This is a genomic window from Rhodococcus sp. Chr-9, from assembly GCF_000801125.1.
Lineage (GTDB): Bacteria > Actinomycetota > Actinomycetes > Mycobacteriales > Mycobacteriaceae > Rhodococcus > Rhodococcus pyridinivorans.
In genome coordinates this window covers 1-56425 of record NZ_JTIZ01000038.1, presented here as the reverse complement: position 1 = coordinate 56425, position 56425 = coordinate 1, and the positions used below count along the sequence as shown (strand labels likewise).

Sequence of the window (56425 nt, the reverse complement as noted above, 5' to 3'; positions counted from 1 at the left end):
ATACCGCGAAACCACGTTCGATGCTCTGGATGAAGTCTCGATCGTTGCTAGGGCCATTACCTAGGTCGATGCTCGGCATCCTGCCTCCTACCTGCGTACTTGTTGATACTGCCCGATCCGGTGTTGACAAGCTGTGTGACACCACGCACAGTATGTGATGTACGCACTGCGATACACAAGTACGCACAGCGTACTGACCGGTGATCACCGCAGCCCCTGTGTCGCACCGGCCCCACACTTCCGATAGTTCAGTCCCCACGAGGAGAGCCATGACCACCATGGAGAACCCCACCGCCCACGGGTCCGGCAACGCTGCGACCGACAAGTTCAAGTCCGAGCGGGTCACGTCCGACACCTCGGTCGAGCGTGCGTCGGCGATCTACCAGGACGTGATCGGGGCTTTCGCCGACATCATCCAGAAGCACCAGGTGACCTACGACGAGTACCGGGTGCTCAAGCAGTGGCTCATCGACGTGGGTGAATACGGCGAGTGGCCGCTGTGGCTGGACGTCTTCCTCGAGCACGAGATCGAGAAGGTGCACTACAACCGCAAGGGCTTCACCGGCACCAAGGGCTCCATCGAAGGCCCCTACTACGTCCCGGACAGCCCGAAGCTCCCGGCCAAGTGCACGATGCCGATGCGCGACAAGGACAAGGTCGCGCCGCCGCTGGTCTTCAAGGGCCAGGTCACCGACCTCGAGGGCAACGGCCTGCATGGCGCCACCGTCGAGCTGTGGCACGCCGACGAAGAGGGCTTCTACTCGCAGTTCGCCCCCGGTATCCCCGAGTGGAACCTGCGCGGCACCGTCGAGGTCGACGAGAACGGCAACTTCGAGATCACCACGCTCAAGCCGGCTCCCTACAAGATCCCGGCCGACGGACCGACCGGCTGGTTCATCAGCTCCTACGGCGGACACCCCTGGCGTCCGGCCCACCTGCACCTCATGGTGAAGGCTCCCGGCAAGCGCGCCATCACCACCCAGCTGTACTTCAAGGGCGGCGAGTGGGTCGAGGACGACGTCGCCACGGCCGTCAAGCCCGAGCTCATCCTGGATCCGCAGCCCAACGCCGACGGCATCGACGAAGTGACCTACAACTTCGTACTCGACCCCGAAGCGTGATCCGCACCGCGGAAACCGCCCGATCCGGCCCCCGCGCGCGAGTCGGTTCTGCGTAACGAATGCCGGTGCCCCACTGGGGTACCGGCATTCGTGCTGATGCAGGGTCGACATATTCCCCGTCACACCCCGATCCGATTGTGAGCAATTCCGATGTCCGACCCCGATCTGAAGATCGCCTCCGTCACCACGACGATCATCGATGTACCGCTGATCCGACCCCACAAGTTCGCCACCACCACCGCCGAAGCGCAGCCGATCCTGCTCGTCGCGGTGACCACCGAGGGCGGCGTCACCGGTTACGGTGAAGGCGTCGTGCCGGGCGGGCCGTGGTGGGGCGGCGAATCGGTCGAGACGATGCAGCAGATCGTCGATCGCTACATCGGGCCCTACATCATCGGACGCGGAGTCGACGAGATCAGTGGCGTCATGGTCGATATCGAGCGCATCGTCGCCAACGCGCGATTCGCGAAGGCCGCCGTCGACGTCGCGATGCACGACGCGTGGGGACGCGCGCTGGGTGTGCCGGTCGCGTCGCTGCTCGGCGGTGCCTTCCGGACCGGCGTCGACGTGCGGTGGGCGCTCGGCGCCGCGCCGCTCGAAGAGATCGTCGAGGAGGTCACCCACAAGCGTGAGCAGCGTCTGAACTACTCCTTCAAGCTCAAGATGGGTGCGCTCGACCCGGCAGTCGACACCGATCGTGTCGTCAAGATCGTCGAGGCGTTCGGCGGCGAGGTCGGATTCAGCATCGACGTCAACGCCCGCTGGGACCGTTTCACCGCGCTGCGCCACGTCCCGCAGCTCGTCGACGGTGGAGTCGAGCTCATCGAACAGCCCACTCCCGCAGATCAACTCGACGTTCTCGCCGAGATCAACCGACGCGTCTCGGCGCCGGTGATGGCCGACGAGTCCGTGCAGACCCCGCACGACGCGTACGAGGTGGCCAAGCTCGGCGCCGCCGACGTCGTCGCGCTCAAGACCACCAAGTGCGGCGGACTGCAGCGCAGCAAGCAGGTCGTCGCCGTCGCGAAGGCGGCCGGCCTGCGGTGCCACGGTGCGACCTCCATCGAAGGCCCCATCGGGACCGCCGCGTCCGTCCACTTCGCCTGCGCCGAACCGGGGATCGACTACGGCACCGAACTGTTCGGTCCACAGTTGTTCGCCGTCGAACTGCTGCAGGAGCCGCTCGACTACTCCGAGGGCCAGGTGCACCTGCCCGAGGGGCCGGGACTCGGCGTCGAACTCGACATGGACGTCGTGAAGAAGTACGCGCGTTCCTGATTCGCGCTCTCGTCAGAACAGAAGAAGGAGAAACATCATGGCACTGTTCCACGTTCGGATGGACGTCGACATCCCCCGCGATCTGGACCCCGACGTGCGCGCCGAGACCGTCGCGAAGGAGAAGGCCTACAGCCAGGATCTCCAGCGCCAGGGCAAGTGGCGGGAGATCTGGCGGATCGTCGGCCAGTACAGCAACATCTCGATCTTCGACGTCGAGTCGGCCGACGAATTGCACGAGATCCTGTGGAACCTGCCGTTGTTCCCCTACATGAACATCGAGGTCATGCCGCTGACGAAGCACGGCTCCGACATCAAGTGACCCTCGGCGCAGGCGAGTGGCTCATACTCGGGTTATGAGCCTGCCACTGCGCGACGTCTACGCCGAGCCGACCCTCGCCGACCTGATGCCTTCGGTGCTCTCGTCCGCGGGGGTCGCCGGTGAGACCAACCGACTCGATCTCACTCCCGTCGATCACACCGTCGTCCTACTCGTCGACGGGATGGGATGGGAGCTGCTGCAGCGCAACGCGAAAGCCGCTCCGTACCTGACGCAGGCGCCGGGCAGCCCGATGCGTGCCGGCTTCCCGACGACCACCGCCGTCAGCCTCGCTTCCCTCGGGACGGGGCTGCCGTCCGGCCTCCACGGCATCACCGGTTACCAGTCGTACGTCGACGAGATCGAGGCCCCGGTCAACTGGCTCCGCTGGACCCTCGCCGGAACCGCGATCGACCAGCGCGACGATCTTGTACCCGAGACCGTGCAGCCCCACCCGACGGTGTTCGAACGCGGCCGCGAGGCGGGCCTGACCGTCACCACCGTCGTGCCGAATGCCTTCGAGGGCAGCGGCCTCACCCGGGCCGTGCTGCGCGGCGGCAACTTCGTCGGGGTCTCCGCCTACGGCGATCTGCTCGCCCAGGTCGTCGCCGCGGTGAGCGCCGGCGACCGCAGCCTCGTCTACTGCTACATCGGCGAGGTCGACACCCTCGGACACGTCTACGGACCGGAGTCCGCGGCGTGGCTCGCGCAACTCACGGTGGTCGATCGTTTCGTCGAGCAACTCGCCGACGCGCTGCCGACCGGCACCCGCCTGCTCGTCACCGCCGATCACGGCATGGTCGACGCCTCGCGGGGTCGCCGCATCGACTTCGACCACACCCCGGGTCTCGGTGAGGACGTCACCGTCATCGCCGGGGAACCGCGGTGCCGCCACATCTACACCTACCACGTCGACCGGGTCCTCGAACGCTGGCGCAACGAACTCGGCGACCACGCGTGGGTCGGCACCCGCGACGACGCGTTCGCGGCGTGCCTGTTCGGATCCGATCCCGATCCGGCGCTGGCCAAACGGATCGGCGACATCGTGGCCGTCGGACGCGGCGAATCGACGGTGATCCGCAGCGACGGCGAGCAGGTCATGTCGAACCTTCCCGGGCAGCACGGGGCGTTGACCGACGAGGAACTGCTCGTGCCGCTGCTGCGGATCGGGTGACGCGTTCGAGGTCCGGGGCCGCCGGGTGTCGGAACTCTCGATGCCTGAGACGTATCGGTCACATAGTGTGTGCACATGCGTACCGATGCGGTGACCTGGCACGACCGCAGCAGTAGGGTCGCGCTGATCCTCCTGTGGGTGGTCCGGATCCTCTTCAAGCCGATTCTGAGTCTCTGGCCGAGCAACGACTTCGGCATCGCCGTGCTCGGCCGGCTGTCGTGGGTGGTCGACAGGATCACGCCCACGCCGCGCGCCGTGCACGTCACGCAGACCGAACTCGGCGGAGTGCCCGGTGAGCGGATCATCTCCCCGAAGCCGGTCGACGATCCGCTCGACGACGCCACCATCCTCTACTTCCACGGCGGCGGCTTCATCTTCTGCGGCCCGTCCACCCACCGTCAGCTGTGCGTGCAGCTCGCGCTCGATTCCGGTGCCCCGGTGTACTCGATGGACTACCGGCAGGTGCCCGCGGTGCCGATCGCAGGTTCGGTGCAGGACGCGATGAACGCGTACACCGCTCTGCTCGAGGTGGCCGACGATCCCACGCGCATCGTCGTCGGCGGCGACTCGGCCGGCGGTTATCTCGCGGCGAAGGTCGCCGAACTCGCCGCGCGTCGCGGCATCCAGCGACCGGCCGCGGTGATCGGGTACTCGCCGCTGCTCAACCTCGACCTAGACAAGCACGACCCGAAGTACATGGCGAGGGACGACTACCTGCCCATCAAGGCACTCGGGAAGATCAGTCCGCGCTGGTTCGCCGGGGAAGAGGCGATCGAGGGCGAGACGAACCCTGTCGACGCCGATCCGGCGCTGTTCCCTCCCATGTTCATGTGCGCCGCCGAATACGAGCTGACCAGGCCGGACGTGGAGATCATGACCGAACGACTCGCGTCGGCGGGACGCACCGTGGAGACACATCTGTGGCGCGGGCAGATCCACGCGTGGCCGGTCCTGGCCCGCGCGATCCCCGAAGCCATGGAACTGATCGGGCTCAGCACCCGGTTCGCGCGACGCGCGATCGTCGCAGTGGACGACGCCGCCTGAACGCTCACAGGTTGGTGTCGGGCGGCTCCGGGCTCTCGGGCAGTCCGGCACCGTGGCCGTCCCCGTCGCGCGGCGGACAGTTCCCGCCGACGGCGTAGGACGTCATCGACAGCGATCCGTATTCGACACCGTCGACGAGGGTCTCCGGTTGCTCCCCGGACTCGGCGGCCAGACCCGCGACGTACAGCAACGGCAGGAAATGATCGGGGGTCGGCACCGCGTGGCGGTAATCGGGGTGCTCACCCAGCGCCGCGGCGTCACCGGGACGGTCGCGCAGAACGGCGAAGGCATCCTCGTCGAATCGGTGCGCCCAGTCGAATCCCGCGCCCGGGCGTCGCGGATCCAGCGTGCCGAGGTTGTGGACGACGTTGCCGCTCGCGACGATCAACACCCCGCGATCGCGGAGTCCGGCGAGACGGGCTCCGAGTTCGACGTGATAGTCGAGCGGCTTGTAGGCGTTGAGGCTGAGCTGTACCACCGGGACATCCGCCTCCGGGAAGGCGTGGGTGAGCACCGACCAGGTGCCGTGGTCGATACCCCACGAGTCGACGTCGGCACCCACCCACGTCGGGTGGACGAGGTCGGCGATCTCCTCCGCCAGTTCCGGAGCACCGGGCGCCGGATACTCGACGTCGAACAACTCCTGCGGGAACCCGAAGAAGTCGTGGATCGTGCGCGGCGACCGCATCGCGGTCACCGCGGTGGCGTTGATGAACCAGTGGGCGGAGATCGCCAGGATCGCGCGGGGCGTCGGCACGGATCGCCCGAACGCCGCCCAGGCCTGCGTGTACCGATTCGATTCGAGCGCGTTGAGCGGACTGCCGTGGCCGACGAACGCGACCGGCATGCGTGACGACACGCCCTCTCCTTCCGGTTGTCGAGCCTCAGTTGTCGAGTCGTGTCTTCAACCAGGCCGTCAGGTCGTCGAGCACGCGGTCCTTCTCCGGCTCGTTGAACACCTCGTGGTACAGCCCGTCGTACAACTTCAGCGTCAAGTCCTTCGAACCCGCACGGTCGGCGATGAGCTGCGACCCGGCCGGATCGGCGAGCGCATCGGCGGTTCCGTGCATGACGAGCAACGGCAGCCTCAGGTTCGGGAGGCGCCGCTCGAGGCTCTGCTCGTTGAGCACCAGCACCCGCGCGAGTCCGGCGGGCACGAGACCGTGGTGCACGAGCGGATCGGCGTCGTACGCCGCGACCACCGCGGGATCGCGCGAGACCGCTTTGCTGTCGAACTGCTGCACCGGCACACCCGGCAGGAAACGTCCGATCAGCTTGCCGATCTCCACGACCGGCTTCGGTGTGCCCGACGTGACGATCACCGCCGGCCCCGACAACACGAGCGCGTCGAGCCGGTCCTGATGGTCGAGCGCGTAGGCCAGAGCGATCGCACCGCCCATCGAGTGACCGAGCATGAAGACCGGCAGGCCGGGATGCGCATGGGTCGCCAGATCGATCAGGCTGTCCAGGTCATCGGTGAACTCGCGCATCTCCCGGGCGCGCACACGCTTGCCGCCCGACCGTCCGTGACCGCGGTGGTCGGGGGCGTACACGACGAGGCCGAGATCGGTGAGCCGCGCGACGACGTGGTCGTAGCGACGTGCGTGCTCACCCAGCCCGTGGCTGAGGATCAGCACGCCGGTAGGGGCCTCCGGCAACCACACGTCGTACACGATCGGGATCGCGCCGACGCCGGTGAACGACGATTCGGTGTGCTCCATGAGCGCCTCCTGCGGCCTCGTCGACAGATGTTCCTCGCATCTTCGCACGAGTACCGGCTCGGAGGCTTGTGTCCGGCCGGAGACAGAGGCACGCTCGAAAGAAGGGGGTGCGACCAAGGAGACCTGTGATGGAAACCGAGATCACCGAGATCGCTCCGGATGTCTACCGCGTGTCCACATTTCTCGACGCGGCGAACCTGACGATGAACCAGTTCCTCGTGGACGGTGGCGAGCCTCTGCTGTTCCATACCGGATATCGGGCGTTGTTCCCGTCGGTGTCGGAGGCGATAGCACGGTTGATACCGCTGGATCGGTTGCGGTGGATCACCTTCGGGCACGTCGAGGCCGACGAGTGCGGATCGATGAACTCCTGGCTCGAAGTGGCGCCGGCGGCGGAGGTCGCCCACGGTGCGATGGGTTGTTTCGTCCAGGTCGCCGATCTTGCGGATCGTCCACCGCATCTCCTGCAGGACGGGGACGTCCTGGCCACCGGGCGCCGTCGGGTGCGGCACATCGACACCCCGCACGTTCCACACGGATGGGATGCAGGTCTGATGTTCGAGGAAACGACATCCACCCTGTTGTGCGGTGATCTGTTCACGGCGTTCGGTAGATATCCGGCACGGACGACGAGCGAGATCGTCGGCCCCGCTCTGCAGGCGGAGGACCTGGGTCGCGCGACGTGCCTGACCCCCGAACTCGGACCCACCATCCGCGCACTCGCGGACCTGCACCCGAGCACTCTCGCACCCATGCACGCCCCGGCCTACGAGGGTGATTGCGCCGCGACCCTCGAGGAACTTGCTGCGGCATACGAGGAACGGTTCGCCGCCGAGGCGGACGTGCGCCGTGGCCGAGGACCGAAATCCGATTGACGGTGCTCGGGCGCTCGGTACCCTGGAGATCATGATCCAGGCGCTCTACTTCCACTGACGACACCCCCTCCGCGGCTCGGGACGTCCTCCGAGGTCGCGGTTCGAGCCGTACCCGAATACGGCCGAGTGTCCGGCCGTTCGTCAGCGAGCGCATCCTCCCACCCGTGATCCGGGGACGAGTGCGCCTCCGCACGGAGGAAACCACATGACCATCAGCATCACCATGCCCCGGCGCTCTCGCGCCCAACTCGGCGCCGTCGACGTCCACCTCGCCCGCGACGGTCATCCCGTCCTGCGCGGCGTCGACCTCGCGGTCACGCCGGGCTCCCGGCTGGGCGTCGTCGGGGAGAACGGGCGCGGCAAGTCCACGCTGCTGCACGTCCTTGCCGGCCGCCTCGAACCGGACTCGGGGACGGTGCGTCGGTTCGGCTCGTTCGGTATCGCCGAGCAGGAGATGACCGTCGCCGAGGGGCGCACCGTCGGCGATCTCGTCGACATCGAGCTGGCGCACGTCCGCGCCGCGCTGCGGGCGCTCGACGAGAGCACCGCAGCACTCGCCGACGAACGTCCGGGTGCCGCCGACGCGTACGCCGACGCCCTCGAGATCGCCGAGCAACTCGACGCGTGGGACGCCGACCGTCGCGTCGACACCGCCCTCGAAGCGCTCGGCGCCGTCACCGACCGCTCGCGACCGCTGGCGGAGATGTCGGTCGGGCAGCGCTACCGCGTGCGCCTGGCCGCACTGCTCGGCGCCGAACACGATTTCCTGTTGCTCGACGAGCCGACCAACCATCTCGACGCATCGGGGCTCGACTATCTCACCGAACGCCTGCAGCAGACCCGCAGCGGCGTGGTCCTCGTCAGCCACGACCGCGCCCTGTTGACCGACGTCGCCACGTCGATCCTCGACCTGAACCCGAGCCGCGACGGTCGTCCACGCCTATACGGCGGGGGATACGCCGGCTTCCGGACGGGACGCGAGGCCGAATATGCCCGTTGGGTGAGCGAATACGCCCGTGAGCAGGCCGAGCGAGCCCGGCTGGAATCGGACCTCGAGTCCGCGCAGGATCGGCTCGTCACCGGCTGGCGGCCGGAGAAGGGCACCGGCAAGCACCAGCGTGCCACCCGCGCGCCGGCGCTCGTGCAGTCGGTGCACCGCCGTCAGGAAGCGCTGGACGACCATGCCGTGGCGGTACCGGTACCGCCGCTGCAGTTCTCCATGCCTGCGCTCGGCGCGGAGGCCGACGGGATCGACCCGGACACACCCTTGGTGCGCGTCGAGGACGTCATGGTGCGCGGCCGACTCGACCGTCCGGTCGATCTGGCCATCCTCGCCGGTTCGCGGCTCGTCATCACCGGACCCAACGGCGCCGGCAAGTCGACGCTGCTCGCGGTCCTGGCCGGCGAGGTCGAACCGACGGCGGGAACCCGCGAGAGTGATCCCGTCGTACGGATCGGCCGGCTCGCCCAGGAGTCGCCGGCACCGTCGGCGGCGCAGGTGCAGCAGGTCTACGACGCGCACGTCGGCGAACTGATCGTCGCCGGCCTCGTCCCCGACCAGGGAGCCGTCGATCTCGACGAACTCGGATTGTTCACCGAACGTGACCTCGGCAAGCGGGTCCGAGACCTGTCGATGGGCCAGCAACGACGCCTCGACCTGGCGATGGTTCTCGCCGCGCGACCGCACGTGCTGCTGCTCGACGAGCCCACCAACCACCTGTCGATCACGTTGGTCGACGAACTGACCGACGCCCTGGGGGCGACCGACGCCGCGGTCGCCGTGGCCACCCACGACCGGCAGATGCGACGCGACATCGCCCACTGGCCGCACCTGGTGCTGGGATCGGCCCCGAAGGAATGCACCCGGAAAGGACCGAAGCCATGAACGCTCGGGTGCGCGCACTGGCACCCCTGCGGCACCGCGACTACCGCCTGCTGATCGGTGCCGTCGCGGCGGAATTGTTCGCGGCCGGGATGTGGACGGTCGTGATGGTCTTCCAGGTGATCGCCATCCGCGACACCCCGACCGCCCTGTCGATGGTCGCGGCGTGCCTGAGCGCCGGCCTGCTCGCGTTCGCGCTCGTGGGCGGGATCGCGGCCGACCGGTTGCCGAAACGGGCCGTGCTGGTCGCGGTGCAGGCGGTGAACCTCGTGACGGTTTCTCTCGTGACGGCGCTGGCGATCTCCGACGCGATAGCGCTGTGGCACATGGCGGTTGCGTCGGCGGTGCTGGGCGCGGGCACGGCGTTCTTCTTCCCCACCTACACCGCGCTGTTGCCGAATGTGTTGCCCGCGGAGGAACTTCTCGCCGCGAACGGGATGGAGGGCGCGCTGCGACCGACCCTCCAGCAGGGCGCCGGACCGGCCGTGGCCGGAATGGTGGTCGGGGCGTTCATCCCGGCGACGGGCGCGTTCATCGTCGCCGCCTTCCACGCGTGTGCGCTCGTGTTGTTGTTGTGCGTGCGCGTCCCCCGGGAACGGATGGAAGAGACCGAGTCGCAGGAGAAGACGAGTGTGCTCGCCGATCTGAAGGAAGGCATCTCCTTCACGATCACCACACCGTGGCTGTTGTGGACCCTGATCGCCGCGTGCGTCATGACCTTCGTCGTCATGGGGCCGGTCGAGGTGTTGCTGCCGTTCATCACCCGCGAATTGTTCGACAACGGGGAGCAACGGTTCGGCACGATCCTCGCGGCCTTCGGTGTGGGTGGAGCCCTGGGTTCGTTGGCGGTGTCGTCGCGACCTCTGCCGCGTCGCTACCTGACCATCATGCTGATGTGCTGGGGTGTGGGAACTCTGCCGTTGGCCGTCTTCGCCTTCACGACGTCGTTCACGGTCATGATCATCGCTACGTTCGTCATCGGATTCGCCGACGCGGCGGGCATGGTCCTGTGGGGGACCCTGCTGCAGAGGCGCGTACCGCTCGGCATGATCGGCCGGGTGGCGAGCCTGGACTTCTTCGTCTCGCTCGCCCTCATGCCGGTGTCGATCGCGGTAACAGGTCCGCTGTCCACGGTGGTGCCGCGGTGGGTGCTGTTCACCGTGGCTGGTGTGGCACCGCTGGTGCTGATGCTGATCGCGCTCGTCGCCGGGCGGATGTTCGCGGACGAGATCGCGAACCCCCTGGACACCGGCAACGAGCGCGTCGACATCGTGGTGGAACCGGCTCAGCGTGCCGAGTCGGTGGAGACGGCGGCAGGCACCGCCTCGGACGAGGCGTCCGCCGAGTGTGCCGGGCGCAGCGCGAACAGTGCCACTGCGGCGAGCACGACCACGCCGGCCACTCCGAAGTAGAGCTGTTCGGGCGTCCATCCCGCATCGAGGAGCACACCGGCCGCGGTCGGTGCGAGGATGGCACCCGCTCGGCCGATACCGATGGCGGAACCGACGCCGGTGGCCCGCACCTGCGGTCCGTAGAGGGACGGCGCGAGGGTGTACAGGCCGGCGATGCACCCGTTGATGAGTCCGCCGATCAGGATGCCGAGTGCGAACGCCAGCGTCAGCGTCGAGATCGACATGATGAAGACGGTCATGGTCGCGGCGGCGGCGATGGTGAAGGTGAGCAGGACCGACCGGGTGGCCCAGCGGCTGGCGAACACTCCGAAGAGCACCGAACCGACGGTGCCGCCGAGGGTGAGCATCATGCCAGCCGTGGCGCTCTGGTCCTTCGTGAGACCGGCGGTCTCCAGCAGCGACGGCGTCCACGAGTTGACGAAGTAGAAACCGAACATGGTGGCGAAGAAGGCCGCCCAGAGCAGCACCGTCGAGCGGGTGTTGCTTCCGGAGAACAGGTCCGAGATCCGTCCTGCCCGCGGTGCCGCCTTGTCGGCGGAACGGGCGAGCGCCGGGACGGGGCTCTGGCCGATGCGTCGCGCGATGGTGTTGATCCGGTCGAGATCGCCTGCGCGTCCCCGGCTGGTGAGGAAGTCCAGGGATTCGGGCAGCAGGACGACGAGGAGGGCGAGTGCCAGGCCGGTGAGGACGGCGCCGGTGACGAAGACTGCACGCCAACCGTATCCGCTCTGCAGACCGACGGCGGCCATGCCGCCGATCGTGGCACCTACACCGTATCCGGCGGTGTAGATGCTGATGGCCAGACCACGCCAGCGGGCCGACGAGTATTCGCTCGCGATGACGGTGGTGCAGGCGAGGACGCCGCCGATACCGAGTCCGGTGATGACCCGCCAGATGCCGAGTTCCCACGCCGATCCGGCGCTCGCGGACAGGCCCATGCCGGCGGTGGCGAGTGCGACCGACATCAAGATCAGGGGCCGTCGGCCGATCCGGTCGGCCATCGGGGCGAGAGCGAGAGCGCCGACGGCCATGCCGATCAGACCCGCGCTGAGCAGCACGCCGAGTTCCGATCCGCCGAGGCCGAAGTCGCTGCCGATGCTCTTGGCAGTGAACGCCAGGGCCATGACGTCGAATCCGTCGAGGATGTTCAGCACGACGCACAGGGCGACGACCATCCATTGGTAGGGATGCATCGGCGAGGCGTCGATGCGTGCGCGAAGATCCATCGTGTTTCCTCGTGGTGTGAAAATGCGCGGTTGTCAGGGAAGGTCGAGCGTGACGACACCCGTCGTCGATCGGGGCGATGCCGAATCGCGCACCACGCGTGACACGCAGGCGCACATCCGACGCGAGGAGCGCTTCTGCTCCTCGCTGAAGAAGACATCGCGGTGGTCGACGCGACCGTCGAGCGAGGCGACGGAGACCTCGCACAGGCCGCATTCGCCCTTGCGGCAGTCGAACATCATGTCGACGCCGGCACGCCGGAGGGCGTCGAGCATCGATTCGTCGGAACCGACGGTGGTGGTGACGTCGAGTTCGGGCACGGTGACGGTGAACTCCTCGGCATCGAACCATCCACTGTTGCCGAAGGTCTCGTAGCGGAGGTTCGGCATCGGCAGGTCGCGGTCGTGCCACCGGCGCCGCACGGCGTCCATCAGGCGGATCGGACCGCACATGTACAGCTCGGTGGTGTGATCGACGCCGTCGACGAGCGCGGCGACGTCCAATCCTGTTCCCTCGTCGTCGATGTGGACGTCGAGACGGTCGCTGTGGAGGGCTTCGAGTTCGGGCAGGAAGGCCATCGCGGAACGGCTGCGACCGACGTACACGAAGCGGTAGTCGGCACCGAGGCGGCGGAGCACGGCTCCCATCGCGCGGACGGCGGTGATGCCGATGCCGCCGGCGAGCAGGACGTAGCGCGGTGCGCCGACCCGCAGCGGGAAGTTCTGGAGCGGCTCGGTGATCTCGAGTTCGTCGCCGGGACACAGCGAGTGCATGTACTCGGAGCCGCCGCGCGAGGTGGGGGAGCGGTGGACGCCGAGTGTGAGGCGACCGTCCGGACCACCCGCCGCGAGGGAGTACGAACGCGTGTCGCCAGAGGGGAGACGCACGTCGATGTGGGCGCCTGGTTCGACGCGGTGGGCGGTGTCGGCGGCGAGGGTGATCTCGGCGATCGAATCGGCGGCCCGCTCGACACTCACGACTCGGGCCCGCTGCCAACGGATCTGGTTGTGGCTCATGTCAGTGGGCTCCCTCGGGAACGGCGGTGGCCGAGTTGAGGTTCCGCTCCGCTTCGACCATGCGCTGGATCAGGCGTCGCACCCACATGCCGCCGGCGTCGATGTTGAGGTTGTAGAACTCGTGATCCGGGTTCGCCTCGATGGCCTTCTGCTGCGCGGTGAGCATCGCCTCGTCCTCACCGAACACGCCGTGCACGCCGTCGCGCAGCTGCGTGGTGATGAGCTGGCTGTCGAGGCGGTAGTTGCGCATGAACGCCCAGAAGTAGAGGGCGGTGCTCTCGTCGACGGGGGAGATGGTGTTCATGACGAAGCCGTTGACGCCCTGGCTGCGGTCGCCCTCGGGAGCACCGGTGCCGGCCTTGGCCACACCGACGTCGATGCGGATCGTGGACGGTGCCTGGAACTCGATGATCTGCCAGCGGTCGACCTTGCCCTCGAAGCCGGGGAACTTGTCGCGCATGTTCTTGAGCCAGAACGGCGGTGCGTCGATGTCGTGCATCCAGCGGGTGACCGTGACGGTGCGGTCGTCGTGGGTGACGACGAAGTCGGACTCGCTCAGTTCGTCCTGGCCGATGGACGACGAGTGCACGAACTCCTCGTGGGTGAGGTCCATGAGGTTGTCGAGGACGAGCTGGTAGTTGGCCTGCACGTCGATCGTGCGTCCGTCGCCCGCCCAGTCGGGGGAGTCCATCTGGAACATGTCCGGGATGAGATCGGGATCGGCCTGCGTCGGGTCGCCCGGCCAGACCCACACGAAGCGGTGCCGCTCGACGACGGGATAGGACGCCACCATCGCGGACGGGTTGATCGTCTGCTGGGCGGGCATGTGTGTGCAGCGACCTGCGGAGTTGTACTGAAGACCGTGGTAGGGGCACTGGATGCCCTCGCTACCGATGAGCTTGCCCATCGACAGCGGCGCGAGGCGGTGCCAGCAGGCGTCGGCGAGGGCGACGGGACGGCCCTCCTCGGTGCGGTAGAGGGCCATCGGCTTGCCGGCGATGGTGCGGGCGAGGATCTCGCGGCGACCCACCTCGTGATCCCAGGCGACGACGTACCAGGCGTCGAGCGGGTAGGCCATGTTCTTCGCGGTCGCCCCGGTGGGGCCGAGATCGGTCATGTCGGATCCTCCGAACACTGAGGGTGAAATAACTATCTACATAGATAGTAGGTGAGCTGGAGCACACACTATCTATCGATATAGTTATTCGCAAGGGTGGAATACTCGCCCGAGGAAAGGTGGTGGTCCATGAGCCTGCGATACGCGCTGCTCGCGTTGCTCACCGCCGAGCCTCTGACCGGCTACGACGCGGCGAAACGGTTCGGCGGGTCGGTCGGGCACGTCTGGCATGCGCCCGACTCGCAGATCTACCCCGAACTACGCCGGATGGAGCGCGAGGGCCTCGTCGAGGGCGAACAGGTGCGCTGGGGTCCCAACAGCACCAAGACCCGGTACTCGATCACCGGGGAGGGCGTCCGGGCCTTCCGCGAATGGATGTCCACCCCGCTGGACTACGCCCCGGTGCGCGACGCCGCCCACATGCGCGCGGCCTACTTCGAATGGACCGACCCGGACAGCGCTCGCGAGTGCCTGGAACGGCACATCGATCACTACACCGAACAGATCGCCCAGTGGACCACGGTGCGCGATGCGATCCTCGACCTCAGCAACGCGACCATCGCGCGACGCGTGCAGAAGTATCCGGCCGAGGACCACGAGCGGATCATCGCGTTCAAGGCGTTCGCGTACGACGGTCTCATCGGCCGGGGCGAGGCCGAGATCGCGTGGGCACGTCAGGGCCTCGAACTCCTCGACAAGCTGTCGCCGCGCAACTGAGGCGCCCCGGGACCGCAGCGACGCGCGAACTGGTCAGCGGAGCGCGGAATTGCACGCACCGATGACCGTTTCGCGCTCCGACGTGTGCGATCGGATCACGGCGTGCTGTCCGTCGGCGGCACGATCGAATGGGCGAGCGCCCGCATGAGGAACTCGAGTTCGGGATTGGGCGTCGCGTTGCTCCGCACCACCCCGCACACCGGAACCTGCAGCCGGTGGTGGATCTCGCGCATGAACTTCAGCCCCTTGCGGGGTGTGTCGGCCGCGGTGCCGGCGTAGAGCACGGTCCACGCCCTCGGGTTGGTGAGCACCTCGAGAGTCGCGGTGTGGTCGCTCGCGATCGGAGGTCCGAGGCGCACGCGACGACCGACCTCGACGAAGGCGTCCTCGACCACGCGGTGCAACAGCACCTGGCTGCCGCGCGGCGGCAGCAGCAGCGGGTAGTGGGCGAGGTCGCCGAGATCGACGGTGGAGAACGCCGACAGCGGGTGCTCGCTCGACGTGACGATGACGAGCTCTTCGATGCCGAGACGGATCGCCTCGAGCCCCGGGCGGTCGACGTCGCCGCGGATGAGCGCGAGATCGGCATCCCCGGACGCGACGGCGTTGACGCGGTCGGTGAAGTCCTTGATGACGAACTCCACGTCGATCTTGGGGTGACGTTCGCGGACGCTGGAGATGGCGTCGAGGCTCTGCGCCGCGAAGCTCATGTTCGCCGTGATGCGGATGCTCTCCCGCGGTTCGTGGCCCACTTCCAGGGCCTTCGCCTCGAGGCTGAGCACCTCGGCGGCGATCGGCATCAGGCGTCGGCCGGCCGAGGTGAGCTTGACCGAACGGGTGGTGCGGTCGAACAGGGTGGTGCCCAGTTCGTGCTCGAGCTTCGCGATCTGATGGCTGATCGCCGACTGCGAGATGAAGCAGCGCTGGGCAGCACGGGAGAAGCTGCCCTCCTCGCCGACGGCGAAGAAGTAGCGCAACTGACGGAAATCCATGACTCCTCCCGGGAACGTGCCCTCCGCATTTATGAGCGAAACAGATAACAGTTTTTCGAATATCCCAGGTTAGTGGATAGCGAGGGTACTTCGTCCCTACCTTGGTAGTCATACATCAACGGAGATGACAAGTACGTGGAGGTTTACGACAGCATGGACGATGCGGACACAGCGACCCTGGTCGATCGGACGGACGTCGTCATCGTGGGTTCCGGCTTCGGAGCATTGGCCACCGCCAAGAAGCTCGCCAAGGCCGGCACGCCCTTCGTTCTGATCTCGGAGACCACCGAGCATCTTTTCCAGCCTTTGCTCTACCAGGTCGCCACCGGCGTCCTTTCGCCCGGCGAGATCGCCCCGTCCGTGCGCGCGATCCTGGCCGAATACCCCAACGCCGACGTCCGCCTGGGCCGCGTCGTCGATGTGCTCCCCGAGGAGAACACGGTTGTCTACGAGGCCGGCGGTCAGCGCCTGCGTCTCGGCTACAAGTACCTCGTCGCCGCGACCGGCGCCCGCCAGGCGTACTTCGGACGCGACGAGTTCGCCGACCTGACGTACGCGCTGAAGACCGTCGAGGACGCCGAGAAGCTGCGTCGCCAGATCGTGCGCTGCTTCGAGGAGGCACACGTCACCACCGATGCCGAGCGTCGGAAGAACCTGCTCAGCTTCATCGTCGTAGGCGCCGGCCCGACGGGCGTCGAGCTCGCGGGACAGATCAAGGAGCTCGCGCAGCGCTACTTCGCCGAGAACATCGGCAACATCCGCGCCGACGACGTCACCGTCACGCTCGTCGAGGGCGCAGACAAGGTTCTGCCCCCGTTCGGTGGCAAGCTCAGCGAGTACTCCAAGGAGTCGCTCGAGAAGAGCGGTGTCGACGTCGTCCTCGGCACGATGGTCACCGACATCGACGAGCACGGTGCCACGCTCACCACGCCCACGACCGAGGAGACCCGCCGCCTCACCGCGGAGACCATCATCTGGTCGGCAGGCATCCAGGCCAACGACTTCGCCGACGTACTCGCCGAGCGCACCGGCTGCGAGACGGTCCGCGGCGGACGCCTGCTCGTCGACCCCGACTTCACCGTCGGCCGCAGCGACAACATCTTCGCCATCGGCGACATGGTCACCCTCGACAACCTGCCGGCGCAGTCGCCGTTCGCCATGCAGGGTGGCCGCCACGTCGCGAAGATGATCACCGGCAAGGTCGCGATGGGCACCCCGTTCCAGTACAAGGACAAGGGAAGCATGGCGATCATCAACCGGTTCCGCGCCATCACGCGGGTCGGGAAGATCGAGCTCACCGGCTTCATCGCGTGGGTGCTGTGGCTCGCCGTCCACCTCGTCTACCTGGTTGGCTTCCGCAACCGCTACATCGCGGTCATGTCGTGGTGCGGTTCCTTCCTCGGACACCGCCGCCCCCACTTCTACTATGCGCAGGACGCCGTCCCGGTGCCCGCTGCGGAGAAGGAGGAGCCGGCAGCGAAGGACGAGCCGGAGAGCGACAAGGAACCCGTGCGGACGTCCGCATAACTTCAGATCCCCGAAAGGCTCCGACCACCCGGTCGGGGCCTTTCGTCGTTGACGCGCCGAACCGGGATCGACGCTGCGTGTTGCGGTGGCGAGCCCCGGTTCACCACGTGAACCGACGCGCCCGGCGGGTGAAAGTCGGGGTGATTTCCGGGATGTCCTGCAAGCCAGAGACGTTCGGCTGGTGTACATCGGCCGACCTGCGGCTACCGTGTGCAGCGCATCCCGAGGAGTGACCATGAACGATGGCAGCGGCCCCCGCGTCGCGACGACACGTGTCGGCTGCGATGTCGTCACCGTCCGAGACATCGCGTCGAGCATCGACCGGTTCGGCGACCGCTACCTGCAGCGTGTGTTCACCCCGCACGAGCTGGACGTATGCACCGGACCGGGGCGCGCCCAACGCCTCGCGGCGCGCTTCGCCGCGAAAGAAGCCGTCATGAAGGTCCTGCGTCCGCGCGAGCACGCGGTTCCCTGGCAGGCCATCGAAATCCGCCGCGCGGACTGGGGCGGATGCGCTGTCGTACTGGCCGGTAACGCGGCCGCCCTGGCGCGAGATGAACAGGTGACCGACATACAGGTCTCGATCTCCCACGAGTCCGAATACGCCATCGCGACGGTCGTGGCGACCCGCGTCGACGAAGCAGAAACTGGAGAACACCCATGACGGAGCAGGTGATCCGCAAGGTCCTCGGTGAGCACGCGAAGCTGTCGGTCGACAGCACGGCGCTCGACCCCGCCGCCGACCTCTACGAGCTCGGCCTGACATCGCACGCCAGCGTGAACGTGATGCTCGCCCTCGAAGACGCCTTCGACGTGGAATTCCCCGACGAACTGCTGCGCAAGAGCACCTTCGCGAGCGTCGGCGCCATCAGGTCGGCGTTGACGGAACTGGGCGTCGCGTGACGTCGACGTCCGCGCCCCCCACCGTCGCGGAGAAGGCCGGGCTGTCGCTGCTCGCCCGTGCCGAACTCGTCGGACGCGAGAGCGCCGGCCCCGCGGCCGCCGCGGTGGATCGTGAGGGACGGTTCCCGCACGAGGCAGTCGACGCGCTGCGCACCCACAAGCTGCTGAACTGCGCCGTCCCCGTCGATCAGGGTGGGGAGGGAGCATCCCTCGGTGAGCTGTGCGCCGTCGCCCGAATCCTCGGCCGGTACTGCGCCTCCACCGCGATGATCTTCGCGATGCACCAGACGCAGATCCTGTCGCTGGTGCATCACTCCACTCCCGGTGTGGCCACCTTCGTCGCCGAAGCGGTGGCGAACGATTACCTGATCGCTTCGGCGACCACCGAGCTCGGCACCGGTGGCGACGTGCGCAGCAGCGTCTGCGCCGTGGCCCGCGACGGCGACACCGTCACGCTGACGAAGAACGCGCCGGTCATCTCGTACGGCGAGTACGCCGACGCGATCCTGGTGACCGCGCGTCGCACCGCCGACAGCCCGCCCAGCGACCAGGTGCTCGTCGTGTGCCGACGCGACGATGTGACCCTCGAACCCACCGGCAGCTGGGACACCCTCGGGCTGCGCGGTACCTGCAGCCCCGGATTCGTCCTCACCGCCACGACGTCCGCCGATCTCGTGGTCGGCACGGCCTACGCCGAGATCTCCTCGCGCACTATGCTTCCCGTCTCACACAGTGTGTGGTCGGCGGTGTGGCTCGGAATCGCCGACGCGGCGCTGGAGAAGGCCCGCTCGTTCGTGCGTTCGGCGGCCCGCCGCAGCCCGGGGGTCACCCCGCCCGGTGCGCTGCGACTCGCCGAAGCGGCCGCCGTGCACCAGCAGTTCTCCGATCTCGTCGCCGCGTCCGCCGCCCGGTTCGACGCCGCCGCGTCGGCGCAGGAGGAATCGATGTCGGGCATGGGTTTCTCGCTCGCCATGAACAACCTCAAAGTCACTGCGTCCACGCTCGTCGTGGATCTGGTGAACCGCGCGATGCTCATCTGCGGGATCGCCGGATACCGCGAGGATTCGCAGTACTCACTCGGCCGCCACCTGCGCGACGCGCACGGTGCCGCCGTGATGGTCAACAACGACCGCATCATGAACAACTCGGCCCAATTGTCGATCGCCTACCGGGGGACGCTGTGACAAGTACAGCCATTGCCAGCACCGCAACCGACGAGCTGTCCGAGCTCGAGCGTGCCCGCCTCGACTTCCAGCAGCAGTTGCTCGAGGCCGAACTGCTCGTGGAGACCGGTGTTCCCGGCCTCTACGGTCGGTCGGGTGTCTTCGAGGACATCGTCGACGGCATCGACCGCGTGGTGGTCGCGGCAGGTCCGGGCCGGGCCGCGACGCGCCTGCGCTTCCCGCCGGTCTTCCCGCGGACGAGTTTCGAGCGCACCGACTACATCGCCTCCTTCCCGCACCTGACCGGAGCGGTGAACACCTTTACGGGCAGCAACGCCGAGCACGCCGAACTGCTCGCCGCGCGGTCGAAGGGCGAGGCGTGGGATCCGTGGCTCGAACCCGCCGACACCGTGCTCGTCTCCGCCGCATGCCATCCCGCCTACTCGCGGTACACCGGTACGCTGCGTGAGGGCGGTGAACTGCTCGACGTTCTCGGTTACTGCTTCCGGCACGAGCCGGCCGTCGACCCCGCTCGCATGCAGGCCTTCCGGATGCACGAGTTCGTGCGTATCGGTACCGAGAACGACGCTGCGCAGCATCGTGATTCCTGGGTGGAGCGAGGACTCGAGGTGCTCGACTCGCTGGGCCTCGACGCGACCGCTGTACCTGCCAACGACCCGTTCTTCGGGCGGGCCGGGCGCATGCTGGCCGTCAACCAGCGCATCGAGAACCTCAAGACCGAGCTGACGGTCCGGCTCTACGGCGACCTCGACGACGGCACCGCCGTGGTCTCGTGCAATTGCCACCGCGAGCACTTCGGCGAGACCTTCGAGATCCGCACTGCCGACGGCGAAGTCGCGCACAGCGCGTGCGTCGGATTCGGAATGGAGCGGATCGCCCTGGCGCTGTTGCGGACCCACGGACTCGACGTCGACCGCTGGCCCGCACCGGTACGCGACAGGCTGTTCCCGTGAGCGATCGGCTCATCGACGTCCGCGTCGACGGGTACTCGCCGCACTTCGTGCACGCTGCCGACCGGATCTGGACCGAGACCAACTGCTACGTCGACCTGTGGGTAGAGGTGCTGCATTCGCTCGGCCACGATCCGGTCCCCGCTGCCGCGTGCGCGTTCTCGGCCCGGTTCGACGGCGCCCAATGGACCTTCCTCAAGTTCCGCCCCGAGGATCTGTTGGCGCTGTACGGGATCGACGTCGCGGAGATGAACGTCTGGCGCCGCCCCGTGGATCACCTCGAGGACAATGCCGCCGCCGGACTGCTGTCGACGATCGAGGTGGACGCCTTCTGGTTGCCCGACACCGAGGGAACCGGTTACCGGGAGAGTCGTTCGAAGACGACGATCGTGCCCAATCTCATCGATCGCGACAGCGGGACGCTCGAGTATTTCCACAACAGCGGCTATCACGTTCTCACCGGTGAGGACTTCCGCGGAGTCTTCGGCCTCGACGAGCCGGTACCCACCTGGCCTCCCTATCTCGAACAGGTGCGCCTCGACGCGGCACAACCGCAGTGCGACGCCTTCGACACCGTGGTGCTCCGGCACCTGCGCATGCGCGCCGGCTCGAATCCGGTGCGCGAGCTCGGCGAGCGGGTGCTCGCCGACATCGACCCGATTCGCACCGGAGGGATGGACGTCTTCCATCCGTGGACGTTCGGGGTGCTCCGTCAGTGCGGTGCCACCGCCGAACTTGCCGCGGACGTCAGCGTCTACATGGACGGTCGCGGATATCCCGGTGCGGCTGCCGCAGCCGACGGATTCCGCGCGGTCGCCGAGGGCGCGAAGAGCGTGCAGTTCCGGATGGCGCGTGCGGCACGCGGCCGCAATGTCGACCCCGGCGACCAGCTGATAGCGATGGCCGCTGCCTGGGAGGACGCCATGGCGACCGTCGTCCGCGCCGCCGGGGTGCGGTGACAGGATTCGACGCACATGGATCTCCTGCACGATGCGCGATGGCGTTGTCTCCGTGTCGCTCCCGGGGCAGTCGAGCACCCCGGTGACTTTCCGGCGGACGGTCCTTGGCTGCCGGTCCGTATACCCGGGACGGCGGCAGGCGCGATCCGGGAATCCGAGGGAGTCGCGGCGGCCAGGGTGTCGTCTCCCGACAGCGACGACTGGTGGTTCGTCACCGACGTCGAGGTGTCCGGCGACGGACCGTGGCGTCTGACCTTCGACGGGCTCGCGACACTCGCGGACGTGTGGGTCGACGGCACACTCGTCGCGACGTCGGAATCGATGTTCGTGCCGCTGACCGTCGTCCTCGGCTACCTGCCGTCGACGATGCGGATCGCGGTCCGGTGCGCCTCGCTCGACGCTGCTCTCCGCAAGCGTCGGCCACGCGGACGGTGGCGTTCGTCGCTCGTGTCGGCCCAAGGATTGCGGTGGTTCCGCACCACCATGCTCGGGCGAGCCCCGGTGTACGCGGGGGCTCCGGCGCCGGTCGGTCCGTGGCGTCCCGTGCGTCTCGTCGATTCCGGTGAGCCCGTTGTGCTGGAACGTGGGATACGGACAGCTCTGCGGGGATCCGACGGGATCGTCGACGCCGATCTCGTGCTGGCAGGCACCGCCGTCCCCGAGGTGACTGTGGAGATCGGAGGGGCGACGGTGCACGTCCGACCCGAATACGGGCCGGACGGGACAGCACGCGTGCACATGCAGGTGACGCTCCCCGAGGTGGAACGGTGGTGGCCGCACACCTACGGCGCCCCCCACCTGTACGCCGCACATCTGATTCTGGATGGGCAACGAATCACGCTGGGGAACATCGGATTCCGGTCGGTCGAGCGCTCACCGGGCGACGGGTTCGGCTTACGGATCAATGACGTCGACGTCTTCTGCCGCGGCCTGGTGTGGACACCGACCGATCCGATCTCGCTGAACGACCCGAGCGCAACCCGGCGCATCCTCGAACGCTGCGTGTCGGCGGGCGTGGACACGATCCGCATCCCCGGCACGATGGTCTACGGGGACGACGAGTTCTACTCGGCGTGTGCGGAACTGGGCATCATGGTGTGGCAGGACGTCATGCTCGCCACCACCGACCCGCCCGACGATCCGCACTTCCGCTCGCTGCTCGAGGACGAGATCCGTGCGCTGGCGCGCCGATGGGGCGGGAACCCGGCACCTGTGGTGATGTGTGGGGGCAGCGAGACCGAGCAGCAACCTGCCATGCTCGGACTGATGGAGGCATCCATCCCGGCGATCGACGACTGGTTGCCCGCAATCGTCGACCGTGAGCTACCGGGCACGGTGTGGGTGTCGTCGTCACCATCCGCGCCCCCGCGCAGCGACGTACTGCCGATCGCAGTGGGTTCGGGTGTGGCGCACTACTTCGGTGTCGGGGGCTACCGCCGTCCCCTCGGCGACGTGCGTGCCGCCGGCGTGCGCTTCGCCGCCGAATGCCTCGCGTTCTCGATTCCGCCTTCCGACATGGCGATCGAGGCCGAGTTCGGCAGTGTGAATGTCGCGGGTCACCATCCACGATGGAAGGCGGCTGTGCCGCGCGACAACGGGGCGTCGTGGGACTTCGAGGACGTGCGAGACCACTATGTGCGCACGATCTTCGGGGTCGACCCCGCCGAGGTGCGGTGGGTGGATCCCACGCGATATCTCGCGCTCGGACGGGCAGCGATCTGCGAAGCGTTCACCGAGGTACTGCAGTACTGGCGACGATCCGGATCAGGATGTCGCGGTGCCCTGATCCTCTCCGCCCGCGACCTGCAGCGGGGTGCCGGGTGGGGCGTGCTCGACGCCGACGGGAACCCGAAGGCGCCGTGGTGGGTCCTGGCACGGGTGTTCGCCCCCGTCACCGTGCTCCTCACCGACGACGGGCTCGACGGCCTGCGCGTGGACGCGATCAACGACACCGCCGAGATCCTCGACGTCACGCTGCAGTTACAGGCCCATACGCCCTCCGGTGCGGTACCGGTGGACGTGTCGGTGCCGCTGCGTCTCGAACCGCACGAGACCCGGGTGTTCTCGTGGGCCGCGGTGACGGGCGGTTTCACCGATGTCAATTTTGCGTATCGATTCGGGCCGCGCACTTTCGACACGGCGACCGCCCGACTGGTCGGCCACACCGGTGCAGTGTTGGCGGAGTCGGTGTATCTCGTGGGTGGTCCGGCACGTCCCGTCGAGCGCGGGATCGGTCTCGCGGCGACCGCTCGACCCGTCCCGGACGGGTGGAGTGTGGAGGTGCGGACCGAGGGTGCGGCACAGTACGTGCATCTCGACATCACCGGCGGTGACCTGCAGGATTCCTGGTTCCACCTGCCGCCCGGAGGTACTCGCACGATCGCCGTGCGGGCCTGCGTTCCGGCCGCGACGTTGAGCGGCTGGGTGGGGGCATCGAACTCGGCCACGAGTGTGCCGATCCGGGTGCTTCCGACCTCCGAGGGCAACGAGGTCGACGGGTAACCTCCCGGGGCTGCAGGCGGGGGCGGTGTGCGGCGCGCCGAAATCGACAGGTGCATATCGGGCATCGACGGGGTATATGTATCTCCCAAGGGGTCGCTCACCCGATTTGCACCTTCTGCACGGTGCCGGTGGCCACCTCTCCCCGCCTTCCGAGAGGAGATCGACATGGCGATCCGCTCCACGTCACAGATGGGTGCTTCGCGCACCGCTTCGTCCACTCGCCGTCCTGTCCGGGTCGAGCAGGACGGACCGTCCTTCACCGAGGTCATCCACTCGCAGCTGTTCTCGAACTACCAGGTGCCTCGCGGCGAGGTGCAGCGCAGCGCCTGATCGGGACCACCTCAGGCGCGGCATCGTGCCTGCCGGGGTGCCCCCGCGCGGCGTTTAGGACACCAGCGCATGCGGCACACTGTCGGCATGAGTGAAGCCACGACGAGTCAGAGCACCCGCATCGTTCTCGCATCGCGCCCGGAGGGGGCGCCCACCGCCGACAACTTCCGTCTCGAGACAGTGGATCTGCCTGAGGTCGGCGACGGCCAGATCCTCCTGCGCGTCGTCTACCTGTCCCTCGACCCGTACATGCGCGGTCGGATGAGCACAGCGAAGTCGTATGCCGCGCACGTCGAACTCGGGGACGTGATGGTCGCCGGAACGGTGGGCCAGGTCGTCGAATCGCGGTACGACGGCCTCGAGCCGGGCGACTACGTGCTGGCCGGAGCCGGCTGGCAGTCGCACGCCGTCCTCGACGGCTCCACCGTTCGTAAGCTCGATCCGCAGGCCGCACCGATCTCCACCGCTGTGGGAGTCCTCGGAATGCCCGGCTTCACAGCCTATTCCGGGCTCCTGAAGATCGGGCAGCCGAAGAAGGGTGAGACCGTCGTCGTCGCTGCCGCCACCGGGCCCGTGGGATCGGCGGTGGGGCAGATCGCGAAGCTGAAGGGCGCCCGCGCGGTCGGTATCGCCGGCGGCCCGGAGAAGTGCCGCGCACTGATCGACGAGTTCGGTTTCGACGCGGCGTTCGACCACCGCGACCCGAACTTCGCCGACAAGCTGGCGGAGGCGGTGCCCGACGGTATCGACGTGTACTTCGAGAACGTCGGCGGCCCCGTCCAGGAAGCGGTGTGGCCGCTGCTCAACACCTATGCGCGAATCCCGGTGTGCGGTCTGGTCGCGCAGTACAACGGTGCTGACCTCAACCGCAAGGACCGTCTTCCGGGACTGTTCAACTCGATCCTCACCAAGAGCCTCACGATCCGCGGCTTCATCCAGAGCGAGTTCGTGAAGGAGATGTACGGCGACTTCCTGCGTGAAGCCTCGGCATGGGTCCGCGACGGAAAGCTCCAGTATCGCGAGGACATCGTCGACGGACTCGAGAACGCCCCGGAGGCGTTCATCGGCATGCTCGAAGGAAAGAACTTCGGGAAGATGCTCGTGCGGGTCGCGCCGGAGTAACGGGCACCAGGTCCGCCCTCCGGCGCCGGCCGCGTCAGCGTCGGGGGGTTCCGGTGGACCACAGGGCCCACAGGACGAGCACGGGCTGGAAGAACAAGCGGATCAGGCGCTTACGGTCGGTGTCGAGACCGAAGGCGCTGCGCTTGCCGAGATACTGGGCGATGTTGCCCGGGAAGACGGCGGCGAAGAACAGTGCGGCCAGGCGGCCGACACGGACGCGGTCGCGGTTCGCCACGGCGAGTCCGGCGCCGAGCATGATCTCGACACCGCCGGACGCCATGACCACGCCGTCCTTGTCCATCGGCACCCAGTCGGGCACCTGGGCCTGGAAGTCCTTGCGGGCCCAGAAGAGATGGCTCAGTCCGGCGAAGACGAGTGAGGCGGCCAGCAGATAACGCGCGAGGGTCCGGGCTCGTGTCGTGGGCGGAGCAGGGGCTTCGGTCGGGGGAGTTATCTGAACTTCGCTCATGATCACGAGCGTACGGACTGTACGGTGCTCGCGACGGGGATCGCGTCGCGAGCACCGTAGGTCACGTCAGGCGATGCGTTCGAATACAGCGGCGAGCCCCTGGCCGCCGCCGATGCACATCGTCTCGAGTCCGTAGCGACCCTCACGACGATCGAGTTCGCGCAGCAGGGTGGCGAGGATGCGTCCGCCGGTCGCGCCCACCGGATGTCCGAGGGAGATGCCGGAGCCGTTGGGATTCAGGCGCGAGTCGTCGGCCTCGATGCCCCACGAGCGGGTGACGGCCAGGGCCTGTGCGGCGAACGCCTCGTTGAGTTCGATGACGTCCATGTCGGCGAGCGTCAGTCCGAGGCGGCCGAGCGCCTTCTCGCTGGCGGGCACCGGGCCGATGCCCATGGTGCGCGGCGGCACACCGGCCACCGCCCAGCTTGCGAGGCGGGCCAGCGGACGCAGACCCAGCGCGGCGGCCTTCTCTGTGGTGGTGACGATCGCGAGGGCGGCACCGTCGTTCTGGCCGCTGGCGTTGCCGGCGGTGACGGTGGACTCGGGGTCGATCTTGCCGCGGATCGGGCGCAGCTTGGCGAGGGTCTCCATCGAGGTGTCGGCGCGGGGGTGCTCGTCGGTGTCGACGACGAGCGGATCGCCCTTGCGCTGCGGCACGCTCACGGACACGATCTCCTGCGCGAACACACCGTTCTTCTGCGCGGCGACGGCCCGCTGGTGCGACTGCACGGCCAGGGCGTCCTGGTCCTCACGGCTGATGGAGAACTCGGCGCGCAGGTTCTCGGCGGTCTCGATCATGCCGCCGGGCACGGGGAAGTCGCGTCCGCCGGCGGTGACGCGGGCACGGGCCAGGCGATCGGACAGAGCGACGGCTTCGCCCTTGACGCCCCAGCGCATGCCGGTGGCGTAGAACTCGGCCTGGCTCATCGATTCGGCGCCGCCGGCGAGGATCAGGTCGCTCGCGCCGGTCTGCACCTGCATGACGGCCTGCACGATCGCCTGCAGACCCGAGCCGCAGCGACGGTCGACCTGCAGGCCCGGAACGTTCACCCCGAGGCCGGCGTTGAGGGCGGCGACGCGGCCGAGGGCGGGGGCCTCACCGTTGGGGGAGGCCTGGCCGAGGAAGACGTCGTCGATGTCGGAACCGGTGATACCGGTGCGGGCGACGAGTTCGCGGATGACGGTGGCCGCGAGATCCTCGGGGGCGATGTCCTTCAGGACGCCGCCGAACCTACCTACCGGGGTGCGCAGGGGTTCGCAGATCACTACGTCGGTCATGATGTACCTCGATCGGGGTTGTTCACTGGTGGGTCTGGGTGCGGGCGAGATCGGTGGAGATCGCTCCGGCGGTGGCGAGCAACGCCGGGACGAGCTCGTCGTGCACGGTCTCCATCCGGTAGCGGGCCGCGTGGGTCGACAGGTTCACCGACGCCACAACGGTTCCCGACGCATCGCGGATGGGCGCGGCGAGCGAGCGCAGGCCCTCCTCGAGTTCCTGGTCGACGATGCAGTATCCGTTGCGTCGTACCGTGGCGATCTCGGCGCGCAATTCCTCGGCGGTGGTGACGGTGTTGCCGGTGATGGGAGCGAATTCGGCGCGCGCGAGGTAGGCGTCGAGTTCGTCGTCGTTCAAACCGGCGAGCAGTACCCGTCCCATGGAGGTCGCGTAGGCGGGGAAACGGGTGCCGAGGGTGATGGTGACGGTCATGATGCGGCTGACGGGAACTCGTGCGACGTAGACGACGTCGGTGCCGTCGAGCACCGACACCGAGGTCGATTCCTTGACTTTCTCGGCGAGCGCCTCGAGATGGGGTCGCGCGACCTCCGGCAGCGTCAGTGCCGACAGGTAGCTGTAGCCGAGTTCGAGCACCCGTGGGGTGAGCCAGAACTGGGATCCGTCGGTGCGGACGTAACCGAGTTCGATGAGAGTCAACAGGAATCGGCGCGCAGTAGCGCGGGTGAGTCCGGTCGCGCGGGCGACGTCGGAGAGCGACTGCCGCTGGGCGTGCGCACCGAAGGCCTTGATGACCGACAGGCCACGTGCCAGCGACTGTACGTAATCGGGCGACGCCCCGGGGTTCTCGCGAACGACCTCGGGGGCGGTGACGTCGGGAGTGCTCACGAGCCCGCACCTCCCTCGGTGTCGGCGAGTGCCTGCTTGCCGAGCGCGAATGCCCGGTTGCTGTTGGGGACACCCGCGTAGACTGCGGTGTGCAGAAAGACCTCGACGAGGTCGTCGGGATCGATCCCGGCGCGCAGGGCTGCACGGATGTGCATGTCGAGTTCGTGCTCGTTGCCGACCGCGGTGAGGATCGCGAGGGTCAACAGCCGGCGGGTGCGGTGGTCCAGACCCGGACGCGCCCAGATGTCTCCCCACGCGGTGCGGGTGATGAAATCCTGGAAGGGCCGGGTGAATTCGGTGGCCGACTCGATGGACCGGTCGACGTGTGCGTCACCGAGGACGGATCGGCGCACCCGCAGACCCTCCTCGAACGCCGCGGTGCGGTGTGCGGCGGACGGCGTGACGCGCGACGAGATGTGCTCGCGGATCAGCTTCGTGACCCGTCCTGCCTGCTCCACGTTGGCGAGGTGTGCGCCGGGGGAGAGGACGTGGAAGGTGGAGTCGGCGATTCCGTCGGCCAGTTGCTGCATCGTCGATGGCGGGGTGGCGGGGTCCTGCTCACCGGCGATCACCAGGGTGGGCGCGACGATCCGGGCGAGGTCGGGACGGCCGTCCCAGGTCGCCAGTGCCTCGCAACACGCGGCGTAGCCCTCGTCGGTGGTGCCCTTCACCATCTCGACGTGGCGGGCGACGAGCTCCGGATCGTGTTCGGCCAGTTCGGGAGTGAACCACCGCGAGACGATCGAATCGGCGATCGAGGCCAGGCCGTCGTTGCGGACCGATGCCGCCCGGTCGTACCAGGGCTGGGCGGGCTGGAAGGCCGGCGAGGTGCACAGCAGCGTCAGCGTGCGCACGCGCTCGGGGTGATGCGCCGCGAGCCACTGCCCGACGGCACCGCCGAGCGACAGGCCGACGTAGTGCACGGCGCCGAGTTCGAGCGAGTCGAGCAGGGCGACGACGTCACCGGCGAGTTCCTCGATCGTGTAGGGACCGGACGGCGCCGGCGATGCGCCGTGCCCGCGATGGTCGGCCGCGACGACGTTCCAGTCGGTCGCCAGGGCGTGGATCTGCGGTCCCCACATCGACAGGTCCGAACCCAGCGAACCGAGGAACAGGACGGTCGGCTTCGTGGGGTCGCCGTACTGTTCGTAGTTGAGCGTGACGGTCATCGGGCATCTCCTGTGGTTCGGTTCGTGCTGTCGTGACGGGCGAGAACGCGATCGACGATGTCTGCGGCATGGCCGAGATAGCGCGTGGGATCGAGAAGTTCGCGCACGTCCTGCGGGTCGAGGTGTGCGGTGATGGCGGGATCCTCGTCGAGCGACCTACCGGCGACCGCCGCATCGGTGACGATCGAGCGGGCGTCGTCGGTGTGTTCGGCGAGTGCGGCCGTGACCTTCTCGGCGAGGATCGCCCCTCCGGTGAGCGCGAGATTGCGGTCGAGCGCGTCGGTGTGGACGTGCAGACCGTTCAGGCTCGTCGAGAGTTGGTGCGCGGCACCGCCGGTGAGGCGCAGGATGTCGGCGAGGGTCTCCCATTCGGCGTGCCAGGCGCCGGCGGCCCGCTGGAACTCGTGGTCGGTCGACGACAGGATCGTCGAGACGAGACCGGGAACGCGCCGGGCAGCGGCGCGCGCGGTGATCGCCGCGACGGGATTGCGCTTGTGCGGCATGGCCGACGAACCGCCGGGCGCATCCTCGCTCACCTCACCGAACTCGGTGCTCGCCATGAGTACGACGTCGGTGGCGGGTTTCGCGACCGCGCCCGCGGCGACACCGAGTGTGCCCGCGAGGGTCGTGACGGGGGTGCGGGCGGTGTGCCACGGCGCGACGGGACGCGCGAGCCCGAGCAGGTCGGCGACCGCGTCGGCGAACGCGAAACCGTCGGGATGGACGGCGGCGAGCGTGCCGGCGGCTCCGCCGTACTGGGCGGGTAGGGCGGACAACACGCGGTCGAGTGCGCCGGCGGCGTCGTCGAGGGACAGGAGCCAGCCGGCGGCGAGCGCGCCGAAGGTGGTCGGCAGTGCCTGCTGGCCGAGCGTGCGCGCGACCATCGGTGTCTCGCGATGGGTGGCAGCGAGGCGGGCTGCGCCGTCGGCTGCGGAGCGCAGGTTCGCCAGGGCGATCCCTCCTGCGCGGCGGGCGAGCAGCATCAGCGCGGTGTCGAGCACGTCCTGGCTGGTCGCGCCGACGTGCACGGCGCGCGCAGGGGCGTCGGCGCGCTCGCGTAGCAGGGAGACCAGGGGGATGACGGCGTTGCCCCCCGCCGCGGACCGTCGACCGAGGTCGGCGGGATCGAGTTCCTCGGCGAGCGAGGCCGCGGCTGTCGCGACGGCGTCGGCGTGGGTGTTCTTGACACGGCCGAGTGAGGCGGCCGCGCGGGTCAGCGCGACCTCCACGTCGAGCAGGGCACCGATCCACGCGCGATCCGACAGGGCGACGCCGAGTTCGTCCGCGCCGAAGACGGGATCGAACAGCGGACCCCGATATCCGGGGTCGGGGGATGGGGGGGACACGGACCTCCGATCCGAAACGTTCGCTATGTGGACGGATGGACGCTATGCGAACAGGCTAGTGCGGCCGTTCTGCGTGCGCAACGATCCTACGCGGATTTGTTCGCATTGCGGACGGGAGTTCACATGACGTACACCTGAGGGTATCGTGGCACACATGGACAAAGTCGTTGCCTCCGCCGCCGAGGCCGTAGCCGACATCCCCGACGGCGTCACGATCGCTGTCGGAGGGTTCGGTCTGGTCGGCATCCCCGAGATCCTCATCAACGCGTTGCTCGATCAAGGCGCCACCGACCTCGAGACCGTCAGCAACAACTGCGGTACCGACGGCTTCGGGCTCGGCCTGCTGCTCGAGAAGGGCCGCATCCGCCGCACCATCTCGTCGTACGTCGGCTCCAACAAGGAGTTCGCGCGCCAGTACCTCGCCGGTGAACTCGAAGTCGAACTCACTCCGCAGGGCACGCTCGCCGAGCGCCTGCGCGCCGGTGGTGCGGGCATCCCCGCCTTCTTCACCCCGGCAGGTGTCGGCACGGCCGTCGAGGAAGGCGGACTCCCGCTGCGCTACGACGGTCACGGCGGCATCGCCCTCGCGTCGCAGCCGAAAGAGACCCGGGAGTTCGACGGCGAAACCTACGTGCTCGAACGCGGCATCGTCGCCGATTACGCGCTCGTGCACGCCTGGAAGGGCGACCGCCACGGCAACCTCGTCTACCGAGCAAGCGCCCGCAACTTCAACCCGCCGGCCGCCGCCTCGGGTCGCATCACGATCGCGCAGGTCGAGCACCTCGTCGAACCCGGCGAACTCGACCCCAACGAAATCCACACGCCCGGCATCCACGTGCAGCGTGTCGTACACGTCGGCCCCGTCGAGGTCGGCATCGAGAACCGGACGGTGCGCTCATGACACAGGCAACGAAGAAGGGGCTGACCCGCGAGGAAATGGCGGCACGCGTCGCCAAGGAACTCGAGGACGGCCAATACGTCAACCTCGGAATCGGCATGCCCACCCTCGTGCCGAACTACCTCGAATCCGGCGTCGAGGTCATCCTGCACTCGGAGAACGGTGTGCTCGGCGTCGGCCCGTACCCGACCGAGGACGAACTCGACCCCGAGCTCATCAACGCCGGCAAGGAGACGATCACCGCGATCCCCGGCGCGTCGTACTTCGACTCGGCGCAGTCGTTCGGCATGATCCGCGGCGGCCAGATCGACGTCGCCGTCCTCGGCGCGATGCAGGTCTCCGCCAAGGGCGACATCGCCAACTGGATGGTGCCCGGTGCGATGGTCAAGGGCATGGGCGGTGCGATGGACCTCGTCCACGGCGCCAAGCGCGTCATCGTGATGATGGATCACGTCACCAAGAAGGGCGACCCGAAGATCCTCGAGGAGTGCGTCCTGCCGCTCACCGGTCGTGGATGCGTGCAGCGCATCATCACCGACCTCGCGGTCATCGACGTTACCGACGAGGGACTGAAGCTCGTCGAGACGGCACCCGGCGTGACCACCGAGGACGTCGTCGCTGCGACGGCGGCGAAGCTGATCGTCTGATCGGACGACGACGGGGCCGGGCGCGAGAAGATCTCACGCCCGGCCCTCTCGTCTCTCAGTCGTAGTCGTCGTTGTCTGCCGTGAGCTCCGGGGCGTCGGGTTCCGGTTCCTCTCCACCCACCTCCGGGATCAGTTCGTAGCGGTGCCCGAACGACTCGGCCAGCGCCTGCAGGATCGCCACCACCGGCACGGACACCAGAGCCCCCACCGGGCCGAACAGGGTGGCGCCGACGATCACCGAACCGAACGCCACCGCCGGGTGGATCGACACCGTGCGGGCCGTGATGCGCGGGTGCAGCACATAGTTCTCGATCTGCTGGTAGACCGTGCCGAAGGCAATCACCCACACGCCGTCGAGCGGTTGCTGCACCGCGGCGATGAGCGCGGGGAGCCCGATCGCGAGATAGGTGCCGAGGGTGGGGATGAACTGCGAGACCACCCCGGTCCAGATCGCGAGGGGCAGCCAGTACGGAACCCCGATGATGAGGAAGAAGATTCCGGTGAAGATCGACGCCGCGGCGGCGAGGATCAACCGGGAGACGACATAGCCGCCGGCCTTCTCCACCGAGGTCTCCCACACGTTCGCGATCAGCTGCTGCTGCCGGGCCGGGAACCAGCTCGCGATCGTCCGGCGCATCTTCGGCCCCTCGGCCGACATGTAGAAGACGAACAGCAGCATCGTCAGGATCTGGAACAGGGCACCGACCAGAGTGCTGAGGACGCCGAGGACACCGGGCGTGAACCGTTGCGCTAGATCGCGAACCGTATCGGGCGTGATCTTGAACAGTTCGTCCCCGGTCTTGAAGTTGGTGTCGAAGGTGCGGTTCGCCCAATCGGTGATGCGTGTGAGCGCATCCGGAAGTGTGGTGAGCAACTGGGCGATCTGGTCGAACAGGAGCGTGCCGAACACCGCGAAGAACCCGATGGTGAGTGCGATCAGGGAGAACAGCACGAGGCCGGTGCCGGCACCGCGACGCATCCCGAACCGTTCGAGGCGGTCGACGATCGGTTCGATGGTGATGCTGAACAACCACGCCAGGAACAGCAGGCCGAGGAAACCCTTCAGATTGTGGAAGAGCCAGCCCGACATCTGATAGAAGGCGACGGCCAGCAGAACACCGACGATCGTGGGCCGGAGCCAGCGGGGAGTTCGTGGTCGATCGGCGACGATTGCGCGCTTGGCCATCACACCCTCCCGCTCTGCAGAGACTCTGCCGCGAAATCTACTCGGTGAGCGCGGCCGGGGGAGCCGTACCGAGGCCGAGGAGCATTCACAAAAGAACCGGCCCGGACTCGTGTGAGTCCGGGCCGGTCGGTGGTAGCGGGGACAGGATTCGAACCTGCGACCTCTGGGTTATGAGCCCAGCGAGCTACCGAGCTGCTCCACCCCGCGTTGCATGTCCAACCATACACGACTTCCGAGGGTGCTCCGACCACCCCTCGTCCGGGCCGCCGAATCGAGGGGGAGGTTGTGTGCGACTTCCGCGGTTCCGACGCACACAACCTCCCCTGGCTTCGCCTCCCGACAGCCGCGGTCGTCGTCAGAACAACGGCCCGCCCCCGAAGATGTCCCGGTGTGAATCGGGTTGGTTGCCTTCGGCGTCCACGATGCCGTAGTCGAGTGCGGTTTCGGCGGTGATGAGGGTGCGACCGCTGCGCGCGTTCACCTCGGGATCGGCCGCGAGCGCGACGATCACCCGTCCGATGAACTCCGGTGTCTCGGCGTTGGCCAGCGAGAAGCCCTCGAAGTTGTCGATGCCGCGGGCGAGCATGGCCTCGTTCTTCACCAGCCCCGGCCACAGCGACAGGGTGGTCACCCCGGTGCCGCGGAGTTCGACGGCCATATCGGCGGCCATCTTGTCCAGGCCCGCCTTCGACATGCCGTACAGCACCGAATGCAGGTAGCCGCGGGTGCCGAACGACGAGATGTTGACGATCATCCCGCTGTTGCGCGGCACCATCAGCTGCGCGGCTTCGACGGAGGCGACGTAGTGCGCGCGGAGACCGACGCCGATCAAGCTGTCCCAGTCGCTGATCGGGCGCTTCCAGAACGGTTCCGAGAATCCCGCGAATCCCGGCGGTGACGCCCACACGTTGTTGACGAGCAGGTCGAGCCGGGAATCCTGCTCGTCGGCGATCCGGCGGAAGAGTTCGTGGATCTGCGCGTCGTCGCGGTGGTCGCACTGCACGGCGATGCCGTGCCCCCCGCATTCGGTGACCTCCGCCGCGGTGCGGTCGAGTGGTCCGTCGACACCGACCCGGCCGCGGGCGGTGACATAGACGGTCCAGCCGTCGGAGCCGAGCGCGCACGCGATGCCCTTGCCGACGCTGCGACTCGCGCCGGTGACCAGCGCGACCTTTGTTTCTGTCATCACTGCACCACTTCCACGTCGTCGATGAGAGCCCGCTGGATCGACCACAGCACCTTCACGTGGCAGCGGGAGATCTTCCATTCGCCGTTCTCGACCACGTAGTCGTCGTCGTAGTCGAGCGCGGTGACCCGTTCGGTGCGCGCACGCAGATCCACCTGCCGAAATCGCAGCGTCCAGGCGCCGGTCGCGGTGTCGGACCCGGTCAGGTGGATGCTCGGATGCATGCCGTGATGCATGTCGAGCACGACGTAGCGGTCGTCGACCCGTTCCAGAGCGATCCGGGAGTAGATGTCGACCAGGGCGTCGGCATCGTCGAAGCTGCCCAGCGCCGGTCCGTAGTAGATGTCGGCGCCGTGCGCGACGAAGCACCTGCGCATCGCCTCCGGGTCCTTGGCGTCGCACGCCCGGAAGTAGCGATGCTTGAGCATCCGGATCTCTTCGAGGGCTTCGAGTCGGGCCAACCGTTGTTCGACGGTGTCCATCGGGTGCCTTCCGGTCGGGGACGAACGGTGTCCCGGACCCTAGCCCGCTACCGCGAGACCGGCGGTGAGATGTTCCCACTCACCGGGTGGGCGCACGCGTCTCAGCCCTTCAGCTTCCATTCCGCGAGATCGACTGCGGTAGAGATCGCTTCGAGCAGCACGGCCATACGTTCGGCCGGACCCGGTGCGGCGAGAACCGCGTACCGGTCCGCTTCGCCCATCGGTACGTACCGGGCGAGCGCGAACAGTCGCGCCCCGGGATCCTCCGGTAGTTCGGTGGTGGCGGGAGGCAACGGAGCACGGCCACCCGTGAGGCGGTCGAGCGCCCCGTACAACCGGCCCATCGGTCCGGTGATCGCGGCGAAATCCACCGGCCCCGAATCGGTGTCGGGCCAGGGCTCCACCTCGGCGATGGGGTAGGGATCGTCGGGCAACCATCGGGTGACGCGAATGCGTTCCTCCGCAATGCATTCGAGTTCGCGGCGGCCTGCACCGACCTCGGCGTCGACCATGATCCGCGCGACGGTGCCGACGTCGTGTCGCTGCTCGCCTCCGCCCACTTCGTGTCCCCGGGCGATGAGGACGACTCCGAAGCGGGGGCCGTCCGGCGATGCCGTGCAGTCCTGGACGAGTTGCTGGTATCTCGGCTCGAAGATGCGCAACGGCAGGTCGGACCCGGGAAGCAGTGCGGTGCCGAGCGGGAACATGGGCAGTGTCGGCATCAGGGCATCCTCAGGCGCGGGGTCGGGGGAGCGGGGATCGGTTCGTCGCGAGCGATCTCGGTGAGCAGATGATCGGCCCAACTCGCCAGGCCGTCGATGTCGAGCCGGTACGGCGGTTCGTCCTCGTAGTGCCGCACCCGTGCCTGTCCCTGCTTCAACAGTGACTCCGCGCCGGTGGGGTTGCCCCGGAGCAGGTGGGTCAGCCCCACGGCGAGCTGGGCGAGGCCCTGCCACAGGGGACGTTCCTCGGGTGGCGCCTTCTTCCACATCGCCTCGAAGACCTCGTGGGCATGGAACGGAAAACCGTGGTCGAGGAGACGCTGACCTTCGGCGATGGTCTCCTCGACATCCAGATCGAGGTCTTCGGGAACACGTTCGACGCCTTCTTCGCCCGGCGGCAACGGACGCCCCAGGGCGTCGCGCGGACGCGCGTTCTGCGGCCTGCCGTCGGGTGTGCGGTCCCGGTCCGTCATGTCGCCAGCCTAGACGAACGGCCGCTTCGGGAAGGGATCACTGGCGTCGCAGAACGCCGCTCCGACCCTCGTGCGAGGGCCTGCGCATCCGGGACAGTTGCGCCGACAGTTCCCGGACGAAAGCGTCGACGGTGCCCGGTGCGACGCGGAGGTCGGGACCGGGGACGAAGAGATACCGGCCGTCGCCCACGACGTCGAACCAGCCGATGTCGGCGACGGGCGTGTACCCCGGATTCGAGTACCGCAGGACGCGGATACTGCCGGTGGCCGTGCGCTCGCGACGCAGCAACCGGCGCAACGACTCTGCGTGCGTACCACCCGCAGGGCGCCGGACCGCGCCGAACTCGGAGGGCTCGAGCACGTCGCGGCTCGAGGCGGTGCGTGCGTGTTCGCGGCCCGCTGCCACGACCGGAAGGTGCCCGAGGATCGCACCCGCGAGGTCGGTGGTCGTGGTGATGCGGATGTCGCCTGCGGCAGGCGCCTGACGGGCGAGGACGGCCTGCTCGCCGGTCGCGGCGGCACGGACGAAGACCTCGTAGGCCGGGTCGGTGGAGCGGCCGTAGACCTCCACCGCGACCTCCCCGATCAGCAGGATCCGCATCGCGTCGTCGAGGGCAGGGTCGGGTGTCTCGTGCAGCCACGTGCGGGCGGCCTGGAGGTTCGCGGCGTGCTCGTCCTCCCATATCGCTGAGGTGCGATAACGCAGTGGGAAGGGGAACTCGTCGCCGCCCGCGGCGGTCCACGCCGCCAGGAATCGGTCGGGTGTGAGATGCCGGTCCATAGCGTTCAGGCCCCCAGAACCGGCGGGGCGGTGTCGGGCAGCGACCCGATCAGTTCGTTCCCGTTCTCACCGGTGACGAGATAACCGGCCGCGCGTTTGTCCTGCTCGTCGCCGCGGGACGAGGCCGGCGGGATCATTCCCGGCATCATGCCGAACGGACGGGCGCCGGCACCCCGCGCTGCGGCGGCACCGGGCCCACCGGCNCCCGCCGCGGGCGATGCGCCCGCAGAGCCGACCCCCCCGGCGCCCGGTAGGCCACCGCCGACACCTCCGCCCGACCCGGAGGGTGGCGAACCGTACGACTGACCGGTCGGGCTCGCGGAGTTGCCGCCCGCGGCCGGGGAGGTGGATGCAGGAGTGGTCGCTGCGGACTCGTTCGAACCCACGCCACCTGCCGAATCGGTACCTTCCGCCCGGCCGTCCGTGCCTTCACCGGACGACGGTGCGTCCGTACGGTTCTCCGCTTCCGTGGCGGGCTGCCCACCCGGACGTTCTCCGTCCCCGCCCGGGATTCCCGTCGGGTCGCCGGCGGTCCGGGCGCCGCCGACACCTGGTGTGCTGTAACCCTGGGGAACGAATGCTTCCGTGGCGCGACTCGTCGTGGCGGCATACGGGGAGGGCAGGACCGGAACCGCCGTGCCGGAATCGCGGTAGTACGGCTTGTAGAGGGCTTCCATCACCCGCACGGCCTGGGCGCGAACGGCTTCCTCCTGGCGGGCGGCAGCAGCACCTGCGACGGGATCGAGCGCGTACAGCACCGACGACGTAATCACCGTGGGTGGAGGCACGGACGCTCGCACCCGTTCGCCGACGTCGGCGGCAATACGGAGTTTCTCGGACGTCGCGCGTGCGGCATCGGACAACTGTTGTGCGGATTCGCCGAATCGCACCGTCGCGCCCATCGCGGCGTCGGCCGCCGGACCCTCCCAGTGTTGGCCGATGAGCTTGCGGATCATCAGCGTTCCCCACGCGACGGTGAGGCTGAAACCCTTTCCGAGTTCGGCCCATTCGGTGGCCAGGGTGGTCATCGCGACGGGATTGATGCTCTGGGCGAGCCGGTGGATGTCGGCATGCTCCATGCCGTGGAAGTTCTCGAATGCTGCGATGTATTCGGGATCGACTCCCGCGTCGATACGCGCGGCCAGCGCGTCGTAATTGGACTGCCGGCGGGCGACAGAGTCGGGGGCTGGGGCGTCGACCCCGAGCGACACCAGTAGTCGGTCGACGACGTTGTCATTCGTGGACATGGACGACAGCTCCCCCTCGATGCTCTCGCGTCTCGAGGAGTCGACGGCGGCGCGATATCCCCCTGCCCACGTAGATCCCCCCGATCCGATGGTGGCGACGATGCTAACGCACGGCACCGACCAGACGCAGGGCAAGATCGGCATACAGGTCGCTGATCGTCGCGGCGTCGTCGTAGCGGCCCGAGGGATACCAACGGCACACGTCGACGCAGAGCGACATCAGGGCGAGAGTGACACCTTCGGCATCCGGGAGGGTGAACTCGCCCGAGACGTGGCCGTCGTCCACGACACCCCGCACGACCTGCGTGGTCTGCCGTCGTAGTCCGACGATCGTGCGGTAGTGCTCGCGGTCGAGCGCGGCCAGCTCGTACTGGATGACCCGGCTCCATCGGTGGTTCTCCGCCTGCCAGGCGGCGAAGCGGCCGATGACGGAGGCGAGCCGAACGGACGGCTCGGCATCGGGGCGGTCAGCGTTCTCGACGACCTGCAGGGCGAGGGCGTGTCCCTCGTAGGCGATGGCGAAGAGTAGCTCCTCCTTGGACGCGTAGTGCGGATACATCGCGGCGGGACTCATGCCGAGTCGCGCCGCGATCCGGCGCGTCGTGGTGCCGCCGTAGCCGTGCTCCGCGAACTCGTCTATCGCGGCCGTGCGGATGCGAGCCGCGGCCTTGGATCCGCCGACGACGTCGTCCCATGCATCACTCACGAGAGCGCTTCCGTTCTATCCGGTTGGTGTTGACAAGCCCGCTACGGCATCGCACGATAAGCGAGCGCTTAGAAATAAGCCAGTGCTTATCGACTTGGTAACGGTGGGTGCGACGCGGGGTCCTCTCCGCGCTGCAACGCCCGCGGCAACATAGGATCCGCCGAAGAGAAGAATAGGAACTGGCTCTGAAAGGCAGTGCTGTCCAATCAAATTGGATACAGGCTGTTTGGTGGATGAGAAGGCGGTCGGCTATACAGTTCCTGTAGGCCCCGTCACAGCGAGGAGATGACGTATGTCCGTGCTCGACCGCTTCCGTCTCGACGGCCGCGTTGCCATCGTCACCGGTGCCTCTTCGGGCCTCGGTGTCGCATTCACCCGAGGGCTGGCCGAGGCAGGGGCCGACGTCGTGCTCGCCGCACGCCGCCTCGACCGTCTCGAGGAGACCGCCGCGCTGGTCCGGGAGGCCGGACGGCAGGCCGTCACGGTCGAGACCGACATCGCCGATCCCGAACAGGCGCAGCGCATGGTCGATCATGCGGTCGAGCAACTCGGCCGGGTGGACATCCTCATCAACAATGCCGGTATCGGCACCGCCGTGCCCGCCACCAAGGAGACCCCCGAGCAGTTCCGGCAGGTCATCGACATCAACCTGAACGGATCCTATTGGGCGGCACAGGCCGTCGGCCGTGTGATGCAGCCCGGTAGCTCGATCGTCAACATCTCGTCGGTTCTCGGTCTCACCACGGCAGGCCTGCCGCAGGCCGCGTACTCGGCCAGCAAGGCGGGCGTCATCGGCCTCACGCGCGACCTCGCGCAGCAGTGGGGAGCACGCAAGGGAATCCGCGTCAACGCCATCGCACCCGGCTTCTTCCGGACGGAGATGACGGACGAATACCAGCCCGGATACCTCGACTCGATGAAGCAGCGAATCATCCTCGGCCGGACCGGCGATTCCGAGGAGATCGCGGCCACCGCAGTCTGGCTGGCATCCGACGCCGCCGCCTACGTCACCGGTCAGACCATCGCCGTGGACGGCGGACTCACCATCACCTGACGGCACCACCCATCCCCCAACGGAGGAACGCTATGAGCACACAGCCCCGCACTGCCATCGTCACCGGAGCCGCACGCGGCATCGGCGCAGCCGTAGCGAAGCGGCTCGCCGGCGACGGCTACCGGGTCGCCGTCCTCGACCTCGACGAATCCGCCTGCAAGGACACCGTTTCGGCTATCGAGTCCGCCGGTGGCAAGGCACTCGCCGTGGGCGCCGACGTCTCCGACGAGAAGTCCGTCGCCGCTGCCGTCGAGAAGGTCGCCACCGAACTCGGCGAACCCACCGTCCTGATCAACAACGCCGGCATCACGCGCGACAACCTGCTGTTCAAGATGACGGTCGAGGACTGGGACGCCGTCATGAACGTGCACCTGCGTGGCGCCTTCCTCATGACGCGTGCCGTCCAGAGCTACATGGTCGACGCCAAGTTCGGTCGCATCGTCAACCTCTCGAGCACCTCGGCCCTCGGCAACCGCGGCCAGGTCAACTACTCCGCTGCCAAGGCCGGCATGCAGGGCTTCACGAAGACCCTCGCGATCGAGCTGGGCAAGTTCGGTGTCACCGCCAACGCCATCGCGCCGGGCTTCATCGCCACCGAGATGACCGCCGCGACCGCCGAGCGTCTCGGCCTGTCGTTCGACGACTTCAAGTCGAACATCGCGGCCGACATCCCGGTCGGCCGTATCGGCGAGGTCGACGACATCGCCCACACCGCATCGTTCCTCGCGTCCGAGGGCGCGGGCTTCGTGTCCGGTCAGGTCATCTACGTGGCCGGTGGCCCGAAGGCCTGATCCCCTTCCATACATCCGTGCCGCCGCGTTCCATCCGGGACTGCGGCGCCGCGGTCTTTTCTGTTGCGGATCGAACGGAACGGCCCGACCGTGTCGGTCGCCTCGGTTAACCTCTCCGGCATGAGCGAGAAGGTCAAGGGGCCCCAGTCGTACTTTCCGTCGATCGAGCAGAAGTACGGACGCCCGATCGAGGAGTGGAAGAACATGATCCGCGCCTCGGATCTCGCCGAGCACATGGAGCTCGTGAACTGGCTGAAGCAGGAACACGGGATGGGCCACGGGCACGCGAATGCTCTCGTCGCCCACACTCTGAAGGAACAGAAGTCCGAGTGACGAGAGCGTCCGACTACGCCAGCCGCGGGGGTGCGGTGCGGTAGGTCGCAGGGGTGGCGCTGAGCCGGATCGGGTTGGCGATCTGACGAAGCGGAGCGTCCCGGTCGGGATCGTCGATCGACACCACCGGCGACAGACCGAGTCGTTCGGCGAGCGCGACCGCGTCGGCGATGTCGTTGAGCGGTCCGCATGGCACCCGGGCTGCGGTCAGAGCGTCGAACCACGCGTCGGCGGTGTCCGTCGACAGCAATTCGTCGAGGATCTTCGTCAGCTCCTCCCGGTTCGCGACGCGGGCGGTGTTCGTGGTGAACCGCTCGTCGGTGGCGAGTTCGGGTGCGCCGAGAACCGCGACCAGGGAAGCGAATTGACGGTCGTTGCCCACGGCGAGGACGAACGGCCGGTCTGCCGTGTGGAACACCTCGTAGGGCGCGATGCTCGGATGGCGATTGCCCATCGCCTTCGGCACCACTCCTGCCGCGACGTAGCCGGACGATTGGTTCGCCAGCGCCGACAACAGGGACGACAGCAGGTTCACCTCGACACGCTGGCCCTCGCCGGTGCGGTCGCGGTGCCGTAGCGCGGCGAGAATGCCGAGCGCAGCGTGCATTCCGGTGATGATGTCGACCACGGCGACACCGACCTTGGTGGGTGTCGCATGGTCGGGCCCGGTGATGCTCATCAGACCGCCGACGGCTTGGATGAGCAGGTCGTAACCGGGCAGGTCGTTGTGCCCGCCGAAGCCGGTGATCGAGGTGTAGACGATGCCGGGGTCGAGTTCCCGGACCTGCTCGTATCCGAGCCCGAGCCGAGTCATCGTGCCGGGCAGGAAGTTCTCGACGACGACATCGGCGCGGGCGACGAGATCGCGTGCCTGCTCGAGTCCTTCGTCGGTGGTCAGGTCGATGGCCACCGATTTCTTGTTGCGGTTGACGCCGAGGAAATAGGTCGACTCGTCGCCGGCCCAGGGTGGTCCCCAGTGCCGGGTGTCGTCCCCGAAGCCGGGTCGTTCGATCTTGACGACCTCTGCCCCGAGGTCGGCGAGCAGCATGGTGGCGTAGGGGCCGGCGAGCACGCGACCGAAGTCGGCGATCACCAGCCCTTCCAACGCTCCGCTCACCGGAAGGCTGCCTCACCGGTCAGAGCCTTGCCGATGGTCAGCTGATGGACCTCGGAGGTGCCCTCGTAGGTCAGCACCGATTCGAGGTTGTTGGCGTGACGAATGACGGGGTACTCGAGCGTGATTCCGTTGGCGCCGAGGATGGTCCGGCACTCGCGGGCGATGGCGATGGCCTCACGCACGTTGTTGAGCTTGCCGAGGCTGACCTGCTCCGGGGCGATCTCGCCGCGGTCCTTGATGCGACCGAGGTGGTAGGCGAGCAGGTGGCCCTTGCCGACCTCGAGCGCCATGTCGGCGATCTTGGCCTGGGTGAGCTGGTAGCCGGCGAGCGGCTTGTCGAACACTTCGCGGGACTGCGAGTACTCGACGGCGGTCTCGAGGCAGTCGCGGGCGGCACCGATGGCACCGAAGACGATGCCGAAGCGGGCCTCGCCGAGGGAGGTCAGCGGTCCGCGCAGACCCTCGGCCTTCGGCATCATCGCCGAGGAGGGCAGACGCACGCCGTCGAGGATGAGCTCCGATGTGACCGAGGCGCGCAGCGACATCTTGGAGTGGATCTCCGGTGCGGAGAAACCGGGGGTGTCGGTGGGGACGACGAAGCCGCGGATGCCCTTGGCGCCTTCTTCGAGGTCGGTCTGCGCCCAGACGACGGCGACGTCGGCGATCGAGCCGTTGGTGATCCACATCTTGGTGCCGTTGAGGATCCAGTCGTCGCCGTCGCGCTTTGCGTTGGTGCGCATCCCGGCGGGGTTGGAACCGAAGTCGGGCTCGGTCAGGCCGAAGCAACCGATGGCCTCACCGGCGGCCATGCGGGGGAGCCATTCCTGCTTCTGCTCCTCGCTGCCCCAGTGGTGGATGGAGAACATCGCCAGCGAGCCCTGCACGGACACGAGGCTGCGGATGCCGGAGTCGACGGCCTCGAGTTCGAGGCAGGCCAGGCCGTAGGCGGTGGCGCTCATGCCGGCGCAGCCGTAGCCGTCGAGGTGCATGCCGAGCACACCGAGCTGTCCGAGTTCCTTGGCGAGCTCGCGTGCCGGGAGCTTGGCTTCCTCGAACCACTGGGCCACGTGCGGGCGGATGCGCTCGTTGCCGAACTTGCGGACGGTGTCGCGGATGTCGATCTCCTCCTGCTCGAGCAGGGAGTCGAGGGCGAACAGCTGGGTGAGCGACTGAGCGTTGGACATGGCTTTCTCCGGTGGTCGAGGAAACGTTTGTCAGAACGATTGTGAGAACGTTTGCGCGATCGATTGCATGGCCTACGCTAAAGACACGTTCCGGGCACGTCAACCCCGGAACACGAACTCGATGCCGTACGAGCAGGAGAGCCGAATGCCCCGTCCCGACCGCGCCCCGACGCTCAAGGAGATCGCCGAGCGCGCCGGTGTCCACGTCTCGACGGCATCCCGTGTGCTGCGCCAGCCCGAACCGGTCGACGGCTGGTCGGACTCGGCACTACGGGTGCGGGAGGTCGCGGCCGAACTGGGATATCGCCCCAACCTGTGGGCGGCGAGCTTGCGGACCCGCAAGACCACGACCCTCGGTGTCGTCATGCCCCGACTCACCGACGGCGTGGTCGCCACGACCTACCAGGGCATCGAGGAAGCCGCCACGAAAGCGGGCTACTCGGTACTGCTGTCGAGCCCACCCGACGACCTCGAGGCACAACGTCGCGCCATCGCGCTGCTCGTGGGCCGGCAGGTCGACGGTCTGCTGCTGAGCAGCATGCACCTCCCGGGTGGTCCGTTCGTCGAGTCGCTGGTACTCGGATCGCTGCCCATCCTCGCGGTCACCCGGCACGCCGATGCGGGGTTGCCGTTCGTGGTGGGCGACGACTACCGGGGTGGAGCACTGGCCGCCCGGCACCTTCTCGACCGCGGCTACGACGACCTGGCGATCATCGCCGGCCCCGACCACGCCAGCACCGCCCGCGACCGCCGCGACGGCTTCGTCGACACTCTGAAGGAAGCGTCGGCGCCACTGCCGCCCGAGCGGATCATGCGGTCGAGCTTCGACGTCGCCGGGGGTGTGGAGGCCGCGCGTGCGCTGCTGGACCGCCCCGACCGTCCCCGCGCGATCTTCGCGGTCAGCGACACCATCGCCATCGGCATCCTCGGTGTCGCCCGCGACCTCGGTCTGTCCATCCCGGACGATCTCGCCGTGGTCGGCTACAACGACATCCCCGTCGTGGCGCAGCTGCCGGTTCCGCTCACCACCGTGCGATCGCCCGCGCACGATATCGGGGTGACGGCCATCGAGCGGCTCCTCGAACTCGTGCGAAATGGAGAAACGGAATCGACGCGACTTCCCGTCGAACTCGTGGTGCGCGCCTCGAGCTGAGCGATCTCACCCGTTACCGCGGCCACTGTTCCCGTTGCCGGTGTTCCCGTTCCCATTGCCGTTGTTGCCGTTGCGGTTCCCGTTGTTTCCCTGCGAGTTTCCGTTACCGTTGTTGTTGCCGGGTCCGCTGTTTCCGCGGGACTCGGGTTCGGACCTCGTGGGCCCGGCATCCGCAGGCGGTGCGACGGGAGCGGTCTCCGGAGCGGGCACGACGGGCGGAACCACGGCGGTCTCGTCCGCTGTGCGCGCCGGGGCGACCGTGGATTCGGGGGTCGCAGGAAGCTCGGTGGTTGCCGGTACCCGCTCGGGCGTCGATGCGGACATGCCCGGCGTCCGCGTCTCCGGTGTGGCCGCCGGCGGGGAATCGCCCCGCCCGAATCCGAGTGCGAGACCGCCCACGGCGAGCGCCCCGACCAGCGTCAGACCCGCTGCGACGAGAACTCCACGGGAACGGTCCGTGCCTGCAGTGGTCGTCGGTCCGCCGATCTCACTCGCCGGAAGGAAGGCTGTCGCAGCGCGGTTTCCGTCGGAATTCTGCAATGCCGCGAGCATCTCGTGCGCACTGCGGAACCGGCCGGAAGGCTCTCGTGCCATGGCCCGTTCGATCACTGCGACGAACCCCGGATGGGCGTCCGGGCGGAGATCGGCGAGTGGCTGCGGCCGGTCGTGCGTGATGGCCCGTGCCAGCGCGAGGATGTTGTCCTCGGCGAACGGCCTCCGCCCGCACAGGGACTCGTAGCCGACGATCCCGACCGCGTACAGATCGTCCGTCACGGACGCGGGGTGTCCGGTGATGCGGTCCGGGCTCAGATAGGCGACGGTCCCCACGAGTTCACCGGTGCGGGTGAGGTCGTCGCCGACGCTCTTCGCGATACCGAAGTCGGCGACCTTGATCTCGCCGTTCTCCGCGACAAGCACGTTCGCCGGTTTGATGTCCCGGTGGAGTATCCCCGCACCGTGCGCCGCGACGAGTGCCTCGAGAATTCCGGTGAGCACCGTGCGCACCCGATCGTCGGGTAGGGGTCCGCGGGCGATGTCGTCGGCGAGGGTCCGCCCGGGAAGCCGTTCCATAACGATGTAGGGACGTCCGTCGTGTTCACCCGTGTCGTACACGGCGACGATGCGAGGGTGGTTCAGGGCCGCGGCGGCCCGCGCCTCGACTTCGAAACGACGTCGTACGTCCGGTCTGCTGCCCACCTCCCGTCCGAGCAGTTTGACGGCGACGGGCCGGTGGAGGCGGGTGTCCCAACCGTCGTGGATCTCGCCGCTGCCGCCCACGCCGAGCAGACCGCTCAGCTCGTAGCGGCCGTCGAGAACTTTGTGGACGGTCACAGGTCGACGGTAGCCGTTCGAAGGGGGGAGTAAACAAAATGCGCTGGTGGGAGGACGGGCATCCGGGCTTCATCCGTTATCTTCACCCGGTGCTCGTAACGCGTTTGTAATTCGTGCCGATCTCATGCCCGGGAGAACCACGCTGCCGGAGGGTCTGGATGAAGACGATTGTGCGAGCCGGGATCGTCGCCGGCATGGCAGCTGCATCGATGGTGTGGCCGGTGTCCGCGATGAGTGACCCGGGTAGCGAGCAGGGCATCCGATACGTCGCGCTCGGTGACTCGCGTGCCGCCGGACCCTACCTCGACGCAGCGGCGATGCTCAGCGGATGTGCCCGCGCGGATGCGGGATATCCGAACCTCGTCGCGGGTTCGCTTCAGACCGTCAGCTTCGTCAACGTCGCGTGTTCGGGTGCACGCACCGAGCACATCACGTCCGTCCCGCAGCAGACGTCGACCGGATCGGTCCCGCCGCAGATCGATTCGCTCCCTCCGGACACGAATCTCGTCACGCTGAGCATCGGCGGCAACGATGTCGGCTGGGCGGGGCTCGTCTCGGCCTGTTACACCGAGCTTCCGGGCGGCGATGCGCACTGCCGCACCGATTCGGGCACCACGTCGCGCATGGATGCCGCCCTGAGTGCACTCGGACCGAAGCTCACCGCGACACTCACCGCCGTCCAGCAACGCGCACCACGCGCACGGGTTTTGCTGGTCGGGCACGGCGGTGTTTTCGGCAACCGGGGTTGCTGGCCCAACATCCCCACCAGCGATGCCGACGCCTCCTTCGTGACGAACTTCTTCGTGCGGATGAACCGAGTACTCGCCCGCTCCGCCGGCGAGGCCGGTGCCGAGTTCGTCGACGTCATGGCCGGATCCGAAGGACACGACGCGTGTGCGCCCTCCGAGCAGCGCTTCTACGAGGGACGGCAGTCGCTGTCGCTGGCGAAGGCACTGCACCCCACCGCTGCGGGGATGCGGCACATGGCGCAGCGGGTGACGAACGTCTGGTACCAGCGAGGCTAGGAACCGACGACCAGCGACGTTTCGTTCGCGACACTCGCCGGACACGACAGCGAAAAAGTGGAATGCTGCACTCCACTGCGTGCTCACATCCGTCGAACCGGTCCTGCGCGGGAGGCCTCGATGACGATCTACCGACAACAGCTCGGCGGAGCCGGTTACGTCTTCGACGGCCTCGTCGACCTGCTCGGGAAAGCATCCCCGCGCCGCTCGGGCGATGAACTCGCCGGATGCGCCGCCACCTCGGACGCCGAACGCGCCGCGGCACAGCTGGCCCTCGCCGACCTCCCGCTGACCACCTTCCTCACCGAGGCAGTCGTCCCGTACGAGACCGACGAGGTCACCAGGCTGATCGTCGACACCCACGACGCGACGGCCTTCGCGCCGGTCTCGCACATGACCGTCGGGGAACTGCGCGACCACCTCCTGGAGGTCGCGGCCCGACCGGACTCCGCCGACGTGCTCGCGGCACTCGCGCCGGGACTCACCCCGGAGACGGTCGCGGCGACCAGCAAGATCATGCGCAATCAAGACCTCATCGCGGTCTCCCGCGCTGCGACGGTGACCAGCGCGTTCCGCACGACCATCGGATTGCCCGGGCGGCTCGCGACGCGCCTGCAACCGAACCATCCCGTCGACGACCCGCGTGGGGTCGCCGCGTCCGTCCTCGACGGCCTGCTGATGGGATGCGGCGACGCGGTCGTCGGCATCAATCCGGCGAGCGACTCGCCGCACGCCGTGTCCGACCTGCTGCACCTGCTCGACGAGATCCGGCAGCGATTCGAGATCCCCACCCAGTCGTGCGTGCTCACCCACGTCACCACCACGATCGATCTGATCGAGAAGGACGCACCCGTCGACCTGGTGTTCCAGTCCGTTGCCGGCACCGAGGGCGCCAACCGCAGCTTCGGGGTGGACCTCGCAGTGCTGCGGGAGGGCAACGAGGCCGGCAGGTCGCTGCGACGGGGGACCGTCGGCAACAACGTCATGTACTTCGAGACCGGGCAGGGTTCGGCGTTGTCGTCGGGAACCCATTTCGGAACCGGTGGCAGGCCGGTGGATCAGCAGACCCTCGAAGCACGCGCGTATGCCGTTGCCCGCGAATTCGATCCGCTGCTCGTCAACACGGTTGTCGGGTTCATCGGCCCCGAATACCTCTACGACGGCAAGCAGATCATCCGTGCGGGCCTCGAAGACCAGTTCTGCGGGAAACTTCTCGGCCTGCCGATGGGCGTGGACGTTTGCTACACCAACCACGCCGAAGCCGATCAGGACGACATGGACACCCTGCTCACTCTGCTGGCCGTTGCCGGAACAGCATTCGTCATCACAGTGCCCGGAGCCGACGACGTGATGCTCGGCTATCAATCGCTGTCGTTCCACGACGCGCTGTACGTGCGGGAGGCCGCCGACCTGCGGCCGGCACCGGAGTTCGAGGACTGGCTACGCAGGCAGGGGATGGCGGACGATATCGGTCGCATCCTGCCGGTGGACGTCGGCGCCTCCCCTCTGCGCGCACTCGGAGGTGCCTTGTGAGCGACCTGTGGGACGAATTGCGCCGGAACACCCAGGCACGGATCGGCCTGGGACGCACCGGGAACAGCATCCCGACGCGCCGTCATCTGGAATTCGTGGCGGCCCATGCCGAGGCGCGCGACGCCGTGCACGTCCCGCTCGATGTGCATTCCTTGGCTCAGCGGGTTCGTGATCTCGGGCTCGGTGAGCAGTTGATCGTGGAAAGCGCAGCAGGAGATCGCAGTACGTATCTGCGTCGCCCCGACCTCGGCCGGCAGCTCGCCGAGGGGACCACGCTGCCGCGCATGGAGGCCGATCTCGGTATCGCGCTGTGCGACGGGTTGTCGTCCACCGCTCTCGACGCCCACGGACCCGATCTGCTCGCGGCGATCGTCGCTGCCCTGCCCGGGTTGACCGTGGCGTCACCGGTGATCGCGACGCAGGCCCGCGTCGCGCTGGGCGACCGTATCGGTGAGCGGCTCGGCGTCACGACGATGCTCGTGATCATCGGCGAACGGCCCGGCCTGTCGGTGGCCGACAGTGTCGGCGTGTACCTGACACACCACCCGACGCCGGGACGCAGTGACGCCGAACGCAACTGCGTGTCGAATATCCACCCGCCCGGCGGGATGACCTACGAGCACGCGGCGCGCGTCGTCGCGGCCCTCGTGAACGGCGCGCGACAGTTGGGGGCGTCGGGGGTCGCATTGAAGGACACCTCGCGGGATCCCGCACTCACCGACGCCGACAGCGGAGCGCGAAACGGTCAGCAGAGCGCGTAATAGCGCGCACCTATGACCACTTCGCGCTCTGCTGCCCTCGGTCGAGGGCGGAGGATTGCGCCGTTGTGTGCAGATTGCCAGGGTACATCTCACTCGTCCCACTGCCTATGTTGCTGTGCCCGAGCAAGCTTCTCGAGAGGTAGACAACCTGAAGATGAGGCTCACAACCCTGCTGGTCGACCATCTGGGTTGTGAGCCTCACCTTTCAGTTGCGAACCTCGCTCCCGGGAGGGATGCCATCGCGATTGCGGGGTTTCTTCGCGACGGTCGTCGACGTCAGGAACAGGATTGCCGACGAGATCACCACCAACCACAATCCCCAGCCGATCTGGACGCCGATAGTCTCTCCGAAGAACTCGGCAGTGTGCGACGAGACGTCCATGATGTCGTAGATCGCGATACCCAGGGAGATCACACTCGCGGCGGGTGCGGCCCACCGAATAACGGTCCCGCCGGCCGACCCCCGGGAGAACAGTGTGAACATCGCGACGGCAGACAGTACGCCCAGGATCAAAGTGATCATCCCGTCTCCTTCGAGGCCGTTCTTGGTGAAGGCCATGAAGCTTGCCCAGGGGCCGATGCTGCCGAGCATGATGCCGACGCTTGCGGCGAGCGACGCGATCAGATGTGCGTTGTAACGCTGGTCGAAATCTCGAGTACTCATCGGTTCTCCTGTTTTAGATTCGTGGAACTTGTTCGGGTCAAGCGGTTTCGGGAAGCGGGTTCTTCAACGAAGCGACGATGTTGTTCGCGATCGTCGACGCCACCTCCGGCGAAACGTTCGCGTCGTGGCAGCGCCTCGCCGCGACCGCCAGCCGATCGGCGACCTCGTTGAGCGGGTGTCCGCTGTGCCCGCGCACCCACGAGAACTCGACGGTGCGACCCTTGATCCGTTTCCGGATGCGCTCCACGACGTCCGCGATCTCGGGACGGCCTTCGTAGGTGCCCTCGATGCAGGCGAGGGCAAGCCGGCTGTCGGTGAGGATGTGCAGCTTGGGGTGCATGAAGCGAGCGACGGCCATGTCGATCGCGAGGAGTTCGCCTTCGAGGATCGAGCGGGCGTCGCAGGCCATCCGCATGTGATGTACACCGGCGTTCGATACGCAGCCGAGTCCGGTGCCGCGACGATTGCGAGCCTTCGATGCGTCGGTCGCGACCACCAGCGGCGGACGGGCCTCGAGTTCCGCCTCGCGGCGTGCTTCGTCCGCTGCGAGCAGGGCCGCGACGTGTGCCCCGATGGTGTCGGATGCGCGAGTGAGAAGCACGCCGAACGGGCCGAAGGCCGTATCGACGAACTGTGCGGCCGGGAACGACTCGGCGACGTCCTTCAAGGTGCGACGCAACACGCCGTCGGAGATGTGGACCCGGGCGGGTGAGGTCTGCGCCTTGGCGTACAGCGCGTCGAACGCGTCGAGGCCGAGGAGCAGGCGGTCGGTCTCGGAGTCTCCGTCGCGGGTGAGCAGGAGGACGTCGTCGTCGGTCGCGATTGCGGCGCAGACCTGCGGGCCGGCATCGCTATGGGTCTGTCTGATGTGAATGGCGGCGAGCATCGGGTCCTCCTCGTTTCGGGGTCGATGTCGATCATGAAATCGGCTGCCCATGCAGTCGATGATCTGGTTGATAATGGGGGTTATCGAATCCGCACGAGGTGGTGTCCGCCGCCTGTCGTAGATTTCGACACGAACTCGAACGGCACCGGAGCAGGAAGGGAAGGAGACACACGCCCATGAGTGACGAGCCCACCCTGCTCCTGTCGAAAAGCGACATCGCAGCACTAGCTGGGGTGAAACGGCCGGTCGTGACGATGTGGGCCAAGCGCTACCACAACAGCGACCGCCCCTTCCCACAGCCGGCTCGCGTCGAAGCACGCCAAGAGAGGTTCGCCGCCGACGAGGTGGTGGCCTGGCTCCGCGACCGGGGGCTCGGCAACAACGACACCCTGGCCGAAGACGTCGCCGTCCACGCCGCGCTCGAACATCCCACCGGGGCCGATCCCGACATCGCCTTCGCCGGTCTCACCGCGTTGCTGTGCCTGAAGGCGCAGATCGGCATGTCGCTGGTGGACCTGGACGACGAGGAGATTCTCGACGAGGCCGACGACCTGGACCCCGACGACGTCTATCTGTATCGAGAGCTGTCGGACCTCGGGAAGCATCTCTCGACATATGCGCGTCATGCCGATCGCATGGCCGATGCCGCGTACACCCCGGAGCACGCGTTCGAGGCGCTCATCGCGCAGCGCTTCCGTGTGCCGATCGCCGACTGGGCCGACTCCGCTCTCGCCGAGAGTGCGCTGACGCTGTGCACGCGGGTCGCGACGGCCCTGGTGTACAGCGACCGTGTGGCGTTCGTCGACCCTTCCGTCGACGGCAGCGACCTGCTGGTGGCGGTGCGCCGGGAGTTGTCCGAGGATTCGGAGCCGATCGCGATCACCGGCCGGGCCGACACCGTGTCGGCGCGACTGGCGCGGCGACGACTCGCGATCCATCGTTGGCGTCGCCACCCCAGCCCCGAGGGGGGCTTCGGCGCCGACTTCTCGCTGGATCGACCGGCGTTGTTTCTCACCCAATATCCGTCGCCGTCCACACTCGGGTATTCACATGTCGACGTGCTGACGGAGATCGACAACATCACCGTGCAGATGGGACCCGAACACACAGCGGTGGTGATCGCCCCGGCGAGTGTGCTGGTCGATGCGATCCGTGACCGCGAGGCACTGTCGATCCGGTCCGGAATCGTGCGTTCGGACCGGCTGCGTGCAGCGATCCGGTTGCCTGAGGGGCTGCTCGTGACGAGGCCGGGCATGCCCATGGCGATGTGGGTGCTGGGGCCTCCCGACGAGCGGACCGCGCCGGGGGATCGCTGGACGGTGCTCGCCGATGTGAGTCACCGCAGTCTCGATCACAGGACCGTCGAGGGCATCGTCTCCGATGTCGTTGCAGCGATGGGCGATTGGAATTCTGTCCGCGCGCACGCCTTCAACTTCGGAGAGGTGCGTCGAACATCCGGTCTGCTCGCGGCCGACCGGCACGGTCTCGTCGTTTCGCGCGACGACCGTCCCGCCGCCGGTGGCGCAGACGTCGCCAGTCGCGTGATGACCCTCGTCGACGCGGTGAACGAACATTCCCGGCGAGTCGTAGACGGCCTGCAGGTGACGGTGGCCTACGACGGTACGGAAGCGCTTTCGATGCCGACGGCCGGCGAACTCGTCGCGCGGCAGAAACTGGCGCTGATCTCCGGCAACCGCATCGAGCCCGCAGACATCCACTCCGTCGGCGACGTGCGTGTCATCGGAGCACCGGAACTGCTGGGGGAGAAGCGCCTGGGAGAGCGTGGAATCGATCGTCTGGTGCACGCCGCGAAGTATCCGAACAGCCGTTACACCGAACCCGGCGACATCGTCTTCTGCACCGCGCCCGGTTTCGGCGTCATGGTGGACACCGTGGGGGCCTCGCTCGTCCTGGCGCCGGCCCGCATCTTCCGCATCCGACCCGGCGAAACCGACGGCTTGGTGCCGGAAGTGATCGCACGGCACTTGCGGCAGCGGGTAGCGACCGCGAAGCCCACGGGCGCGGTGCGCAGCGGGAGACGCTGGCGGGACTGGACGATCCCGATGCTCACCGACGAACAGGTCGACGATGTGGTCGCACTCCTCGAAGACCTCGATGCGCGACGACGCGAGGCGAGGGGCCTGATCGACAGCTTGAACGACTTGACCGACACAATGATCGACGGCGTGACTCGCGGAGTCCTGTCAGTCACGGCACACAACGGGTCCAACCCGGAGGAAGGTTGAAGATGCCACCGAGGAAGCGGGCGGCGGTCACAGCACCGACGACCATGAAAGAACTGAAGGACACCCTGTGGAAGGCCGCCGACAAACTGCGCGGCTCCATGGATGCGTCCCAGTACAAGGACGTCATCCTCGGGTTGGTGTTCCTCAAGTACGTGTCGGACGCGTTCGACGAGCGTCGTCAGCAACTCGAAGCCGAGCTGCGCGCGGACGGGCTCGACGACGAGGATGTGGCGTCGCTGATCGACGACCGCGACGAATACACGGGCTCGACGGTGTTCTGGGTTCCTGGCGAGGCGCGGTGGGAGTACCTGGCGCAGAACGCGAAGGGCGTGCAGGAAACAACCGAAACCGAGGGATTGACCGCCGGCGAGCTGATCAACCGCGCCATGATCGCGTTGATGGCGGAGAACGAGGGTCTCAAGGGCACACTCCCGGCGATCTTCAACAGCGACAGCGTCGACCAGCGGCGTCTCGGCGAGCTGCTCGATCTGCTCAACGACACCCGCTTCACCGGTGAGGGAGCTCGCAAAGCGCGCGACCTGCTGGGGGAGGTGTACGAGTACTTCCTCGAAAAGTTCGCTCGGGCAGAAGGCAAGCGCGGCGGCGAATTCTACACGCCCGCAGGTGTTGTGCGCGTTCTGGTCGAGGTGCTCGAGCCGTACAGCGGCCGTGTGTACGACCCGGCGTGCGGGTCGGGTGGCATGTTCGTGCAGGCCGAGAAGTTCATCGAGCACCACGGCGGCAACCCGACGGATATTTCGGTCTACGGCCAGGAACTCAACGAGCGCACCTGGCGCATGGCGAAGATGAATCTGGCGATTCATGGCATTACCGCGAATCTCGCCGAGCGTTGGGGCGACACGTTCGCGCAGGATCTGCATCCAGACCTGTTGGCCGACTATGTGATGGCGAATCCTCCGTTCAACATCAAGGATTGGTCGCGTCGCGAGGGCGACAAGCGGTGGAAGTTCGGCGTTCCGCCGGCCGGCAATGCGAACTACGCGTGGATTCAGCACATCATCTCGAAGCTCGCGGAGCGGGGTTCGGCCGGTGTGGTGATGGCGAACGGTTCGATGTCGTCGAACTCCGGTGGTGAGGGCGAGATCCGTGCGCGGCTCGTCGAAGCCGACCTGGTGTCGTGCATGGTCGCGCTTCCGACGCAGCTGTTCCGCAGCACAGGTATTCCGGTGTGCGTGTGGTTCTTCGCGAAGGACAAGTCTGCCGGCGTGAAGGGCTCGATCGACCGTCGCGGCGAGGTGTTGTTCATCGACGCCCGCAATCTGGGCTACATGGTGGATCGCGCAGAGCGTGCGCTGTCGGATGACGACATCGCGAAGATCGCGGACACGTTCCATGCTTGGCGCGGAACGGAATCGGCGAAGGGTGAATACGCTGACGAGGCGGGATTCTGCTACTCGGCGTCGTTGGCAGAGATCAAGGAAGCCGACTATGCGCTCACGCCTGGCAGGTATGTGGGTGCGGCGCCGTTGGAGGACGACGGCGAGCCGATCGAAGAGAAGATCGCGCGGCTGACAAACGAACTGTACGAGCAGTTCGACGAGTCGGCGCGGTTGCAGGCTGTCGTGCGTGAGCAGTTGGGGAGGGTTGAATGACTAGGGCAACTACCGGAACCGGTGGCCGTCCGGAAACGAGCGGAGTCATACCTGGCCGGTACGTATTGAGCGTCGGCATGCCTTCTATCGAACCTGCGCCAGGATTTCGATGGGTGAAGTTGTCGGATCTGGCACGTCTTGAAAGCGGACATACCCCCAGTAGAAGTAAACCTGAATACTGGGGTGGGGACGTGCCGTGGATTGGAATTCGTGATGCGACCGGTAATCATGGGCTCACGATCTCTAATACTCTCCAGTCGATTACTCAGGAAGGGATAGAAAATTCTTCGGCTCGTCTCCTTCCGGCTGGGACGGTCTGCTTGTCGCGCACGGCTTCGGTCGGATTCGTCGTGCGAATGGGCGTAGAAATGGCAACAAGCCAAGACTTCGTAAACTGGGTATGTGGACCGGAACTGTCTTCTAGGTACCTAATGTACCTACTCATGCTTGAACAGGACAGCATCCGACGGTTCTCGTATGGAACAACCCACCAAACAATGTATTATCCTGAAGCAAAAGCGCTTCACGTTTGTATCCCGACTCGATACGAGCAAGATGCCATCGCCGAGGTCCTCGGCGCCCTCGACGACAAGATCGCCGCGAACCGCAGGCTGACCTCGGGAGCCGACGCACTAGCCAATGCGCATTTCCAAAATGCTATGTCGGGGCACACAGTGGTCGGGACATTAGGAGAACTGCTTGCTCTTGAGTACGGCAAGGCGCTCCCGGCTACCAAGCGCATCCCGGGTGAGGCGCTAGTGTACGGAAGCGGCGGACCGGCCGGTACCCACAACGAGCACCTAGTGAGTGGGCCGGCCGTGATAGTGGGTCGAAAAGGGACGGTCGGTGCTACCTACTGGTCTCACGGCCCAGCATTTCCGATCGACACGACATTTCACGTTATCCCTGCTGGGAGGGTCCCCCTCGAGTTTTGCTATTACTTGCTCAGGGGGTTGGATTGGACTGAGTACAATTCGGATTCTGCTGTTCCGGGCTTGAACCGAACCCAAGCGCTAAAGCGTAAGGTTGTGGTGCCAAACGCTGAGGATATCAAAGTTTTTTCTGAGCGTGCCCGAGTATTGCTCGAACTGCAGCGATCAGCAGAATCAGAGTCCGCGATCTTGGCCGCAACACGCGACACCCTTCTCCCTCGACTGATGTCCGGCGAAATTCGCGTTCGCGACGTGGAAGATGTCGCATCGAACGTGGTCTGAAACAGCCGAAGAAATCAAAGAAGTATGTGCATTGTTCACCCTTGACGTGTGATGACACGACCGGCCGGACGAAAGGCGACATGATCTAGCGCTCCCTCCAGCGCGGCTGTGACGAACCTGCAGTTCGCGCAGGTGAGCGGCGCCGACTGCTGACGCATAACGATCGAGTTCCTGATCTCGACTCCACACACGGAAGCCCGACGTTCCGCCCGCCAGCAGGACTACCCGAACGAGTGCCATGAAGTCCGTCGCCCCCTACTTGCGCGTGGTGGCCGGCATGTTCGCCGGTGTCGTACTGTGGCTGGCGACCGTCGAGGTACTTCACGGCGAGTTCGGGCATGCCCTCTTCTCCTTACTGGTGGCCTTGGGGCTCGTCTACCTCGCAGTCGGCAAGCCTCTGCGCGAATACCGCCGACGCGTCAAAGCGGAACAGGCGCGATATCGTCCGTGACCGCGGCAAACTACGAGCCGGCCGCCGTTATGCCCACGTCCGGTGAATGGACCTCCAAGCCGCGCAAGACCTGATTCAAGCCGAAGGCATCTTCTACTCTTCTAGTGTCGACGCGACCGGTCAGAGTCGGGCGCAGGTATGGGATCGCAACTGGATGGTTGTCGACTGGTCACCCCTCGCCGGGCACATTCATCGACGAGGGTAACGCCATTCTGTCTGTGACTAACCTCGGGCATTCATGCCGATTGAGCGGAAACCCGTGTCAATC

General features: G+C 67.3%; 55 protein-coding genes, 1 tRNA gene and 1 pseudogene (1 of these 57 cut by a window edge). 31 read left to right on the top strand and 26 right to left on the bottom strand.

Features of this window, described 5'->3' with window-relative positions:
- Positions 1-79, bottom strand: the beginning of a protein-coding gene (locus QR64_RS04050; protein ID WP_006553164.1) for an IclR family transcriptional regulator C-terminal domain-containing protein. It extends 719 nt beyond the left edge of the window; 79 of the gene's 798 nt are visible here — the first part of the coding sequence; it begins with the start codon at positions 77-79; the stop codon falls past the left edge of the window.
- A 190-nt stretch (positions 80-269) separates the two neighbouring features.
- On the opposite strand from QR64_RS04050, the gene catA reads away from it, so the two are divergent.
- The 5 genes from catA to QR64_RS04025 all read left to right on the top strand — a co-directional run bounded on the left by catA (position 270) and on the right by QR64_RS04025 (position 4933).
- Positions 270-1121, top strand: a complete 852-nt coding sequence (gene catA / locus QR64_RS04045) for a catechol 1,2-dioxygenase (protein WP_039584246.1) — start codon at positions 270-272, stop codon at positions 1119-1121.
- 150 nt (positions 1122-1271) lie between these two features.
- Positions 1272-2399, top strand: coding sequence for a muconate/chloromuconate family cycloisomerase (locus QR64_RS04040; protein WP_006553166.1), 1128 nt, complete (start codon positions 1272-1274; stop codon positions 2397-2399).
- Between the two features lie 37 nt (positions 2400-2436).
- The gene (catC, locus tag QR64_RS04035) at positions 2437-2718 is read left to right on the top strand and encodes a muconolactone Delta-isomerase (protein WP_006553167.1); all 282 of its coding nucleotides are present in this window, start codon (positions 2437-2439) and stop codon (positions 2716-2718) included.
- A gap of 34 nt (positions 2719-2752) precedes the next feature.
- Positions 2753-3889, top strand: a complete 1137-nt coding sequence (locus QR64_RS04030) for an alkaline phosphatase family protein (RefSeq protein WP_006553168.1) — start codon at positions 2753-2755, stop codon at positions 3887-3889.
- Positions 3890-3964: 75 nt separating this feature from the next.
- Positions 3965-4933, top strand: coding sequence for an alpha/beta hydrolase (locus QR64_RS04025; RefSeq protein ID WP_039584245.1), 969 nt, complete (start codon positions 3965-3967; stop codon positions 4931-4933).
- Positions 4934-4937: 4 nt separating this feature from the next.
- Here QR64_RS04025 and ygiD read toward each other — a convergent pair whose 3' ends face one another.
- On the bottom strand, positions 4938-5780 hold the full coding sequence (ygiD, locus tag QR64_RS04020; protein WP_039584244.1) for a 4,5-DOPA dioxygenase extradiol: 843 nt from the start codon (positions 5778-5780) through the stop codon (positions 4938-4940).
- 37 nt (positions 5781-5817) lie between these two features.
- Positions 5818-6654 carry an alpha/beta hydrolase gene (locus QR64_RS04015; RefSeq protein ID WP_039584243.1) on the bottom strand — a complete coding sequence of 279 codons (837 nt, stop codon included), beginning with the start codon at positions 6652-6654 and terminating at the stop codon, positions 5818-5820.
- Positions 6655-6782: 128 nt separating this feature from the next.
- Here QR64_RS04015 and QR64_RS04010 point away from each other — a divergent pair, with 128 nt between their 5' ends.
- From QR64_RS04010 to QR64_RS25500, 3 genes and pseudogenes are all read left to right on the top strand, one after another.
- Positions 6783-7529 (top strand): MBL fold metallo-hydrolase, encoded by a 747-nt coding sequence (locus tag QR64_RS04010; protein ID WP_039584241.1) that lies wholly within the window; start codon positions 6783-6785, stop codon positions 7527-7529.
- Positions 7530-7734: 205 nt separating this feature from the next.
- Complete coding sequence (locus QR64_RS04005) at positions 7735-9414, top strand: ABC-F family ATP-binding cassette domain-containing protein (RefSeq protein WP_024102350.1); 1680 nt, start codon at positions 7735-7737, stop codon at positions 9412-9414.
- A pseudogene (locus QR64_RS25500) lies at positions 9411-10655 on the top strand (MFS transporter); the annotation flags it as partial. The gene QR64_RS04005 and the pseudogene QR64_RS25500, both read left to right, overlap by 4 nt.
- A 41-nt stretch (positions 10656-10696) precedes the next feature.
- Here the strand turns inward: QR64_RS25500 and QR64_RS27525 are convergent.
- Genes QR64_RS27525 through QR64_RS03975 form a run of 3 tightly spaced genes read right to left on the bottom strand, consistent with a single transcriptional unit; the run spans position 10697 to position 14180 of the window.
- Positions 10697-12049 (bottom strand): MFS transporter, encoded by a 1353-nt coding sequence (locus QR64_RS27525; RefSeq protein ID WP_039584239.1) that lies wholly within the window; start codon positions 12047-12049, stop codon positions 10697-10699.
- Between the two features lie 33 nt (positions 12050-12082).
- On the bottom strand, positions 12083-13063 hold the full coding sequence (locus QR64_RS03980; protein WP_039584238.1) for a PDR/VanB family oxidoreductase: 981 nt from the start codon (positions 13061-13063) through the stop codon (positions 12083-12085).
- Between the two features lies 1 nt (position 13064).
- Positions 13065-14180 (bottom strand): aromatic ring-hydroxylating oxygenase subunit alpha, encoded by a 1116-nt coding sequence (locus tag QR64_RS03975; protein ID WP_033097558.1) that lies wholly within the window; start codon positions 14178-14180, stop codon positions 13065-13067.
- Positions 14181-14309: 129 nt separating this feature from the next.
- Between QR64_RS03975 and QR64_RS03970 the strand changes: the two genes are divergently transcribed.
- Positions 14310-14897, top strand: coding sequence for a PadR family transcriptional regulator (locus QR64_RS03970; RefSeq protein ID WP_024102343.1), 588 nt, complete (start codon positions 14310-14312; stop codon positions 14895-14897).
- 95 nt (positions 14898-14992) lie between these two features.
- On the opposite strand, the gene QR64_RS03965 is transcribed toward QR64_RS03970, so the two are convergent.
- Positions 14993-15889 (bottom strand): LysR family transcriptional regulator, encoded by an 897-nt coding sequence (locus QR64_RS03965; protein WP_006553175.1) that lies wholly within the window; start codon positions 15887-15889, stop codon positions 14993-14995.
- Between the two features lie 153 nt (positions 15890-16042).
- On the opposite strand from QR64_RS03965, the gene QR64_RS03960 reads away from it, so the two are divergent.
- From QR64_RS03960 to QR64_RS03925, 9 genes are all read left to right on the top strand, one after another.
- Positions 16043-17416, top strand: a complete 1374-nt coding sequence (locus QR64_RS03960; protein WP_006553176.1) for an NAD(P)/FAD-dependent oxidoreductase — start codon at positions 16043-16045, stop codon at positions 17414-17416.
- A 235-nt stretch (positions 17417-17651) separates the two neighbouring features.
- Positions 17652-18080, top strand: a complete 429-nt coding sequence (acpS, locus tag QR64_RS03955; RefSeq protein WP_033097557.1) for a holo-ACP synthase — start codon at positions 17652-17654, stop codon at positions 18078-18080.
- Positions 18077-18319 (top strand): acyl carrier protein, encoded by a 243-nt coding sequence (locus tag QR64_RS03950; RefSeq protein WP_024102340.1) that lies wholly within the window; start codon positions 18077-18079, stop codon positions 18317-18319. The genes acpS and QR64_RS03950 overlap by 4 nt, the downstream gene beginning before the upstream one ends.
- A complete protein-coding gene (locus QR64_RS03945) occupies positions 18316-19503 on the top strand; it encodes an acyl-CoA dehydrogenase family protein (RefSeq protein ID WP_006553179.1) in 1188 nt (395 codons plus the stop codon). Before QR64_RS03950 ends, QR64_RS03945 begins: the two co-directional genes overlap by 4 nt.
- A complete protein-coding gene (locus tag QR64_RS03940; RefSeq protein ID WP_033097465.1) occupies positions 19500-20456 on the top strand; it encodes an amino acid--[acyl-carrier-protein] ligase in 957 nt (318 codons plus the stop codon). Before QR64_RS03945 ends, QR64_RS03940 begins: the two co-directional genes overlap by 4 nt.
- On the top strand, positions 20453-21412 hold the full coding sequence (locus tag QR64_RS03935; RefSeq protein WP_039584236.1) for a DUF1839 family protein: 960 nt from the start codon (positions 20453-20455) through the stop codon (positions 21410-21412). The genes QR64_RS03940 and QR64_RS03935 overlap by 4 nt, the downstream gene beginning before the upstream one ends.
- Before the next feature lie 15 nt (positions 21413-21427).
- Entirely contained in the window at positions 21428-23914 is a 2487-nt protein-coding gene (locus tag QR64_RS03930) for a glycosyl hydrolase 2 galactose-binding domain-containing protein (RefSeq protein ID WP_039584235.1), read from the top strand.
- Positions 23915-24079: 165 nt separating this feature from the next.
- On the top strand, positions 24080-24244 hold the full coding sequence (locus tag QR64_RS27125) for a hypothetical protein (RefSeq protein WP_019288222.1): 165 nt from the start codon (positions 24080-24082) through the stop codon (positions 24242-24244).
- A gap of 87 nt (positions 24245-24331) precedes the next feature.
- Complete coding sequence (locus tag QR64_RS03925) at positions 24332-25366, top strand: NADP-dependent oxidoreductase (protein ID WP_039584267.1); 1035 nt, start codon at positions 24332-24334, stop codon at positions 25364-25366.
- Positions 25367-25400: 34 nt separating this feature from the next.
- Here the strand turns inward: QR64_RS03925 and QR64_RS03920 are convergent, their stop codons facing one another.
- The 5 genes from QR64_RS03920 to pcaB form a co-directional block, all read right to left on the bottom strand.
- Entirely contained in the window at positions 25401-25835 is a 435-nt protein-coding gene (locus QR64_RS03920) for a hypothetical protein (RefSeq protein WP_174556246.1), read from the bottom strand.
- Positions 25836-25901: 66 nt separating this feature from the next.
- Positions 25902-27113, bottom strand: a complete 1212-nt coding sequence (locus tag QR64_RS03915) for an acetyl-CoA C-acetyltransferase (RefSeq protein ID WP_006553185.1) — start codon at positions 27111-27113, stop codon at positions 25902-25904.
- A 22-nt stretch (positions 27114-27135) separates the two neighbouring features.
- Complete coding sequence (locus QR64_RS03910) at positions 27136-27957, bottom strand: IclR family transcriptional regulator (protein ID WP_006553186.1); 822 nt, start codon at positions 27955-27957, stop codon at positions 27136-27138.
- Positions 27954-29126, bottom strand: coding sequence for a 3-oxoadipate enol-lactonase (gene pcaD / locus QR64_RS03905; protein WP_033097462.1), 1173 nt, complete (start codon positions 29124-29126; stop codon positions 27954-27956). Before pcaD ends, QR64_RS03910 begins: the two co-directional genes overlap by 4 nt.
- Positions 29123-30472 carry a 3-carboxy-cis,cis-muconate cycloisomerase gene (pcaB, locus tag QR64_RS03900; RefSeq protein WP_039584233.1) on the bottom strand — a complete coding sequence of 450 codons (1350 nt, stop codon included), beginning with the start codon at positions 30470-30472 and terminating at the stop codon, positions 29123-29125. Before pcaB ends, pcaD begins: the two co-directional genes overlap by 4 nt.
- Positions 30473-30626: 154 nt before the next feature.
- Here pcaB and QR64_RS03895 point away from each other — a divergent pair, with 154 nt between their 5' ends.
- Together QR64_RS03895 and QR64_RS03890 are read left to right on the top strand one after the other, a co-directional pair.
- A complete protein-coding gene (locus QR64_RS03895) occupies positions 30627-31373 on the top strand; it encodes a CoA transferase subunit A (RefSeq protein WP_006553189.1) in 747 nt (248 codons plus the stop codon).
- Positions 31370-32017: a CoA transferase subunit B gene (locus QR64_RS03890; protein ID WP_019288227.1), complete on the top strand. Its 648-nt coding sequence runs from the start codon at positions 31370-31372 to the stop codon at positions 32015-32017. Before QR64_RS03895 ends, QR64_RS03890 begins: the two co-directional genes overlap by 4 nt.
- Before the next feature lie 55 nt (positions 32018-32072).
- On the opposite strand, the gene QR64_RS03885 is transcribed toward QR64_RS03890, so the two are convergent.
- The 9 genes from QR64_RS03885 to QR64_RS03845 form a co-directional block, all read right to left on the bottom strand.
- Entirely contained in the window at positions 32073-33203 is a 1131-nt protein-coding gene (locus QR64_RS03885) for an AI-2E family transporter (RefSeq protein WP_006553191.1), read from the bottom strand.
- Between the two features lie 130 nt (positions 33204-33333).
- Positions 33334-33410: transfer RNA gene (locus tag QR64_RS03880), tRNA-Met, on the bottom strand.
- 148 nt (positions 33411-33558) lie between these two features.
- Positions 33559-34389 (bottom strand): SDR family NAD(P)-dependent oxidoreductase, encoded by an 831-nt coding sequence (locus tag QR64_RS03875; RefSeq protein ID WP_039584231.1) that lies wholly within the window; start codon positions 34387-34389, stop codon positions 33559-33561.
- Entirely contained in the window at positions 34389-34871 is a 483-nt protein-coding gene (locus QR64_RS03870) for a nuclear transport factor 2 family protein (RefSeq protein ID WP_039584229.1), read from the bottom strand. Before QR64_RS03870 ends, QR64_RS03875 begins: the two co-directional genes overlap by 1 nt.
- 101 nt (positions 34872-34972) lie before the next feature.
- Positions 34973-35593 carry an LON peptidase substrate-binding domain-containing protein gene (locus tag QR64_RS03865; protein ID WP_039584228.1) on the bottom strand — a complete coding sequence of 207 codons (621 nt, stop codon included), beginning with the start codon at positions 35591-35593 and terminating at the stop codon, positions 34973-34975.
- Entirely contained in the window at positions 35593-36066 is a 474-nt protein-coding gene (locus tag QR64_RS03860; protein ID WP_006553195.1) for a DUF309 domain-containing protein, read from the bottom strand. Before QR64_RS03860 ends, QR64_RS03865 begins: the two co-directional genes overlap by 1 nt.
- A 37-nt stretch (positions 36067-36103) precedes the next feature.
- Positions 36104-36847 carry an ESX secretion-associated protein EspG gene (locus QR64_RS03855; RefSeq protein WP_039584226.1) on the bottom strand — a complete coding sequence of 248 codons (744 nt, stop codon included), beginning with the start codon at positions 36845-36847 and terminating at the stop codon, positions 36104-36106.
- 204 nt (positions 36848-37051) lie between these two features.
- Positions 37052-37926: PPE domain-containing protein (locus tag QR64_RS03850; RefSeq protein ID WP_268814366.1), on the bottom strand; the 875-nt coding region annotated here is incomplete at its 3' end.
- A gap of 271 nt (positions 37927-38197) precedes the next feature.
- Positions 38198-38800 carry a TetR/AcrR family transcriptional regulator gene (locus tag QR64_RS03845; RefSeq protein WP_039584224.1) on the bottom strand — a complete coding sequence of 201 codons (603 nt, stop codon included), beginning with the start codon at positions 38798-38800 and terminating at the stop codon, positions 38198-38200.
- A gap of 292 nt (positions 38801-39092) precedes the next feature.
- On the opposite strand from QR64_RS03845, the gene QR64_RS03840 reads away from it, so the two are divergent.
- The 3 genes from QR64_RS03840 to QR64_RS03830 all read left to right on the top strand — a co-directional run bounded on the left by QR64_RS03840 (position 39093) and on the right by QR64_RS03830 (position 40978).
- Positions 39093-39854 (top strand): SDR family NAD(P)-dependent oxidoreductase, encoded by a 762-nt coding sequence (locus QR64_RS03840; RefSeq protein WP_024102324.1) that lies wholly within the window; start codon positions 39093-39095, stop codon positions 39852-39854.
- Positions 39855-39886: 32 nt separating this feature from the next.
- Positions 39887-40645, top strand: coding sequence for a 3-oxoacyl-ACP reductase FabG (gene fabG / locus QR64_RS03835; protein WP_006554714.1), 759 nt, complete (start codon positions 39887-39889; stop codon positions 40643-40645).
- 120 nt (positions 40646-40765) lie between these two features.
- The gene (locus QR64_RS03830) at positions 40766-40978 is read left to right on the top strand and encodes a DUF4287 domain-containing protein (RefSeq protein WP_006554713.1); all 213 of its coding nucleotides are present in this window, start codon (positions 40766-40768) and stop codon (positions 40976-40978) included.
- 13 nt (positions 40979-40991) lie between these two features.
- On the opposite strand, the gene QR64_RS03825 is transcribed toward QR64_RS03830, so the two are convergent.
- Both QR64_RS03825 and QR64_RS03820 read right to left on the bottom strand, forming a co-directional pair.
- Positions 40992-42095 (bottom strand): CaiB/BaiF CoA transferase family protein, encoded by a 1104-nt coding sequence (locus QR64_RS03825; RefSeq protein WP_039584222.1) that lies wholly within the window; start codon positions 42093-42095, stop codon positions 40992-40994.
- Positions 42092-43279, bottom strand: a complete 1188-nt coding sequence (locus QR64_RS03820; RefSeq protein ID WP_019288237.1) for an acyl-CoA dehydrogenase family protein — start codon at positions 43277-43279, stop codon at positions 42092-42094. Before QR64_RS03820 ends, QR64_RS03825 begins: the two co-directional genes overlap by 4 nt.
- Before the next feature lie 145 nt (positions 43280-43424).
- Between QR64_RS03820 and QR64_RS03815 the strand changes: the two genes are divergently transcribed.
- Positions 43425-44432, top strand: a complete 1008-nt coding sequence (locus QR64_RS03815) for a LacI family DNA-binding transcriptional regulator (protein ID WP_024102320.1) — start codon at positions 43425-43427, stop codon at positions 44430-44432.
- A gap of 6 nt (positions 44433-44438) precedes the next feature.
- On the opposite strand, the gene QR64_RS03810 is transcribed toward QR64_RS03815, so the two are convergent.
- The gene (locus tag QR64_RS03810; protein ID WP_039584217.1) at positions 44439-45764 is read right to left on the bottom strand and encodes a serine/threonine-protein kinase; all 1326 of its coding nucleotides are present in this window, start codon (positions 45762-45764) and stop codon (positions 44439-44441) included.
- Positions 45765-45922: 158 nt separating this feature from the next.
- Here QR64_RS03810 and QR64_RS03805 point away from each other — a divergent pair, with 158 nt between their 5' ends.
- The 3 genes from QR64_RS03805 to eutC all read left to right on the top strand — a co-directional run bounded on the left by QR64_RS03805 (position 45923) and on the right by eutC (position 49083).
- Positions 45923-46789: an SGNH/GDSL hydrolase family protein gene (locus tag QR64_RS03805; protein ID WP_039584216.1), complete on the top strand. Its 867-nt coding sequence runs from the start codon at positions 45923-45925 to the stop codon at positions 46787-46789.
- A gap of 120 nt (positions 46790-46909) precedes the next feature.
- The gene (locus tag QR64_RS03800; protein ID WP_039584214.1) at positions 46910-48322 is read left to right on the top strand and encodes an ethanolamine ammonia-lyase subunit EutB; all 1413 of its coding nucleotides are present in this window, start codon (positions 46910-46912) and stop codon (positions 48320-48322) included.
- Entirely contained in the window at positions 48319-49083 is a 765-nt protein-coding gene (eutC, locus tag QR64_RS03795) for an ethanolamine ammonia-lyase subunit EutC (protein WP_039584211.1), read from the top strand. Before QR64_RS03800 ends, eutC begins: the two co-directional genes overlap by 4 nt.
- Before the next feature lie 205 nt (positions 49084-49288).
- On the opposite strand, the gene QR64_RS03790 is transcribed toward eutC, so the two are convergent.
- Both QR64_RS03790 and QR64_RS25125 read right to left on the bottom strand, forming a co-directional pair.
- Entirely contained in the window at positions 49289-49747 is a 459-nt protein-coding gene (locus QR64_RS03790) for a hypothetical protein (RefSeq protein WP_039584209.1), read from the bottom strand.
- 37 nt (positions 49748-49784) lie between these two features.
- Positions 49785-50633, bottom strand: a complete 849-nt coding sequence (locus QR64_RS25125) for an RNase H family protein (RefSeq protein WP_052227192.1) — start codon at positions 50631-50633, stop codon at positions 49785-49787.
- A 176-nt stretch (positions 50634-50809) separates the two neighbouring features.
- Between QR64_RS25125 and QR64_RS03780 the strand changes: the two genes are divergently transcribed.
- From QR64_RS03780 to QR64_RS27520, 4 genes are all read left to right on the top strand, one after another.
- On the top strand, positions 50810-52879 hold the full coding sequence (locus QR64_RS03780; RefSeq protein WP_039584207.1) for a helix-turn-helix transcriptional regulator: 2070 nt from the start codon (positions 50810-50812) through the stop codon (positions 52877-52879).
- Positions 52880-52881: 2 nt separating this feature from the next.
- Positions 52882-54492 carry a type I restriction-modification system subunit M gene (locus QR64_RS03775; RefSeq protein WP_039584205.1) on the top strand — a complete coding sequence of 537 codons (1611 nt, stop codon included), beginning with the start codon at positions 52882-52884 and terminating at the stop codon, positions 54490-54492.
- Positions 54489-55706 carry a restriction endonuclease subunit S gene (locus tag QR64_RS25495; protein WP_084222280.1) on the top strand — a complete coding sequence of 406 codons (1218 nt, stop codon included), beginning with the start codon at positions 54489-54491 and terminating at the stop codon, positions 55704-55706. Before QR64_RS03775 ends, QR64_RS25495 begins: the two co-directional genes overlap by 4 nt.
- Before the next feature lie 238 nt (positions 55707-55944).
- A complete protein-coding gene (locus QR64_RS27520; RefSeq protein ID WP_039584203.1) occupies positions 55945-56157 on the top strand; it encodes a hypothetical protein in 213 nt (70 codons plus the stop codon).
- The last annotated feature ends 268 nt before the right edge of the window (positions 56158-56425 follow it).

Bases quoted from the DNA above. Each gene is read 5' to 3' on its own strand.
- QR64_RS04040 (WP_006553166.1), top strand. From the start codon at position 1,272: ATGTCCGACCCCGATCTGAAGATCGCCTCCGTCACCACGACGATCATC.
- QR64_RS04030 (WP_006553168.1), top strand. From the start codon at position 2,753: ATGAGCCTGCCACTGCGCGACGTCTACGCCGAGCCGACCCTCGCCGAC.
- QR64_RS03840 (WP_024102324.1), top strand. From the start codon at position 39,093: ATGTCCGTGCTCGACCGCTTCCGTCTCGACGGCCGCGTTGCCATCGTC.
- QR64_RS03950 (WP_024102340.1), top strand. From the start codon at position 18,077: ATGACGGAGCAGGTGATCCGCAAGGTCCTCGGTGAGCACGCGAAGCTG.
- QR64_RS04010 (WP_039584241.1), top strand. From the start codon at position 6,783: ATGGAAACCGAGATCACCGAGATCGCTCCGGATGTCTACCGCGTGTCC.
- QR64_RS03780 (WP_039584207.1), top strand. From the start codon at position 50,810: ATGAGTGACGAGCCCACCCTGCTCCTGTCGAAAAGCGACATCGCAGCA.
- QR64_RS03800 (WP_039584214.1), top strand. From the start codon at position 46,910: ATGACGATCTACCGACAACAGCTCGGCGGAGCCGGTTACGTCTTCGAC.
- QR64_RS27125 (WP_019288222.1), top strand. From the start codon at position 24,080: ATGGCGATCCGCTCCACGTCACAGATGGGTGCTTCGCGCACCGCTTCG.
- QR64_RS03960 (WP_006553176.1), top strand. From the start codon at position 16,043: ATGGACGATGCGGACACAGCGACCCTGGTCGATCGGACGGACGTCGTC.
- QR64_RS04015 (WP_039584243.1), bottom strand. From the start codon at position 6,654: ATGGAGCACACCGAATCGTCGTTCACCGGCGTCGGCGCGATCCCGATC.
- acpS (WP_033097557.1), top strand. From the start codon at position 17,652: ATGAACGATGGCAGCGGCCCCCGCGTCGCGACGACACGTGTCGGCTGC.
- QR64_RS03775 (WP_039584205.1), top strand. From the start codon at position 52,882: ATGCCACCGAGGAAGCGGGCGGCGGTCACAGCACCGACGACCATGAAA.
- QR64_RS03830 (WP_006554713.1), top strand. From the start codon at position 40,766: ATGAGCGAGAAGGTCAAGGGGCCCCAGTCGTACTTTCCGTCGATCGAG.
- QR64_RS03930 (WP_039584235.1), top strand. From the start codon at position 21,428: ATGGATCTCCTGCACGATGCGCGATGGCGTTGTCTCCGTGTCGCTCCC.
- QR64_RS03875 (WP_039584231.1), bottom strand. From the start codon at position 34,389: ATGACAGAAACAAAGGTCGCGCTGGTCACCGGCGCGAGTCGCAGCGTC.
- catC (WP_006553167.1), top strand. From the start codon at position 2,437: ATGGCACTGTTCCACGTTCGGATGGACGTCGACATCCCCCGCGATCTG.
- QR64_RS04005 (WP_024102350.1), top strand. From the start codon at position 7,735: ATGACCATCAGCATCACCATGCCCCGGCGCTCTCGCGCCCAACTCGGC.
- QR64_RS03870 (WP_039584229.1), bottom strand. From the start codon at position 34,871: ATGGACACCGTCGAACAACGGTTGGCCCGACTCGAAGCCCTCGAAGAG.
- QR64_RS03805 (WP_039584216.1), top strand. From the start codon at position 45,923: ATGAAGACGATTGTGCGAGCCGGGATCGTCGCCGGCATGGCAGCTGCA.
- QR64_RS27525 (WP_039584239.1), bottom strand. From the start codon at position 12,049: ATGGATCTTCGCGCACGCATCGACGCCTCGCCGATGCATCCCTACCAA.
- QR64_RS25495 (WP_084222280.1), top strand. From the start codon at position 54,489: ATGACTAGGGCAACTACCGGAACCGGTGGCCGTCCGGAAACGAGCGGA.
- QR64_RS03815 (WP_024102320.1), top strand. From the start codon at position 43,425: ATGCCCCGTCCCGACCGCGCCCCGACGCTCAAGGAGATCGCCGAGCGC.
- catA (WP_039584246.1), top strand. From the start codon at position 270: ATGACCACCATGGAGAACCCCACCGCCCACGGGTCCGGCAACGCTGCG.
- QR64_RS04025 (WP_039584245.1), top strand. From the start codon at position 3,965: ATGCGTACCGATGCGGTGACCTGGCACGACCGCAGCAGTAGGGTCGCG.
- QR64_RS03855 (WP_039584226.1), bottom strand. From the start codon at position 36,847: ATGGACCGGCATCTCACACCCGACCGATTCCTGGCGGCGTGGACCGCC.
- QR64_RS25125 (WP_052227192.1), bottom strand. From the start codon at position 50,633: ATGCTCGCCGCCATTCACATCAGACAGACCCATAGCGATGCCGGCCCG.
- QR64_RS03890 (WP_019288227.1), top strand. From the start codon at position 31,370: ATGACACAGGCAACGAAGAAGGGGCTGACCCGCGAGGAAATGGCGGCA.
- QR64_RS03790 (WP_039584209.1), bottom strand. From the start codon at position 49,747: ATGAGTACTCGAGATTTCGACCAGCGTTACAACGCACATCTGATCGCG.
- QR64_RS03820 (WP_019288237.1), bottom strand. From the start codon at position 43,279: ATGTCCAACGCTCAGTCGCTCACCCAGCTGTTCGCCCTCGACTCCCTG.
- QR64_RS03915 (WP_006553185.1), bottom strand. From the start codon at position 27,113: ATGACCGACGTAGTGATCTGCGAACCCCTGCGCACCCCGGTAGGTAGG.
- QR64_RS03965 (WP_006553175.1), bottom strand. From the start codon at position 15,889: ATGGATTTCCGTCAGTTGCGCTACTTCTTCGCCGTCGGCGAGGAGGGC.
- QR64_RS03895 (WP_006553189.1), top strand. From the start codon at position 30,627: ATGGACAAAGTCGTTGCCTCCGCCGCCGAGGCCGTAGCCGACATCCCC.
- QR64_RS03865 (WP_039584228.1), bottom strand. From the start codon at position 35,593: ATGCCGACACTGCCCATGTTCCCGCTCGGCACCGCACTGCTTCCCGGG.
- QR64_RS03925 (WP_039584267.1), top strand. From the start codon at position 24,332: ATGAGTGAAGCCACGACGAGTCAGAGCACCCGCATCGTTCTCGCATCG.
- pcaD (WP_033097462.1), bottom strand. From the start codon at position 29,126: ATGACCGTCACGCTCAACTACGAACAGTACGGCGACCCCACGAAGCCG.
- QR64_RS03920 (WP_174556246.1), bottom strand. From the start codon at position 25,835: ATGAGCGAAGTTCAGATAACTCCCCCGACCGAAGCCCCTGCTCCGCCC.
- QR64_RS03860 (WP_006553195.1), bottom strand. From the start codon at position 36,066: ATGACGGACCGGGACCGCACACCCGACGGCAGGCCGCAGAACGCGCGT.
- ygiD (WP_039584244.1), bottom strand. From the start codon at position 5,780: ATGCCGGTCGCGTTCGTCGGCCACGGCAGTCCGCTCAACGCGCTCGAA.
- QR64_RS27520 (WP_039584203.1), top strand. From the start codon at position 55,945: ATGAAGTCCGTCGCCCCCTACTTGCGCGTGGTGGCCGGCATGTTCGCC.
- QR64_RS03980 (WP_039584238.1), bottom strand. From the start codon at position 13,063: ATGAGCCACAACCAGATCCGTTGGCAGCGGGCCCGAGTCGTGAGTGTC.
- QR64_RS03885 (WP_006553191.1), bottom strand. From the start codon at position 33,203: ATGGCCAAGCGCGCAATCGTCGCCGATCGACCACGAACTCCCCGCTGG.
- QR64_RS03975 (WP_033097558.1), bottom strand. From the start codon at position 14,180: ATGACCGATCTCGGCCCCACCGGGGCGACCGCGAAGAACATGGCCTAC.
- QR64_RS03970 (WP_024102343.1), top strand. From the start codon at position 14,310: ATGAGCCTGCGATACGCGCTGCTCGCGTTGCTCACCGCCGAGCCTCTG.
- fabG (WP_006554714.1), top strand. From the start codon at position 39,887: ATGAGCACACAGCCCCGCACTGCCATCGTCACCGGAGCCGCACGCGGC.